Source organism: Undibacterium sp. Di26W (genome assembly GCF_049340265.1).
In the GTDB taxonomy this organism is placed as follows: domain Bacteria; phylum Pseudomonadota; class Gammaproteobacteria; order Burkholderiales; family Burkholderiaceae_D; genus Undibacterium.
The window spans coordinates 345491-403161 of sequence record NZ_JBMPOR010000002.1 but is presented as its reverse complement, the minus strand read 5'-3'; the positions used below and the strand labels follow the sequence as shown (position 1 = coordinate 403161).

The following is a 57671-nucleotide window of genomic DNA, read 5'->3' as shown; positions in this document are numbered from 1 at the left end:
ACTGCCTGCACGGCTTCAGTGGCAAAGCCCTTGCCACCATGGCGCTGGCTGAAGCGATAGCCCAATATGGCCTTGTGGTAGTGCTCGGTCTCTATGCCGCGCAAGGTGACGCGCCCCACAACTTCATTGTCCAGCCAGGCCAGGAAATGAAATTCCCGCTTGGTGCTGGCGGCATACAAGGCTTGTTGCAGGCTGGAGCTGACTTCATCCAGATGATAGAAAGCGTCGCCCCGACCGGCTATCCATTGTTCAAAGTGGGCGCGATTTTCCTGCTCAAAGGCCAACACCGCTTCGGCATCACTGGATTTGACCAGGCTGATTCTCAAGGCTGAACTCATAGATGTCATTTGTCATTCATGGTTGATAAGTTGCTGATTGTAATGGATGCTTAAAGTTGTTGCTGATCCTGTCGTAACCAATAGTAATATCCCTATATTGAGTGCGCAAATGGCAACCTCCTTCTCAATGGCAAACCGTATCGTGCTTGCTTTAAGCGGCGCATTCTTCACTGCGCACTCCCATGCACAAATGGCCGATCCCGGTTTGCCGCCCGCTACAACGGTGGTGCTGACCGGTTTTGCCGTCAACAAACCGATACAGGTGCAGGATGTGGATGATATGGCGCAGGGCTTCCCCAAAGAGGTAGCGCGCCGGCTGGCACAGAATACGCCATGGCAAATACGCACTGCGCCCCATCTTTTATCCTTTGACTGGCAGCAGGATGTACCAAGTGGCAAGCTTTTGAACCAAATGGGTGCTACCTATGCCAGCCGCTATGTGGTGGCTGGTGAAATTCGCAATGCCGGTACAAAAAACGATACCATTCTGTTTGGGCTGATGCAAAAAAAGACACGGGCGATTGAGGTGGATATCCGTATTTACGATGCGCAGTCAGGCAAGCTGCTGGCACGACAGGATTTTTCCAGGACCGTGGCCGGTGACGTGACGATAGGCCGCGAGCACGTGTTTGGCGGCGCAGCCTTTAGCTCAACGCTGTACGGCAAACTGATAGGCGAAGTGGCAGACCAGGTAGCCAGCCTGGTCAGTACCACGATTGTGGCGCAGCACTGATCAGACATCACCAGCAGAACTCAGCGGGCCTGCCTGGCCCTTTCTTCTTCACGCAAACGCAGTATGCGGCGCTGGACCTTGCCTGTGGTGGTCATGGGCAGGGCATCGATAAATTCAATCTCTTTCGGGTATTCATACGGTGCCAGTTTGCCGCGCACATGGTTTTGCAATTCTGCAATCAATGCATCACTGCCGGCATAGCCGGTGCTTAAGACGATGTAAGCCTTGACGATATTGCCTCTTTCCTGGTCGGGTTTGGGGACGACCGCCACATTGGCAACAGCGGCATGCTTGACCAGGCAGTTTTCTATTTCAGACGGACCTATGCGGTAACCGGCAGCCTTGAACATGTCATCGGCGCGACCCTGATACCACAGGTAGCCATCGGCGTCACGCAGGGCAAGGTCACCGGTGCGACACCAGTCACCGGTAAATTTATTCCGCGTGGCCCCATCATTTTTCCAATACCCCAGGAAGAATACCGGATCAGGATGGCCGTATAAATCATAGCGATGCATGGCCACTTCACCTGCTACGCCGGTGGCGGTTTCCTTGCCATCATCATCAATTACGGCAACCCGGTGACCGGGGTAGGGCCGCCCCATGCTGCCAGGGCGGGCTGGCCATAGTTGATGACTATTACCGACGATGTAGTTCATCTCAGTCTGGCCAAACATTTCATTCGGTGTCACTTCCAGGGCCTGCTCACACCAGTTGAACACGGCATCGCCGACAGCTTCACCGGCACTCATGATGGCGCGCAGTGCAAGCCGGTATTTTTTCCTTGGTGCCGGATCTGCCTTCATCATCATTTTCAGGGCCGTGGGGAACAGGAAGGTATTCGTGACCTGGTATTTTTCCAGCAGATAGTAGGCAGTGTCGGCGGAAAAACGTCCCTGATAACCCAGGATGGGTTTGCCAAAATACAGGGTGGGCAACAGGGCATCCATGAGCCCACCTGTCCAGGCCCAGTCTGCCGGTGACCAGAACACATCATTTTCTTGCGGGAACCAGTTTTGCGAAGCGACAAAACCGCTCAGGTTGCCGATGATGGCCGAGTGGGGAATCAGTGCCCCTTTGGGTGCACCGGTGGTGCCACTGGTATAAATCAGGATGGCCGGATCACTGGCGCGGGTCCGCACGATGTCACATCGTTTGGGCATGGCCGGCATATGCGTGTGCCAGTCTATGCTGGGAGGTAAATCCGGGTTGCCTGGGCAATCGATGCTGATGACGGTTTTCAGGTCAGGGCATTGCATGCGGATTTCTTCAAAAGCCTTGATGCCACTGCTATCCAGAATGATGCCTATGGCCTGGCTGTGCTTGAGGCGAAATTCCAGCGCTTCGGGCCCGAACAGGAAGGATAAGGGCATGACGATGGCACCGATCTGCAGGCAGGCCATGATGGTGATGGCGGTTTCTGGTCTTTGCGGCAAGATGCAGGCAACCACATCGCCGCGCTGCACACCTTCCTGACGCAACAGATGGGAAAGCTGGCTGGCCTGTTGATACAGTTCTGTATAGCTGAGGCTGCGCTGATTTCCCTCGCTGTCTTCTGACAGGATGGCGGTCAGCCCGTGCTGTCCGGCCCAGCGATGACAGCAAGCTTCAGCGATATTGAAATAGTCTGGAACTTGCCACCTGAATTCATGGTACAGCTTTGCATATTGATCAATTTCATTACTGTTTTTGCGTTTGTCCAACTGCTTCATCCTGTCTCCGTTATAATAATCGAACGGTCGTTCTATTGTTGCTGTATTCGCATGCTCAAGCATGGCATGAATACAATGCTACTTGATATTGCGGCTTGTCGGCTGCTCTTGTCCGTCTTTCTTGATGAAAAATTTAAATTCCTATGAAGCCTTTCACTTCCGAGTCACGCTCCTCCTACGTTGAAATTCGTGGTTTGCAATACCATGTGCGCCATTGGGGGCCGGAATCAGAATCAACACCTAAAATCGTGATGTTGCATGGCTGGATGGATGTATCTGCCTCCTTCCAGTTTGTAGTCGAATGCCTGAAGCAGGAATGGCATGTGATTGCCCCTGACTGGCGTGGTTTTGGCCTGACAGAATCACCGAAGGCCGATACTTACTGGTTCCCTGATTACATGGGGGACCTGGATGCCTTGTTACGGCATTTTTCACCGACAGAGCCGGTCAATTTGCTGGGACACAGCATGGGTGGCAACGTGGCTGGCCTGTATGCTGGCGTCAGGCCGGAAAGAGTCAGCAAATTGATTAATCTGGAAGGCTTTGGCATGCCGGTCACGCATCCCAAGCAAGCGCCTGGCCGTTACCGGAAATGGCTGGATGAGTTGCAGGATCAACCACAGTTGCGCACCTATGCATCCCAGGCAGAGGTGGCTGCCCGTCTGCAGAAAACCAATCCCCGCCTGTCGGATGAGAGAGCGGCCTTCCTGTCTGGTCACTGGGCAAAGGAAAGCAGTACCGGGTGCTGGGAAATACTGGGTGACCCGGCACACAAACAAACCAGCCCCTTACTGTACCGGGTAGAGGAAGTGATGGCATGCTGGCAAAAGATTACTGCACCGGTATTGTGGATAGAGGCGGATGACACCAATGTCTGGCACTGGATGGGGCCGAAAGAAGAGGCGCGCATAGAAATCGACCGCCGCCTTGCACATATTCCACAGTTGCAAAAAGAAATGATTGTGGATGCCGGACATATGCTGCATCATGATCAACCAGAAAAACTGGCAGAACTGATAGAGGCATTTTTGGCCTGACAGGACAAATTTCGATGGTGGATTGAAGGGCTGGGGAGTGCAAGCCGGGCTTATGGGTTACACTCTGGGGACTCGATTTACTTTCCTACTTTCAGTCCAGCATCATGAGCGAATTACCGACCTACGGTTTTACTACGACTATCCTGCACAGTGATCGTCAAAAAGAAATAGAGCACGGCTCTATCCATAAACCCATCCATAGTTCTGTCATGTACGGTTACAAGGATGCGCGTGATCTTGCCGCCGTATTCCAGAACAAGCAATCCGGCTATCGTTATGGCCGCCAGGGCAACCCTACGGTATCTGCACTGGAAGAGAAAATTACCAGGATGGAAGACGGTTACGCCAGTATCGTGTTTGCCACCGGCATGGCGGCGATAGGTGCAGTGTTTCAGGCCTTGTTGCGCCAGGGTGATCACCTGGTTTCTTCTTCTTTTTTATTTGGCAATACCAATAGCCTGTGGCAAACCATCGGTGCACAGGGTATCGATGTGGCCATGGTGGATGCCACCAGTGTTGATCGCATCGCGGCCGCGCTGACACCGGCAACCCGCATGGTGTTTGTCGAAACCATTGCCAATCCGCGTACCCAGATTGCTGACCTGAAGCGGATTGGTGATCTGTGTCGTGAAAAAGGTATTTTGTTTGTGGTCGATAACACCATGACCTCGCCTTACCTGTTCCAGCCTAAAACCGTGGGTGCGGGTCTGGTTGTCAATTCCCTGACAAAATCGATTGCCGGACATGGCAATGTGTTGGGCGGTGCGCTGACTGATACTGGTTTGTTTGACTGGTCTGCCTATCCGAATATCGCTGCCAATTTCCGCAAGCAGGCGACGCAGATGCAGGGTATGTCGCAGGTCAGGACCAAGGCTTTGCGCGACTTTGGCGCTTCGCTGTCGCCAGATGCGGCGCATCAGATTGCCGTGGGCGCAGAAACCATCGCTTTGCGCATGGAAAGAGAATGTGCGAATGCCCTGGCCCTGGCCAGCATGCTGGAGGCTGACCCGCGGGTTGCCGCGGTACATTACCCCGGCTTGCCTTCTCATCCCCAACATCAATTGGCGAAAGAATTATTTCGCGCCTATGGTGCCTTGTTCAGTTTTGAACTGAAGCCAGAGATTGATTGTTTTGATTACCTGAACCGCCTGAAGCTGGCCATCAATGCCACCCACCTGGGGGATACCCGCACTTTGGTGATTCCGGTTGCCCATACCATTTTCTTTGAAATGGGCGCCGAGCGTCGTGCTGGCATGGGAATCGCCGATTCACTGATCCGGGTTTCTGTTGGTATCGAAGATACCCAGGACTTGCTGACTGATTTTGCACAGGCGTTGGTTGCTTGATGCCTGATTGTTAACATCATTGACAGTATCGTCGGCAGAGCCTTGTGTTTTGATCCCGCATCACCACTTTTGAACTTAAACCCTTGCTCGTGGCCTGATGATAAGGCTATCTGGAAATTGAATCAGCCTGTCGGGGGCTTATAGGACTGCGCAAGACTGCCCAAGACTGCGGTTTTGAGGGTGAGGCAAGGTAATACTAGGTAATACAATAAGGTAAATATGTTCCGACTTTCTCTCAGTATGACGATGCGCGACTGGCGTGCCGGTGAATTGCGCTTTTTGTTGATAGCGCTGATGGTTGCTGTCGGTTCTCTGGCATCGGTCGGTTTCTTTACCGACCGCATGCGCAGCGGGCTGAACCGTGATGCGCATCAATTGCTGGGTGCGGATTTGCTGGTGGGGGCAGATCAACCCATCAATCCCGAATGGCGCGTGGAGGCCGAAAAACGTGGCTTCAAAATTGCAGAAACCCTGGCTTTTCCCAGCATGGCGCTGGCAGGCAAGGGCGATGACGCGATATCCAAACTGGTGTCCTTAAAAGCGGTCAGCAACGATTACCCTTTGCGTGGTAACTTGAAACTGAACAAGGGCGAGGCAGAAATCGCGACCAGCGATGTCCCGCCATCTGGCACGGTGTGGGTGGATCCGGCGCTATTGTCGGCATTGAATCTCAAGCTAGGTGAAAAAATCAAACTGGGTGAATTGCAGTTGACCGTTACCCAGACCATTGCATCGGAACCTGATCGCGGTGCCGGCTTCATGAATTTTGCTCCGCGCGCCATGATATCGCTGAAAGATATCCCAGCCAGTAACCTGATACAGAATGGTTCACGCGTCACGTATCGCTTGTTGATCGCGGGCGAGCCCAAGGCCATTGCCAGTTACCAGAAAGAATTGCAAAGTCGCATAGAAACCGGGAAACTGAAAGGCGTGCGCCTGGAGTCGCTGGAATCAGGGCGACCAGAAATGCGCGCCACGCTGGACAGGGCAGATCAGTTCCTGTCGCTGGTGAGCCTGTTGTCAGCCATGCTGGCTGCGGTGGCGATTGCCATGGCGGCGCGGCGTTTCATGCTGCGGCATCTGGATGCTTGTGCCATGCTGCGTTGCCTGGGGCTGACACAAAACCAGGTTACCAGTATGTACCTGATAGAGTTTTTCATGCTGGGCCTGTTGGGTAGTGCTGCGGGTGTGGCGCTGGGCTTTGCCGGTCACTATGTATTGCTGGAATGGCTGGGTAAACTGGTGGCCAAGGATTTGCCAGCGGCTAACTTCCTGCCTGCTTTGCAAGGTATAGCCACCGGCTTGCTGTTGTTGATAGGCTTTGCCTTGCCACCCATACTGCAATTGCGCAATGTGCCGCATAACCGTGTCATACGGCGCGAGCAGGATGCGCCCAAGGCCATGACCCTGATCAGCTATGTGCTGGGTTTAAGCATGTTCATCGGTTTATTGTTGTGGCAGACAGCAGATGTCAAGCTGGGGCTGATGACAGCCGCCGGGTTTTTGATCGGCTTGCTGGTCTTTGCCCTGGTCGCCTGGCTGGGTATGTCTTCGCTGAAGCGCTTGCGTCCGCTGTTCAATCATTCTGCCTGGCGCTTTGCCATTACGGCCCTGCAAAGACGGCCTGGCGCCAGCATCATACAGGTGGTGTCGCTGGCACTGGGTTTGATGGCCCTGTTATTGCTGACCGTGGTGCGGGCTGATCTGATCACCGCATGGAAAAAAGCCACGCCGGCTGACGCGCCCAACCAGTTCGTCATTAATATTCAGCCTGATCAGAGAAATGAGATCAACACCAGGCTGCAAAACTTTGGTAAGCCGCTCATGTATCCGATGATACGTGGCCGCCTGATACAGGTGAACCAGCGTGCTATCGACGGCAACAGTTATGTCGAAGATCAGGCCAAACGCATGGTGGAACGCGAATTCAATCTCTCCACCATGAATGAATTGCCCGCCCTGAACAAGATTACTGCTGGTACCTGGTTTGACGACAAGAATGATGCTAGTACAGCCCAGGCAGAAGCCTCGGTTGAAGAGGGTATCGCCAAAACCCTGAAGTTGAAATTGGGTGACAAGCTGGTGTTTGACGTTGCCGGACAAAAAGTCAGCGCTGCGGTTACCAGTCTGCGTAAGCTGGACTGGGGTTCCATGCGGGTGAATTTCTTCGTCATCATCAATCCCAAGGCAATGGCAGATATGCCGCAGACCTGGATCACGGCTTTCCGTTTGCCAGACGCCAACAAGACTTTTGTCAACCGCCTCATGCTGGATTTTCCCAACCTGACTGTGGTGGATGTGGGGGGCATGATCAAACAATTGCAGGATGTGCTGGACCAGGTGATTATGGCGGTCGAATTCTTGTTCCTGTTCACACTGGCATCGGGCGTACTGGTGTTGTACGCAGCACTGGCTGGCTCGCAGGATGTGCGCACGCGTGAAGCCGCCTTGCTGCGCGCGCTGGGGGCCACCCGCAAGCAGTTGTCGCAGGCGCAGTGGATAGAGTTTCTGCTGATAGGTGGCTTGTCCGGTGTATTGGCAGCGTCTGGTGCTTCTGCCATAGGATGGGCACTGGCACGTTTCAGCTTCAATTTTGAATGGACTTTCTCGCCCGTTGTCTGGCTGGCAGGTTTGCTGATAGGTGCAGCTTGCGCCACGATAGGCGGCTGGCTGGGTTTGCGCAATGTGTTGAATCAGCCACCTTTGCTTAGCCTGCGTGAGGCCTGATTGGTACAAGCCAGGTCCTTCACTGAAGGATGAGGCACTTGATGCCTTTTCCCCTTGCTGTACCGGGCGTGCATTGCTTGCCTGATGGCGTTAGTAAAATAGACTTTAGGATTTGCAATGGAAAAACAAAGCTTACAGCTGTACGTGGATGCACAATTTACCAGCCCCTATGCCATGTCGGTTTTTGTTACCCTGCATGAAAAAGGACTGGAATTTGCTGTGCGTACCGTAGACCTGGACACAAATGCACAGCATACCAGTGACTATGCGGCGAAATCGCTGACACAGCGTGTGCCTACCCTGGTACACAATGACTTTGCCTTGTCGGAGTCATCTGCCATCACCGAATATCTGGATGATGTTTTTCCCGGCATTGCGGTGTATCCCAAGGATATCAAGGACCGCGCAAGAGCGAGACAGCTACAGGCCTGGTTGCGCAGTGCTCTGATGCCGATACGGGTTGAACGCAATACCCAGGTCATCTTTTATGGCCAGCGTCTGGCACCCTTGTCAGATGCCGCCAAAGCAGCGGCACAGCAGTTATTTCTGGTCGGAGAATCGCTGTTGAAAGAGGGGACAGACAATCTGTTTGGCACATGGTGTATTGCCGATCTTGATCTGGCGTTGATGATCAACAGGCTGGCCATGCATGGTGATGACGTGCCAGCAAAACTGGCCAATTTTGCGCATCAGCAATGGCAAAGGCCATCTGTACAATTGTGGATGCAGCAGCAAAGACCCGCCTTGCAGGCATGAGCGGCAGGAAGTCTGATGAGTACCGATACTGACAATAATGAAGAAGCACAGGTCAATTTATATGAATTGATCGGTGGGGCAGATAAACTGCGGGCACTGGTTGATTGCTTTTATGACCTGATGGAACTGGAAGCCGAATTTGCTGGCATACGGGCTTTGCATCCCCTGTCCATGGATGGTTCACGCGACAAGCTGTATTGGTTCTTGTCGGGATGGATGGGCGGCCCTAATCTGTATATCGAGCAGTTTGGGCACCCGCGCCTGCGCGCCCGTCATTTGCCGTATGCAATTGCCAGCAGTGAGCGTGATCAGTGGTTGCGCTGCATGGCCTGGGCCATGGAAGATCAGGGAGTGACAGAAGACTTGAAACTGCATCTGATGCAGTCGTTTTACCAGACCGCAGACTGGATGCGAAATCATCCGGGTTAGGCATTTCACCTTTACTATCTTTTCCTCGTACGAAATCTTTTATGAGTATGTTTGAAACTGTTATCCTCCTCGCGCTGCTGGTGTTGATGGTGCTGCTTATCCTGGTGTTGATGCGCAGCAAAGCTGGCAACGATGCCGCTGGCCTGAAAACCATCCTCGACCAGTTGCAGCAAACGCAGCAGCAGGCGCAATTGACGCAAGAACGCAGCGAGCGGTCCTTGCGCGAGCAGATGCAACTGACTGCACAGACCAGTCGTCAGGAACTGGGTAGCAACTTCACGCAGTTGCAGCAGGGTTTGGCCGCGCAACTGACCAGTGTCGCCACCTTGCAGAACAACCAGATCGACGCTTTTTCCCAGCAACTGGTGAAGCTCAATGAGACCAATGCATTGCAATTGGAACAGATACGGCATGCCTTTACCTTGCAGGGGCAGGTTGGCCGCGAAGAGCAGGCGCAAAGCCTGAAACGTTTTGGTGACAGCCTGAACCAGACTTTGTTGAACCTGACTGAATCCAATGCGCAACGCCTGAATGAGATCCGTACCACGCTGGAACAAAAGATACAGCAACTGCAGGCAGACAATGCCGGCAAACTGGAAGAGATGCGCAAGACCGTGGATGAAAAACTGCATGCCACACTGGAACAGCGGCTGGGTGAATCATTCAAACTGGTGTCTGATCGCCTGGACAAGGTACATCAGGGCCTGGGTGAAATGCAGCAACTGGCGATTGGTGTCGGCGACCTCAAGCGGGTGCTGACGAATGTCAAAACCCGTGGTACCTGGGGTGAAGTGCAACTGGAAATGGTGCTGGAGCAGATGCTGACACCGGATCAGTATGCAAAAAATGTAGAGACCGTGCCAGGAACAGGTGAGAGGGTGGAATTTGCCATCAAGCTGCCCGGCAAGGAAGATAACAAGGCACCGGTATGGTTGCCGATTGATGCCAAGTTCCCCAAAGAACAGTATGAACGCTTGCTGGATGCTGCCGAGCGTGCAGATGCAGAAGGCGTCGCGCAGTCGGGCAAGGAACTGGAACGTGCCATACGCAGTGAAGCCAAGACCATTGCTGAAAAATATCTGTCGCCGCCTTTGACGACAGACTTTGCCATCCTGTTCTTGCCTACCGAAGGCTTGTATGCAGAAGTCATGCGCCGCCCGGGGCTGGCAGATGATTTGCAGCGCACCTTTCGCGTATCGATTTCCGGGCCTTCAACCCTGTCGGCATTGCTGAACAGCCTGCAAATGGGTTTCCGCAGCCTGGTGCTGGAACAGCGCTCGTCCGAAGTCTGGCAAGTGTTGGGGGCAGTAAAAACGGAATTCGGCAAGTTTGCCGATGTGTTGACGGCGACCAAGATGGCACTCGAAAAAGCCGCCAAGAATATCGATCAGGCCGAAGTCAGAACCCGCCAGATGACACGCAAACTGAAGAGTGTAGAGGCCTTGCCAACCGATGCCGCGCAAAGCTTGCTGGGTACCAGCATTGATGCTGCAGATGCAGATGCCGAGCTGTAAAGACTGGAACTTAATCCTGATCCTGCAACTTGCCCGGTTTGTCCCCTAACAGGTAACGTGCGCCATTACCCCTGGTTTTGGCGATGTCTTCCGGGTTGTACAAGGCGCAGGATTTCAGTGACAGGCAGCCGCAGCCTATGCAGGATGTCAATTGATCACGCAGGGCGGTCAAGGCATTTATGCGATTTTGTATCAAGCCTTGCCATGAGCGTGACAGTTTTTCCCAATCCTGCTTGGTCGGTGTTCTTTGATCTGGAAGGCTGGCGAGTGTGTTCTCTATTTCTTCCAGTGTCAGTCCGGCTGTTTGCGCCGCCTTGATGAAGGCGACGCGACGCAATACTTCTCTGGCAAACTGACGGCGCTGATTGCCGCTGCGTACACTGCTGATCAGGCCGCGCGATTCGTAAAAACGCAAAGCACTGGCGGCCATGCCCGAGCGTATCGCCAATTCACCTATGCTGATCAAACTGGTATGTGCCTTGTCAGCCATTTTTCCTCCTGAAGAAACTGCTTGACTTAAAGTTCACTTTAACTTGCATACTGTTTTTACACAATCATTTCATGGTGACTATGTATGAAAACTTTAGCGACTTATCCGGTGCTGCGCCATCTTCTTGATGAAAACAGGCAGTTTGCCCTGGTGGGGCGGGGAACCGCCAATCATTGCCCCATGGCCCTGACGGCATTGGCTGCCATGGGTGCCAGTGCAGAACGTCTGGAAGAATTTTTTGACTATTGGCGCGACCATTATTCACTACCCGCAGAAACCCCGCTGCAACAGATTGACTATGCTGATTTTGCATCCTGCCTGGGTAACCGACCCGTGTTCAGTGGCTTGCAAACCTGTTTCCTGCACCGGATTGCAGAGCGGGGCAGTAGTGAGGTAGTACGCGAAGTGTTGGCAGCTATTCCGGTGGCACCGGCGACTACAGCGTTTCATGCGCTGATACGTCTGTCATATGGCTTGCAGTCCGGCCATGATGCAGAAATTGCTGCCGGGCTGGCGGCACTGGTAGTCGCCAATTTTGCTATTGATATCGCTATGCATGATCACCTGCCTGCGGCTTCAGTCGCCGATGGTTTCAAACAGATTGCCGATCATATGGGCGGCAAGAAATTTGAAAGACGCATGATTGCCGAGAGGATGGCAGCCGTCACCAAGGACAGCCGCTTTGTCAAGAGCTTGCCTGCCACGCCTGTGACTGCACAACTGCTGGATGATTTGGCCGGCTGGGCGATTGCTGCTTACTGGCAAACCGGCGATTTCACGATTTTACATATGGTGACAGGTGTGCATGCGATCAGGCAGTTGATTCCCTACCTGCATCCCTTGCGCCGGCAGGCTTTATACAGTGATACATGGCTGGCCCTGTGCGTGGCCTATGCCTCGGTAGGTGCGCCGGCGTTGCGTTCGGAGCAGGAATGTTTGCATAGCCTTAAGCAAGCCAATTTCCAGGCGCAGTCGTGGGATAGTTTGTTCAGGCAGGCGATTTTGAATAACGATGACCACGCCATCAAATTTACCTATACCTGTTCCCGTGAATATGGCTTGCATGCAAATCCCTTGTACCAGGCAGCTGCGATGCGTATGCTGGATATAAGAACGCATCCCTAATGATGAAATGAGTTCTAAGAACCTGTTTACGGTCTGTAGCAAGCGTCAGCGGGGTCAGGGTAACAAAAGCGCAGCGCAAAAAGCGGAATGTACTTAAGACCATGAGCATTTTGAGCAGCGCATGAGGCCCGCGTGGACTCCGATTGCGCACGCGCTTAAGATCGTAAACAGGTTCTAACTAAGCTGCGTGGTATCGACCCCCTCCAGGTTCACCACACGATAGGCATTGCGGCCACTGCGCTTGACGTCATACATGGCGGTATCGGCACGGCGCAGTAACTCATTCGGATCAAAGGCCTGCGGGTCGGTATAGCTGATGCCTATGCTGGCACCTATTTTTACCGAAACGCCATCGGTAATCACGATGTCCTGGCTGGCCTGGCTAATGATTTTTTTCGCGATTTCTTCGGCCTTGCTCTGATGCGTTAAATTCTGCAGCAGGATGACGAATTCATCGCCTCCAAGCCGGGCGATAAAGTCAGATTTTCTGACAGTGCTGGTGGCGATGTGGGCGAAATGGCACAGTACCTGATCACCTATGGTATGGCCATAGGTGTCATTCACCTGCTTGAATTTATCCAGATCGATCATGAGCAAAAAGAAGCCTTGGGCATAGCCATTTTCATGTTCATTGGACAGGCGGGCGATTTCTTTTTCAAACCCCAGTCGATTATTCAAACCTGTCAGGTGGTCGGTGACGGCCAACTGATTGGCGTTTTCTTCTTTCAGCTTGCGTTCGGTAATATCGTTCGCCAAGCCTTGTAACACACCGTCCTCGGCAGGGCTGATGACCAGATTGATCCATTTTTTTTGTGAGCTGCCACCAACCTGTATATAGAAATCATCTGACATGACTTTGCTTTCATTGATGGCGGCATCAATCATCAGGTGCAGACGTAATTCCTGCCCCTCCAGCATCAAGGTCAGCACATTCGAAATATTGCCGCGCTGATGCGCATCAGTGAGGTTGAACATGCGCAGGAAGGCCGGGTTATACGACAATAATTCAGCAGAAAAATTCAACTGGAAAATGCCGGTTTCTGCATTTTCAAAAATCGTCTGGAACTTTTTTTCCCCTATGGCATGCCGTATGCGCAATGACCTTTCTTCATCCAGCGTCGTCAGCAGGTTGGCCACCAGGGTATTGACGTCACGTACCAGTTGCCCGATTTCGTCTTTTTCATTGCCGTCTGGCAGCCCCAGTTTGTCGCCGGCTTCGGGCGACAGTGTGTGCAGTCTGTCAGAAATGTTTTTGATGGGGCGGGTGATCATGGTCAGCACCACGTACACCACAGCAGATGCCATGACCAGGGCTTGCATCAGCAACAGGTAGACGATGAAACGTGCCTTCGATGCGCTTTGCTCGCGAATGAACTCCATATTCGGATCAAGGCGGATATTGCATACTTTTTCCTTGGCATTGAAGGGGGAGAATATTTCCTGTTCCAGTTGGCCGGGTGCCTTGGCTTCCGGCTGCATCGTGACAACCGGGGTGGCCTGGTTTTGTACCAGTTGTTTGGATGCCTCTGCCAGGATTTTATCGCCGGAAAAAATCAGTACACGACTGATATCGCCGTTTTTAAGTAAACCACGCGCCAGTTCTGAAGCAAGGTTTTGGTCCAGTAAAAAACAGGCAATGCTGGCCGTGCTTTCTACCGTACTGAGCGACGCATGCATACGCTGGTTGGCTTGTTCCTGTTCTGATTGCGCCGAAAACTGATAGCTGAACAAGGCAAAGAAACTGCCCACGAGCAGTGCAATGCCCAGCACAATGAATGCGCTACGATAGACGATGCTGGTGCGTAGCAGTCTTAACATGCAGGTATCAATTATTTACGTTGGGGTCATAAATCAACTTCACCCGTTTATCGAGTTTTTTTCTTTCTATGTAGCCTATGGCTCCCTTGTTGCCGCTGACTATATCCATGACTTCATCTGCTGTATCTGCCTGGTGTGGTGGCGTGCCTTGTCCGGAAAACATCAGCCTGGCCCAGTAAGAATTAATTTCAGGTAAATTCTTGTTGACCAGCAGGGAATAGAACCTGGCTTTTTCTGCATTCGGTGTCGTTAAATCTACCGGCATGGCATTGATGCCAGATGCCAGTTTACGATTTCTGCCCATGTACAGATTGATGACTTCATCCTTGCTCAATTTCTCTATCCCGCTTTGTGGATTGGCAATCACGACCAGATCGGCAAAGGATTTCCCATGCCAGGTCGCCAGCACTAGGCAGACAGTCAGGTAGTGGAGTATCTTCATCGCTCGCCTCTAAAAGATGAAATTGAAGGCGAGGCTGAACAGTCTGGCTTTGCCATTCCATCCCGGCTGGGCGTTGCGTACCAACAGAAATTGATCCGCATGAATCTGATCAACTTGCAGTTTCAGGTTGGATTTTTCCGTCAGGTCGTAACGTACACCAATGGATAATGTCGTCTGGTGATTGAACTGGCTGCTGATGGACTGATTAAAACCCGCAACCAACATGTCAATGCCAGGGCTGATGCCGGTAGGCAGGCTGGCCGGTATTTTTTGATCCTCGGTTTTGTTGATTGAGTAGGTTGCATACGGCGTCCAGTTATCAATTCTATAGCCCATTGTCAGGTAGGCAGAGCGGCTCGCCGGAAACAACAAAGACTCGGAGCTCAGGCGGTTTACCATCAGTTGTACCTGCAAGGGGCCGTTGTCATAGGCCGCGCCGGCAGACAGATATTTAAATCTTTTATTTTCCATCGACAAGGCATTGCCCAGGCCAGCGGCATAGGGAAACACGGCGTTTAATGCGGGTGAGCGAAAGCCATCCAGCAGACCCTGTAAAGGCGGGAATTCGTGCTTGAATTTCAGTTCCGAATAGCCGACGCGGTAAATCCAGTTTTGTGACTGGTATTCAATATGCGCGCCAGTCAAGGGTGAGCCGTTCAGGGACAGGTAATTATACTGGCTATCGGTAGTTGTCCTTTCCCGGGCGACACCGGCAAAAAACTTGGCACGCACTATTCCTTCACCCAGCGGTCGGGACACGACCACGTCAGCACCATCGAAATAGGTAATGACTACGTTGCCAAAAAAATCGACAGGTGGGCGCACCCATTGATAGGAATAGGCGACATTGCGCGAGTCTGCCAGCAGGTAGACATCAAAACCCAGCCGTCCTGCACGTAACTGGACAGTATCATTGGGCAAGTAACGCGCATATGCCCAGGTCAGTTGTGGTTGATGGACCTCCGCAGAACGGCGGGCGACGACTTGAAGCGCTGTATCAAAATTTTCACTGGGCCGGTAATTGATTTGCAGGCCCAAATTGGAATCAACACCGAAGTCCGTCTGCCGGCTATAACCAACACCATAAGGCTGGGTCAGATCGCGGACGATATCCACATCTCTGGTATTGCTGTGCACAACACCAAGGGTGCCAAAGCCGCTGACGGAATAAGATTTGTCTTCTTCTGCTGCATGCACATAAGCTACATGTGCCAGAAAACAGGCGAGCAGACTGATGCGTGAAAACCTGCTTGACATAAAACCTCACTGTCACTGCAAAGTACTACACAATCAAAACAAGCCGGGCCAGAGCCCAGCACCTATGACTACTAGCTTACCAGTATGTTGACAGGTGCTGGGAGGGGAAATGTCATTATTTCTTTCCTGTGGTTTTTTGTTTGGCAATGACCAGATCCTTGATGCCGTTATACACGTCTTCAGGGATTATTTTTTTCGATAGCAGCTCATCCTTGCCTTTATATGGGCGCCCCTTGATGATGGCGTCGGAACGCACGTCGCCAATTTTGGGTAGGCTGGACAGCTCTTTCTTGCTGGCGCTATTCAGGTCCATCAGCTCCACTTTGGCGGATGCCGAAGCGCTGGATGAGGCTGATGTGGACGCAGACGCAGACGCTTTTTTTGCATCATCCTTGGCATACGCCCCGGATTGCGTCAAAAATACCAGTGTTGTTGCCAACAATATTGATTGCCATTGTTTTTTCATTTTTACCCCGACTGTAAAAGTAAAACAGGAGCACAAACGGCTCCTGTTTTAACACAACATTGATGAGAGCTGCACTATGCAGCATAGCATGTTATTGTGTTTGTAGCATCGAATTAATTAATACCGGTGTGACTGGTACATCACTCATGCCGCCTGCTGTGGTAGTTGGAACTGCTTTGATCTTGTCCATGACATCCAGACCAGTAACAACTTTGCCAAATACAGCATAACCATTACCTGCAACCAGGCCGTCAAGACTGGTGTTGTCCACTACGTTGATAAAGAATTGCGATGTTGCAGAATCAGCCACGTTGGTGCGTGCCATGGCGATCGTGCCGCGCAAATTGCTGAGGCCATTCGGTGTTTCCAGTTTGATGGCAGTCAGGGTGGTTGGCTGTTGCAGATCCGTGGTAAAGCCGCCACCCTGAATCACGAAATTGCTGATGACACGGTGGAAAATCTTGTTCACGTAAAAACCGTTTTCCACATACTGGAGGAAGTTATCGACAGTAATAGGGGCTTTGGCCGGATTCAGTTCAATCACCATCGTACCCTGGCTGGTCACCATGGTGACTTGTGGTTGCAGTGCCAGCGGTACCGTCAGCGAACCGGTATACAGGGAAGAGCCATCAGCCGCAGTGAGGGACACATTGAACGCGCCTGCTGCGATGATCTTGCATGACAAGACCTTTTGAGTGGCGGTGCTGCCAGCCAGTTCTGTCACTTTCAGACAACCAGTGATGGTGGCATTGATGCCCTTATCCAGGTTTTGTCCGGTAATCGTGAAATTGGTGATTTTGCGGTACACCAACTGGTCTGTGGCGACTGCGCTGACGCTAACGGTAGTTGATGTGGGTGTCGTTGTCGTGCTGGAAGAGCCACCACCGCCACAGCCCGCAAGCAATGCGAGGGATGCACAGGCACCCAATATCCATGATAAAGCTTTCAAACTGTTCTCCAGTAATGTTTAAATCAATAATTGTACTTTGCTGGCGAGCAATGTCACCAGAATGTAAGCGTCTGTTACTTTTTTATACTTGCGATTTACATCTTCCGACCTTGAAGCTGTGCTTTAGGGATCAACTTGCCCAAGTTACCTATAGCAGTCCGTCAAACAATAGAACATGGACTTTTTCACCGGGCAGCACGGTGGTTTGGTCATGTTGCAAAACAATCATGCAATTGGCTTCTGACATGGAGCGCAATATACCCGAACCTTGCGAGCCAGTCACGCTGACACGCAGTTCGCCATTTTCCGTGCTGGCCAGTATGCCGCGCTGGAATTCCGTGCGGCCGGGGCGTTTGCGTATGGTTTCTGCTGCAGCTATTGGTATCAGCGGCAGGGCAGGGACGTCGGCCCCCATCAAACGGTACAGTGCCTGGCGGGCGAAGAAGTAGAAACTGACCATGACGGCCACCGGATTACCTGGCAAGCCAAACAGGTAGGCACTTTTGCCATTCGAGGCAATCTGGCCAAATGCCAGCGGGCGGCCGGGCCGCATGGCGACGCTCCAGAAAGCCACCTGCCCTAGTTTTGCCATGACTTCCCTGGTATAGTCAGCAGCACCCGCAGATACGCCACCAGAGGTGATGATGGCATCTGCGCTTTCACAAGCCTGGCGCAGGCCTGCTTCCAGCGCATCTGGATTATCTTTCACTACGCCCATGTCGATTACTTCGCAACCCAGTCTGGTCAGCATTCCAAACAAGGTATAGCGATTGCTGTCATAGACGCAGCCTTCATCCAGTGCTTCTCCCAGCGAGCGTAATTCATCCCCGGTAGAAAAAAAGGCAACCCGCAGCCGTCTTTGTACTGCCACTTCGGCGATCGCCAGCGACGCCAGCAAGCCTAGATCAGCTGGTTTCAGTATCCGGCCTTTGCTGATCACGGTTTTGCCCATGACCAGGTCTTCTCCTTTGAGGCGACGATTGTCACCAGCCCGCAGTTTGCCGCCAGGGATGGTGACGTGGCTATCGCTACTGGCTGTGATCAGCTCTTGCGGAACCACCGTATCACAGTCAACGGGCATGACAGCGCCAGTGGTAATGCGTATGCATTCACCCTGATTAATTTGGCCCTGGTAGGCGCGTCCGGCAAGGGCAGTGCCGACGATACGCAATTGCCTGTCTTGCCCGGCAGGTAAATCTGCGCCACGAAAGGCAAAACCATCCATGGCGGAATTGTCATGGGCCGGTACATTCATGGTAGAGATGATGTCCTCTGCCAATACCCGCCCCAGTGCCTGACGCAGTGGCAATTGTTCAGTAAAGTGCAGCGGCTGTATGCATAGTCCGATGATGGCCTGAGCCTGCTCTACGGTGATTGCATGTGGGTCGTATTCCGGCATGGCAGCAAGGATATCTTGCAGGCCGATGTTGACAGCCTTGACAGCATTGACGGCCTCGGTGGCCTTGATAGTTTTGATAAAGCGCATGTCAGTGATCCAGGTCCTGTAATTCTTTGAGTGTATTGATATTGCGGAAGGCATCATTGTCTTCAAACAATACTTCACTCGTATTCAGGCTGTCGTGCCAGTCATTGAAGCGGCGCCCGCCATTTTGCAGGTAAGTATTCAATTGAGCTGACACGCTGGTTTTCATCAGGGAAAAAACCGGATGAGATTGTTTTTTTAAAACGCCATCCAGATTTTCCATCGTGACAGCTACGGCGGCATCAGTGTCATCATTGCCATCATTAAGCAGGGCCACGGCGAGGCGGCTAACCAGGTCAAGTGGCAGCATGGGGGAGTCGCAAGGTACGCAAACGAGATAGGGCGTGGCACAAGCCTGCAGGCCTGCCTGCAAACCTGCTAGCGGCCCGGCAAAGCCGGTGATCAGGTCAGATACGACCGGTACGCCAAAACCTTGATAAATGCCGAGATTCTGGTTGGTATTGATGATGATCTTGCCAGTCTGTACTGACAGTGTCTGCAAGACATGCTGCATCAGTGTTTGTCCACGAAAATGCTGGAGACCTTTATCCACCGTGCCCATGCGCGTGCCACGGCCGCCCGCAAGTATCAGTCCGGTAATCAGGTTTTTATCGATGGGTGTCATAGAGGGCATGGCAAAACAGAGTTGGCAAAGTCCTTATGCCGACATTATCCACCATCGGCAGCTACTTTTAGTTGGCTATTTTGACTACTGATTTCAGCACCCTGTTTTAGCCACCAATTTTAGCCACCAATATACGACATCTCGATTTTTTTGCGAGTCACGCTGCCGGTATCGGTTTGCTGGCTGCGCAGTTCCGAATAGCGGTCGCTGCGCTTGTGCCAGATGCCAGCGATGACATTCGCAATTGCCAGGTCGGAATGTTGATCAGGGGCGCGCAGCAAGGCTCGCAGGTCATGGCCCTGGCTAGCAAACAGGCAGGTGTAAAGCTTGCCTTCCGTCGACAGCCGGGCGCGCGTGCAATCACCGCAAAATGTCTGGGTAACGCTGGATATCAAACCCAGTTCAGCGCCACCATCTGCATGGCGCCAGCGTTTTGCCGTCTCGCTCTTGTAGTTGGCCTGTATCGGGGTGAGTGGCATACCAGCATCCTGGATGCGCCGGATGATTTCGGCAGAGGGAATCACTTCATCCATCTGCCAGCCATTCGATGCACCTACATCCATATATTCGATGAAGCGCAGGATTTGCCCGCTGCGCTGGAAATAACGCGCCATGGGCACGATTTCCTGATCATTGACACCGGCTTTGACCACCATATTGACTTTGACCGGACCCAGCCCCACTTTTTCTGCTACGGCGATACCTTCCAGTACTTCGGATACAGAAAAATCCACATCATTCATATGCCTGAAAACACCGTCATCCAGCGCGTCCAGCGACACGCTGACCCTGGTCAGGCCGGCATCTTTCAGACTCTGGGCCTTGCGCGCCAGCAAAGAGCCATTGGTGGTCAGGGTCAGGTCAAGTTGCTGGCCATCTGGTGTACGCAAGCCGGCCAGCAGTGCGATGAGTTTTTCTATATTTTTGCGCAACAGGGGTTCGCCACCTGTCAGACGGATTTTATTCACGCCATGGGCGACAAAAATGCTGGCGATACGATAAATTTCTTCAAAACTCAGCAAGGACTGATGCGGCAGATATTGGTAATCTTTATCAAACACCGCCTTGGGCATGCAGTACACGCAACGAAAATTGCAGCGGTCAGTGACTGAAATACGCAAATCATGCAACGGCCTGGCAAGTGTGTCCAGCAATTGGCCATCTGGTGCCTGCAACTGATCGGGTATCGCCAGACTGGATGTAAATTGCCTGAAGTCTGTCAGCGGAATAAATTTTTCCGTCATGGTGTTATCTGGTGTGAAGTGTTACTAAGAACCTGATTACGATCTGTTGCGAGCGTCAGCGGGGTAAGGGTAACTAAAACGCCGCGCAGAAAGCGGAATGTACTCTGAGACCATGAGCATTTTGAGCAGCGCATGAGCCCCGATCACGCCCGCGCAGTAAGATAGTAAACAGGTTCTAAGGCGTATTGGCATAAACAAGCTTATCCCTGAACAATAGCACGACTGGCAAAGTCTTGCGTTTTGCTACTGTTTTGCGACTAATCTGGAGAGCGTTGATCTGGAGGGCAAAAAAAACCGGCAATTCAAATGAATTGCCGGTTTTTCTTTTAATGCCTGTTGCGATAGTCTAATGACGTGTTTCCACCATGACCAAGGGCTCATCATTGCTGACGGGCAGGGGCTTGCGTTCGCGTGGAACGCGTGCAGCTGGCACAAATTTCTCTGCACTTTCCTGCGCTGCCTGCAGTTTGACCGGGTCTGTACTTGCCAGTTCCAATCCTGCTTCTTTCAACATGGAATGCAGGTTCTCCAGAGGCATGGCTGCGGCGGGAACGCTTGCCTTGCCAGAGTAACTTGCCGGTGCTGGTGCCTCATCGGCAACAACTGCAGCTATTGCAGCGATTGGTGCTGCTGGAGCCGCTGCAATAGTTGCAACTTCAGCGACTGGCGCAATGTCCACAACCGGTGCAACGTCCACAAGCGATGCAACTTCCACAAACGGTGCAGGCTCCAAAATTGTGACTGGAGCGACAGCTGGGACAGTTGGAATGGCATCCAGTGTGTCATTGCTGACACCTGAGCTGATGTCCGAACCCATACCCGAACTAAAAGACGGCATGCTGGCAACCACTGTTTCAGCGACAACTACAGGTTCAGGCGTGCTGATAACCGGTGCTGTAGCAACAGTGTTATCTGTTACCTGAACTGGCGCAGCGGTAAATATCGCCGGTGCGGCTGTCTCAAGCACTGCTACTGCAGCCGGTGCTGAAACTGCCGCTGGCGCTACAGCTGGCGCAATGTCTGTGACCACAGGGGCGAATACATGTGCAATTACCGGGGCGGCAACCGGTGCTGCCACTGGTTCTGCCAGCACTGCAGGTTCAGCTACTATGGCTGGCTGTGTCAGATGAACAGGCTGAGTCGGCTGAGCAGGCTGAGTATGGTCCAGTTGCGCAGCTTCTGCTGTTTCGCCTGCTGCATCAATTGGCAATTCACCTTGTTCATTGACTAGCTCATTACCGTCACGGTCGCGGCGATTGCGGTTGCGGCCACCGCGACGACGGCGACGACGGCGTTCTTCACCTTGCTCGCTATTGTCATTTTCAGCACCTGGTTCCAGGGCTTCCAGTTGTGCATTGGCAGGCATGACTTCGACAGGAACCGGGTCAGTATGTTTCTGGATAGCGTCTTCTGCCTTGGCTTCCTGTGGCTGGTTTTCCTTGCGTTCATCGCGCTGGCGTTGCTGGCGTTCACGGCGGCTTTCTTGCGGTTCACGCTCTTCACGTGGTGCTTTGGCAGCTTTAGGTGGACGTGCGTTTTCAGCGGCTGCTGCAGGTTTGGCGGCTTCTTGCTCAGGCTTTTCAGCGCGTGCCGGGCGGTCTTCGCGCTCTTCACGGTCGCGGTTGCGACGGCTATTGCGATTACGCTGGGTATTGCGCGGATTGCGTGCATTGCGATCGCGGCCATTGGCTTTGTCTTCAACCTGTTCTGGCGCTTCTACTGCAGCAGGTGCTTCGGACTTGCCAAACAGGAAGCCAAACATTTTGCTGAAGAAGCCCGGCGCGGCAGGCGCGCTGACCGGTGCGGCAAGCACAGGCGCAACGACTTCCTTGCGTTCGACGGTAGGCGCAGTGTCAGGAGTGATGCTCTTGACCATGGCTTCCTGGCGTGGCTTGATGTCTTCTTTTTGACGCTTGCTGTAGCCGATGTCGGTATCAGCCTGCTCAGCCATGGCATAGCTGGCGTGGTGGTCTTCCAGGCGTGGGTCGTCATTTTTCAGGCGATCCAGCTTGTAATGCGGGGTTTCCAGATGCTTGTTCGGGATCAGGATGACAGTCACGCGGTGACGTGTTTCTATCTTCAGGATCTCGCCACGTTTTTCATTCAGCAGGAAAGCGGCAACGTCGACAGGAACCTGGACATGGATAGCTGCCGAGTTTTCCTTCATGGCCTCTTCCTGGATGATACGCAGGACTTGCAGGGCAGAAGATTCAGTATCGCGGATATGGCCAGTGCCGTTACAGCGCGGGCAAGTCACATGGCTGCCTTCAGACAGGGAAGGGCGCAGACGCTGGCGTGACAATTCCATCAGGCCAAAGCGGGAAATCTTGCCCATTTGTACGCGTGCGCGGTCATAGCGCAGGGCATCTTTCAGGCGGGTTTCAACTTCACGCTGGTTCTTGGCGTTTTCCATGTCGATAAAATCGATCACGATCAAACCACCCAAGTCACGCAAACGCAACTGGCGCGCTACTTCTTCAGCTGCTTCCAGATTGGTATTGAATGCTGTCGTCTCGATATCGCCACCACGGGTGGAGCGGGCCGAGTTAACGTCCACCGACACCAGTGCTTCAGTATGATCGATAACGATAGCGCCGCCGGATGGCAGTGGTACTGTACGGGAATAGGCAGTTTCGATCTGGTGTTCGATCTGGAAACGCGAGAACAGCGGTACATCATCGCTGTAACGTTTAACGCGATGCACCATGTCGGGCATCACGTGGCTCATGAATTGCTGAGCCTGTTCGTAAATTTCATCCGTATCGATGAGGATTTCACCAATGTCCGGCTGGAAATAATCGCGGATGGCGCGGATCACCAGGGAAGACTCCTGATAAATCAGGAAAGCACCAGGGGAGGATTTACCGGCACCTTCAATCGCGCGCCAGAGTTGCATCAGGTAATTCAAATCCCATTGCAATTCGTCAACATTGCGGCCTATGCCAGCAGTGCGGGCAATCACAGACATGCCACCAGGCAAGTCCAGTTTGTCCATGGTTTCGCGCAATTCCTGGCGGTCTTCACCTTCGACGCGACGGGAAACACCACCACCGCGCGGGTTGTTCGGCATCAACACCAGATAGCGGCCAGCGAGGGAGATGAACGAGGTCAGGGCTGCACCCTTGTTGCCGCGTTCTTCTTTTTCGACCTGGACCATGATTTCCTGGCCTTCGCGCAGCGCTTCTTTAATGGAAGCATTGCGTACGTCCACGCCTTCTTTAAAATAGGTGCGGGCAACTTCTTTGAAGGGGAGGAAGCCGTGACGTTCTTCGCCATAATTGACGAAACAGGCTTCAAGGGAAGGCTCGATACGAGTGATCACGCCTTTGTAGATATTGGACTTGCGCAGTTCGCGACCGGCAGTCTCGATATCAATGTCGATGAGCTTTTGCCCATTGACAATGGCAACGCGCAACTCTTCTTGCTGCGTCGCATTGAACAGCATACGTTTCATGTTTTACTCCGTGACCTGGTGGTCATCTTGTGCTGTCATCTTTCAGAGATGACAACTGTACTGATACGGGATGTACGCGGGAACGGAGTGTTTGAGGGGGCGGGAAATGCCTGAGACAAAGCAGGGCGGAACCAGCTACGGCAAGATCATTGCCATGCTGAATAAAACCGGGCATCTGTTTTGCGCTGGGCGCGGACAGTCAGGGTAAAGAAAGCACGAGTGCACATGTCCCCCGCGTTGTATGACTTGGTCGCTGTGTACAGCAACCAGTGACAACGCCAGGCGATGAGCAACTTTGATGTCAGACCATCTTATTTTGTTGTGTCTGACGGAATCGCCCCGTTTACCATCACTGTCAACCGGCAAGCATGCTGTTTCATAATTAAACCAGCATCTCTTGCCAGACTTATCCTTACAATTCAAACTCTCTGATCCAACCTCGTGGTCCATGCCCGATAACAACAATTGGCTGTTACCCTGACAGGTAAACGACGCTGCATACACATCTTTTCCATCAAATTTGCAAACAGGCGAGGCCGATGGACATGCCCCTGTGTAAAATAGTCGTTTATTCCTCTTACACTGCTAAAAGCATAAATGCTGAAGCGAAAACAATTATATATTCAAAATGAAGGACTTAGCGACAATTAATAGGGGAGCACATCAAATTCAGATGGAAAAGCCTTCCCCTCAGCAGCCTTCGGTATCCCAACCCAAAGTACAGTTGCTCACGATCTCTGAAGAAGAGGCAGGGCAGCGTATAGACAATTTCTTACTGCGCATCTGTAAAGGCGTGCCAAAAAGTCATGTTTATCGCGTATTGCGATCGGGCGAAGTGCGTGTCAACAAAGGCCGTATCGACCAGCTTTACCGACTGCTGGAGGGCGATGTTGTCCGTATTCCACCGATACGCATGGCAGAAGCAACAGAGCAGACCGCACCCAAGCAAGAATTTCCCATCCTGTTTGAAGATAACTTTTTGCTCATTATCGACAAGCCAGCCGGTGTTGCCGTGCATGGTGGCTCAGGCGTCAGCTACGGCGTGATCGAACAGTTGCGGGCTTCCAGGCCAGATGCCAAGTTCCTGGAACTGGTACACCGGCTGGACAGGGAAACCTCGGGCATACTCTTGCTGGCAAAAAAACGCACAGCGTTGACGAATTTGCATGAACAAATGCGGGATGGTGTGACTGACAAGCGATATCTGACACTGGTAAGCGGTGACTGGAAGAATGCGCGTCAGCATGTCAAATTGGCACTGCACAAGTATACCACTGCCGATGGCGAGCGTCGGGTACGGGTGCAGGCCGATGGCATGCCTTCACACACGGTGTTTTCGCTGCAAAAGAAATACCGTGACTTTGCCTTGCTGGAAGCCGAACTGAAGACCGGGCGCACGCATCAGATCCGTGTGCACCTGTCCGCCAGTGGCTTTGCCATTGCGGGGGATGATAAATACGGGGATTTCGCCTTGAACCGTGCCTTGCTCAAGACTGGTGAAGGGCGGGGAGCCTTGAAAAGGATGTTCCTGCATGCGCATCAGATCAGTTTTGTCCATCCTGAATCAGGAAAGACCCAAACGGTGAACGCACCTTTGCCTGCTGAATGCCTTAATTTCCTGAAAACACTGGCCCCGGCTTGAAAAATATTAATGGTTTAGTAATGGTATTATGCCGTTATTGATGAGTAACATGTTACGAATTCTGGAATGAATTCGTTTTATTGAAAATATGGCAAAAAAGCAATTCGATTTAATTGTATTTGACTGGGATGGCACCTTGATGGATAGCACTGCCGTCATCGTCAAATGCATACAGGCAGCAGCGCGTGATTTAGGATTGCCTGTCCCCAAGGAAGATGTGGCATCTTTTGTGATTGGCCTGGCTTTGCCACAAGCCATACAGGTTGCCATGCCGGATATTGACCCCAAATTCTATCCCCGTGCGGTAGAGCGTTTTCGTTACCATTTCCTGGCCAGGGACCATGAGCTTCCCCTGTTTGAGGGTGTCAGGGAAATGCTGGCCGAACTCTCGCAGGATGGGTATTTCCTGGCGGTGGCGACCGGTGCCAGCCGGGTAGGCTTAAGTCGCGCCCTGCATACGGCCAAGCTGACATCGGTGTTTGACGCTACCCGTTGTTCCGACGAGACGTTTTCCAAGCCCCATCCTGCCATGCTGCAAGAATTGACGCGTGAGCTGGGGCAGGATATGCGCCGCACGGTCATGATAGGTGATACCACACATGATCTGCAGATGGCCAGCAATGCCGGCGCAGCAGCGATTGCAGTGGAGTACGGTGCACATGACCCGGCTGCCTTGCTGGAGTTGAATCCGCTGTTCTCGGCGAAAAACGTGACGCAGTTGCGTGACTGGTTACGCGACAATGCATGAGTGAGGTAAAAGTCAGATGACAGCGATATCTATTTGTGTATCTGGTGATTTGATCGAAGGCGGCAAGGGCGTGCGCTTTCCCCTGACTGCTGGCAGTGATGACGCAGTCGGTTTCGTCATTCGCTATGGTGGCGCGGTACATGGCTACCTGAACCGTTGCGCCCATGTACCGGTTGAACTGGACTGGAATCCCGGCGAGTTCCTGGAGTCCAGCGGTCTTTACATCATGTGCGCCACCCACGGTGCAATTTACCAGCCCGATACCGGCTATTGTACCGGCGGCCCCTGTCGCGGCGGGCGTCTGCGAAAAATTCATGTCAGTGAAGTCGACGGACAAATTTATTGGCATCCGGATGACTATATTCGGCCTGTGATTGCCTGAAACTGGAAATACTTATGAACGATCAATTATTGAATCCATCCGGCGCTGCCGAGGCTGACAAAAAAAGCCCGAACTGGGAGCGGGAATTACTCGAAAAGCTGGCAACCGATGCCTTGCGTGAACAAAGGTTGCGCCGGCGCTGGGGCATCTTCTTCAAATTCGTGTTGCTGTTTGTCGTGATGTTCGGTTTTTACTATTTCAGTGATTATGCGACCGGCGAAATGGAAAACCTCGGTCATCACACTGCGCTGATAGAAATTGACGGCACTATAGAATCAGAAGGTAGTGGCAGTGCCCAGACCGTTATTCCGGCATTGAATCGCGCATTTGCTGATCCTGGTTCGGTGGCGGTGGTAGTGCGCATCAACAGCCCTGGCGGTAGCCCGGTGCAGGCTGGCATGATCAATGATGAAATCGGCCGGCTGCGTAAAGAATATCCCGAGAAGAAACTGTATGTCGTGGTCGATGAAATTTGTGCATCCGGTGGTTATTACATTGCCGTGGCCGCAGATAAAATCTATGTAAACAAGGCCAGCATTGTCGGTTCTATTGGCGTCTTGATGGATGGCTTCGGTTTTACCGGCATCATGGATAAACTGGGTGTGGAGCGCCGCCTGATGACGGCAGGTGAAAACAAGGGTTTCATGGATCCGTTTTCACCGCAGACGGAAAAGCAGAAAGCTTTTTCCCAAGGCATGCTGAATGAAATCCATCAACAGTTTATTGATGCCGTGCGTGCCGGTCGTGGCCAGCGCCTGAAAGAAACGCCAGAGATGTTTTCCGGGTTGTTCTGGATCGGTACCAAGGCAGTACAAATGGGTTTGGCCGATGATTTCGGTTCTGTGGATTCAGTCGCACGGGACGTGATCAAGGTGGAGAATATCGTCGATTACACGCAAAAAGAAGGTTTGCCTGAACGTGTGCTGAAAAAATTTGGCGCGTCTATTGGTTCCAGTGCAGCGACGACGATGCTGAAGGGAAATGTTCCTCATATACGCTGATGTGGTCGCAAAATCAGGTATTTCGTTTGGTTGATTTCTTTAATCTTCAGCGCTGCTTGCATAGTTATTTTTTTCTTTCTCTTGTTTCCGGCTTGGCCTATAGTAGGGGCGTAACTGGTTCAAAAGAAGGAGGTCGATATACAAAAATCTTTTTTGTATCCTAGGCGGATTGAATTTGAGCTCCGGTAATGTCTTGTGTGCCGGTTATTAATGAAGTGGAATGACATACAATTTGTGCAGGGCTTATCCGTGTAGTTGACGGATCAGAGGTTTCTCAGACTCCTCGCTATGTAGCATCCATGATGTAAAAGGAACGGCAGTGCAACGCTGCCGTTTTTTTTCGCCCTTGTTTTTGCGAGCGTCTTTCTTGAAATAGATCAAGCTGAGGATTTTCTTTTCTTATAAAATCTCAGCTATTCTGTCCCATCTCCTGGGGAATCATGGCACTTGCTTTTTTATCGCGACTGGAAACCGGTCTTTTGTCCTGGCGGGCAGGGAGCAGGCTGAGCTGTTTTCATTGCAGTGAAACAATGCGCGAGCGCAATGCCTTGGCTGTCAAGTTCAATGGCAGCCCGCAACTGGTGTGCTGCCATGGTTGTCTGGCGATACTGCAGACCATAGAACAAAACCACCTGGTCGACGCCTACCTGGAAAATAAGGCCAGCCTGAGCGGCGCTGGATAGCCCCCATGAGTACTCTGGTAAATGCCGCGACCACCACAAGTGCCAGCGAAGTGAAGCTTGCACTTGAGAACGAAAAACTGCATTTGTCGGGCATGCGTTGTGCCGCCTGTGTGCAATTGATCGAATTTCGTGTGCGTCAGTTGCCCGGCGTGTCTTCCTTCAAAATTAATTCTGCCAGTCACAGGGCTGAAGTCGCCTGGAATGCGGACATCATTTCCCTGAAGCGCATTTTGTCGGCCATCATGGACCTGGGCTATGGTGCCTTGCCAGCAAGCCAGTCACCAGATGCCTTTGAGAAAAAAGAACACAGGCTTGCATTGTGGCGGCTGTTTGTCGCCGGGTTTGCCATGATGCAAGTGATGATGTATGCCTTTCCAGCTTATTTGGTACCAGTGCCGCAAATAGACGGTGATTTGACTCCCGATCTGGATCGCCTGTTGAAAATAGCCAGCATGATCATCACCCTGCCGGTGATCGGTTTTTCTGTCATGCCCTTCTTTCGTTCTGCCTGGCGTGATCTTAAAAACCGGCATATAGGCATGGATGTGCCGGTGTCGCTGGGAATATTGTGTACTTTCCTGGCCAGTGTATGGGCGACATTTGCCGGTGGTGCCGTGTATTTTGATTCAGCCATCATGTTTGTGTTCCTGTTGCTTGGTGCGCGCCTGATCGAATCCAAAGTACAGAAAAAAACCAGTGCAGCGCTGCGCATACTGACGCAACTGACGCCAGGCATGGCACAGCGTTTCATCGATTACCCACAACAGCCACAGACCGAGCAGGTAGACATCAGCGCCTTGCGTGTCGGTGACAGCTTGCTGGTGGCTGCCGGTGAACATATTCCCGCCGACGGCATGGTGATTGCCGGCGATAGCGCTTGCGATGAAGCGCTGATGACAGGGGAATCATTGCCGGTCTCAAAAACCATAGGTAGCAAACTGATTGCCGGTGCCATCAATATCAGTGGCGCGCTGGTCATGCAGACGCAAGAAGTGGGCGGCGCAACACAACTGTCCCAACTGATTGCCATGATGGAAGCCGCCGCATCGGAAAAGCCACCCCTGGTTTTACTCGCTGACAAACATGCCAGTCGTTTTCTGTTGATCATTTTGTTGCTGTCGGTAGTCAGCGGGCTGGTCTGGTGGCATATCGACAGTGCGCGGGCGATCTGGATTGCCATCAGCATTATTGTCGTCACCTGTCCTTGTGCCTTGTCACTGGCGACCCCGGGTGTCATGTCTGCAGCGATAGGTATACTGGCGAAGAATGGCGTGCTGCTGACCAAATCACGCGCGATACAGGCAATGGCGTCAGCCACGCATATCGTATTTGATAAAACCGGAACGCTGACTTTGGGCAAATTGCAGGTTAGCCAGGTGCTGGCACTGCAACAACAGGATGGCAGCGAAGACGAATATGAACGCGCCAGGCAGATTGCCTGCGCACTGGCATCTCGCTCCACCCATCCGGTTTCGCGGGCGATAGCCGATTACCTGGCGCCGCACATGGCAGGCGAGACATCTGCAGATGTGCCCGATTTACTCAATCTGCATGAAGTACCGGGAGCCGGACTGGAGGCGGTCGTCAACGGTGTACGCTATCGCCTGGGCAATCCCGGTTTTGCACTTGCCGGTGCGCATCTGGATATTCCTGATGCACTGAAACAGCAAACGCTGGCAGTGCTGGCTACAGAGCAGGGCGCGCTACTGCTGTTTGCCCTGGATGATATCTTGCGTGATGACGCTGTCGCAGCCATTCGTCAATTAAAAAACAAGGGTAAGAAAATCCTGTTATTGTCTGGTGACAGAGCGGAAGTCGTCGCCCGGGTCGCTGTCGAATGCGATATCCAGGATGCCCGTGCCGACCTGAGCCCGGCCGGGAAGTATGAAGCCGTGCGACAATTGCAGGCGGTTGGCCATATCGTCGTCATGGTGGGGGACGGCATGAATGATGGCCCGGTCCTGGGGCTGGCAAATGTCTCTGTCGCCATGGGACAGGGGGCTGCCATTTCGCAATCACGTAGTGACATGCTGCTGATGTCGAACCGTTTGCTGGACCTGGATTTTGGTTTGACGCTGGCGGCAAAGGCTTTTGCATTGATTCGCGAAAACCTGGCATGGGCCGTGTTTTATAATTTGATTGCGATTCCGGCTGCAGTCAGTGGTTTGCTGGAACCCTGGCACGCTGCTCTGGGCATGTCCCTGAGTTCCCTGATCGTGGTAGTGAACGCCTTGCGACTATATCGTGTACCGCAACCCCAACATATATTGCAGGAACAGGTTTGATGTATGGATATTTTATATTTACTGATTCCGCTCAGTCTGGTACTGGTCTTCGCGATAGGCGCGGTATTCTGGTGGGCGATCAGCCACAATCAGTTTGATGAACTCGATCAGGAAGGCCAGCGCATCGTCGATGATGTTGACGGTTGATGCTGTGGCGAGAGACTCATGCGATATTGTCTAGTATCTGTCGTGCGGAATCTGTGAAATCCGATTCGGTGATGTCGTGCTGCTGTATCACGGTTGCCGTGGCGGCACCGGCAAAGTTCCGCCTGACTGATTTTGCATAGGCAGGATCATAATGCTGTTCCAGCAGATTTTTGACCAGCAAGGCAAGCTCACCCGTAGTGGCTAATTGACGCCAGGCTGCAATTTTTTCCTTCCCATACAGGCTGGTCAAAAAATCCAGTTGCTGGTTCAGGCTGGCGGGTGACAGGATGAAGTGCGCATACTCCTGCATCAGCAAATCCACCCGTTTTTCTATCGTCATTTGCACCGCGATGCAGGGTGCTTTGCGTATGGTATCCATCAACAATTCCGGCACTCTGATGTCGCCGATTTTTTTGCTTTCTGCCTCCACAAAAATCAGCTGCTGAGGATGGAACTGTTGCAGTTGCCAGAAAATCCGGCTCTCAAACTGTTTTTGTGCAGGTTGCGGACAATCCGGGATGCTGCCAAGGACAGAGCCGCGATGGGCTGCCATGTCTTCCAGGTCCAGCACCTGGGCACCGGCTGCTGCCAGGCTGCGTAACAGATGGCTTTTGCCACTGCCGGTGGGCCCACACAAGACGCGCCACTGGAAACGTGCAATCTCGTTCATCAGGCTGTGGTTAACATGTTGCCTGTAGGCTTTGTAGCCACCATTCAGTTGCGCTACCGGCCAACCTATACGGGCAAAGATATGTGCCATGGCACCGCTGCGATTGCCACCGCGCCAGCAATAAATCAGTGGTTTCCAGTCGCGTGGCCGGTCGAGAAAACGGGTCTCTATATGCTGCGCAATATTCCTGGCCACCAGTGCCGCGCCCAGGCGCTTGGCTTCAAATGAGCCGGTTTGCTTGTACATGGTACCGACGACGATGCGCTGCTGGTTATCCAGCACCGGGCAATTGATGGCACCTGCAATATGATCTTCTGCAAATTCTGCTTCGCTGCGTACGTCGATGATGGTGTCGAATTCCGCACGGCGCTGCAAGACATCTGCAAATTCCACTATTTCAGGGTATTTCATGCTTTATTTACCCAGTAAAGGTAGCAAGTGTGGCCAGACATTGTTCAGGATTTGCGGGTGTGCTTCGGCAATCGGGTGAATCCTGTCTGCCTGGAATAACTCGTTTTTTTCAGCGACGCCTTCGAGCAGGAAGGGGACCAGCGCCAGGTTCATGCTTTTCGCCAGTTTGGCATACAGTGAAAAGAATCGCTCGGAATAATCCGGCCCGTAATTGGGGGGGATACGCATGCCTACCAGCAGGACTTTCGCACGGCTGGCCCTGGCCATATCTATCATGGCCTTGAAATTCGCTTCAGAGGCACTAAGTGATAGACCACGCAGGGCATCGTTGCCCCCCAGCTCAATGATGAGAATGTCGGGATGATGTTTGTCCAGCAGTTGTCCCAGCCTGGCTTTGCCACCGCTGGTGGTGTCGCCGCTGATACTGGCATTGATGACAGTGGCCTGGATGTTTTTTTGTTGTAGTCTTTGCTCCAGCAGGGCAACCCAGCCTTTGCCGCGAGTCAGTCCATATTCTGCGGACAGGCTGTCACCGAGCACAACTACAGTTTTTGATGCAGAATAAGCAGGCAAGGCTGAAACTGCAAAAGCCAGGAGCACAATGACTTGTTGTACATGTCTTGTCGCATGACGTAGTAAGAACCGTAAAAGAAGCATACAAAGAAAACCTTATGGAATCAAATAAAGCGGCAATCGAAGTGAAGCATTTAGTTAAGCGCGTGGCTGATGCAACGGGTGAACTAAGCATCCTGAATGGTATTGATTTTACCGCGCAAGCCGGACAAACGCTTGCAATTGTTGGTGCTTCCGGTTCTGGTAAATCTACTCTGCTGGGCATACTGGCTGGCCTGGATACACCGACAGAGGGCAGTGTCGTCCTCGATGGCGTGGATATTTTTGCTTTGAGTGAAGATGGTCGGGCGCAGTTTCGCAAGGAAAAACTGGGCTTTGTTTTCCAGTCGTTTCAGTTGTTGATGCATCTGACTGCTTTGGAAAACGTCATGCTGCCGCTGGAGTTACGGGGTGAAAAACAGGCCCGTGCCAAGGCCGAAGAAATGCTGGAGCAAGTGGGGCTGGCATCGCGCCTGCGGCATTATCCCAAGTTCCTGTCCGGTGGTGAGCAGCAAAGGGTGGCGCTGGCCAGGGCTTTTGTGACGGAACCGCCATTGCTGTTTGCTGATGAACCAACCGGCAGCCTGGACGCAGTTACCGGTGATGCCATCATTAATCTGATGTTCAAATTGAATCGTGAACGTGGTTCAACCCTGGTACTGGTCACGCATGATCTGTCGATTGCGGCACGCTGTGGCCGGGTATTGACGATCAGTGCCGGTCATTTGCGTGGGGATGAAATCAATCACTGATGGCAGTCGTCGTGACCGGCTTGCCATCGTGATGATAAGCCTGGATGCTGGCATCGCTGTATAGCGCCAGCCAGCCGCCACGGGGCGGTGTGGTATCGCATTCCCAGTCTGCCAGCACATGTCGTGCATGGCCATCATGGATGTGGATGGCGGGTCTGTGGGTATGCCCATGTATCAGGGTGGTGGCCTGGGTTTGCGAAAACAGGTCTGCAATGGCCGTGTTGTTGACATCCATGATTTCCACGGACTTTTGTTTCTGTTCCATCTTGCTTTCTGTGCGCAAGCCTTCGATGATGCTTTTTCGCTGTGTCAGTGGCATGGCAAGAAAAGCCTGTTGCCAGTCGCTTTGCCTGACCTTTTGCCGGAATTCCATATATGCGTGGTCATCCGTGCATTGTGCGTCACCATGGGTAATGGCAATTCTTTGGCCGGCGACTTCCAGTACGTGCGGATCGGCTAACAGCACGGCACCGGTAGCGGCCGCGAAACCTTCACCTATCAGGAAATCACGATTTCCACCTATCCAGTAAAGCTCTACCCCATGCTCGTGCAGCGCATGCAGGGCTTGCACGATCATCTGGTTATAGGGATCAGCAATATTATCATCGCCCACCCAGTATTCAAACAGGTCGCCCAGCAGGTACAGGGCGGGTGCGTGGCGTGCGTGCTGTTGCAGGAAATCCAGGAAAATTTCCGTGGTCTTCGGCAATGCCGGATTCAAATGCGTGTCGGAAGCAAAAAGCGCAACCAGGATTGGTTGCGCTTTTTGCTGATGCGCGGTGGTGTCAGCGATCATGGATGCAGAAATAGAGAGGAATAGTCAGTCTTAAACGATTTCTGCTTTTTCGATGATGACATTTTCAACCGGTACGTCCTGGAACATGCCAGCACGTGTCGTTTTTGTGCCTTCGATTTTATCAACGATCTCAGTACCTTCAACCACTTTGCCAAAGACGCAGTAGCCCCAGCCATCCTGACCAGGAAAGTCGAGGAAGCGGTTGTTCGCGGTATTGATGAAGAACTGCGCAGAAGCAGAGTGCGGGTCACCAGTACGTGCCATAGCCAGGGTATAACGCTCGTTTTTCAAGCCATTTTTGGCTTCATTTTCGACAGGTGCATTGGTGGATTTTTGGTTCATGCCAGGTTCGAAACCGCCGCCTTGTATCATGAAGCCGCCAATGACGCGATGGAAAATGGTGCCGCTATAGTGACCAGATTCCACATAGGCCAGGAAGTTGGCGACAGTTTTTGGTGCTTTTTCTTCGTTCAGGTCAATCTTGATAGCGCCGAAGTTAGTGGTCAGAATAACAGCCATGGTAGTCTTTCATTTCAAAAAGGTTGAAGATGTATTGTAAAAAGCTTGAAGATTTGTCTATTTTAACAAGGTCGCGGCTTGAATGATAACTGGCTTGTTTGGCACATCCTGCATCATCTTTGCCTCACCAGTTTCTACCGCTTGAATTTTTTCGACCACATCCATGCCCTGTATGACCTTGCCAAATGGTGTGTAGCCAGCCGTCATTTTCAAGGCATTGGCACGCGATTCTTTCATATTCTGGCCACGCAGCTGGAATTCAACCGGATTGCCTTCTGGCAGTATCTGGTGATCCAGGGAATCATTGACCCGGGTATTGATGAAAAACTGTGAGGTCGCAGAGTTGGGATCGTCGGTGCGGGCCATGGCGATGGTGCCCAGGTCATTTTTCAGACCATGATCAAGCGCCTGGCGGGCTTCGTTGGGTACGGTCTTGCTGGTTGGTTTTTCTTTTAAATCCTTGTCGTAGCCACCGGCCTGTATCATGAAATTATTGATCACACGGTGAAAGATCGTGCCTTTGTAATGGCCATTTTTAACATACTTGATGAAGTTCTCTACCGTTTTCGGTGCAGCTTCGGGGTAAAGCTCGATCACGATTTCACCCATGGTGGTTTTCAACGACACCTTGGGATGATCCTGGGCGGAGGCGGTCGCTGCTGCCATCATCAGGCAGCCACTCAGTATGACACTAAGGATGACACTGGCGAATCGCATTGCTGGCATTTTCATATTTAGTCCGGATGAGAGCAAAATCAAGGTTGTTTAAGTCCAGGAATCAGGTATTGTTAAGCCAAATCTGTGTTCCAGTCTTCTGTCAGATCGGTGTTTCGTAAATTATGCGCCATCTTGCCGCTTCTTTCAGCCAATACTGACGTTTGCGTATGGCGCTACGGCTTTTTCCATTGCTGGTTTCCTGGGTAAAGGTGCTGACGATAAGCTCGTCTTTGCCCGGGTAGCGAAAGTGCGTTACATCTTTCAGGCTTATGCTGGGATTATGCCAGTTATCCCAGCTTTGCTGCTGCTTTGGAAACCAGGTATTCAGATTGTCGCCCTGCATCGTCTTGAAATTGCGTGAATAATTGCTCAGGATGCGATTGGCATTCAGGCTTTCCATGTCCAGACGCCAGTCTTCCAGTAGTTTTACTGCAAAATTCTTGTCCGCCATCCACTTGGTGCGATTGACGAATTCGACATGCTCACTAATGATCACCGGTGTCTTGCCTATGTCCACCATGGCGGCAATTTTTAAAAAGTCCGGATTGGTCAGTACCACGCAGCCGTCTGACGCCAGTGGCGGGCGGCTGAAGCTTTCCGGCGGCATGCCATGCAGCCAAATACCGGAACCATTGCGGCCATTCAGCTTGTCCCATTCATTCGGGTAATTCAAGGGCAGGGCGCCCGGACCATAAAAGCTGGGCAATTTCGAACCGGCCAGCCGGCTGGTGATGTAGTACACACCGATCGGCGTCTTTTGATCGCCTTCCTTGAGTTTGTTGATGCCGAATTTGCCCTGGCTGATATAAAAATCATTCAGCAGCTTGGGCTGGCCTGCATTATTTTCATAGACATACAGGCGGGATTTGCGGGCATCCACGACGATGGCTTGCTTCTGGTCATCCCGCAGCTGCAATATCACGCGCGGAATGAAGTTGGGGTCGGGACGTTCGCGGTAGGAACGTATCCTTGCTGCCGCCTCATCCCTGAGGTCTTTCAGTTTGTCGGGCTGGGTCGCCGCACCGGCACCAAAGCTGGCTACTGGCCGGGTATGCATGAGCAAGAGATCGCCCTGTATCAGGTGCGCCAGCTGAAAATGCGGATACGCTTCGACCAGCGCGTCAATCTTGCTTTGTGCTTTTTGCAGATTGTTGGCGGCAAGATTTTTGTAGACTTCAATCAGCAGTGCATCCGGATCCGGTGCATTGGGATTGATCTCGGCGGGGGCCACTTTGGTGGGGCGTGATTTTGCCATGGCGATAGCCGGCGAAACCAGGTTCGCTACTATTGCCATTGCAAAAATTGCCAAAATAAGAAGCTTTCCGAGCCTGCCTGTGGTCGGAGCATCAGAGGTGACAGCGAAAAACATTAGCTACCCGCACGCTCCTGTTTGATCTGCCATTTGCCATCCTGCTTGACCATGTTCAAGGTCTTGCGGCTATTGGCAGTCAACTGATCAGAGGAATAAATCTGGCGGAATTTCGCTGTTGCTGTATTGCCATCCACATTGATCTTGGCAGCTTCAATTTTGACATTGATGCGGCCTTTGCCTTCAATCCGCAGGCGGCGTTCTTCTGCCCAGGCCTTATGGCTTTCACCTTTGGGCGTCTGGAAGTCTTTGGCGTAATGGCTGAGGTAAGTGCTGGTGTCCTTGTTGCTCCAGGCTTTGGCCCAGTTTTCGACTGCTTTCAGCACATCTTCTTCATCCCGGTCAGCCACGGGTGCCGGTGCCGGTTTGGCAGCAGGTTTTTCGGCTTTTGGTGTTTCTGCTTCAGGTTTGGCTGCAGCTACCGTGATTGGTTTTGTAGCTGCAGTCTGGGACACGGTAGTTGCCGGGGCAGCGACAATTTTCGGATTGGTGCCACCAGTTGTATTGCCGACCAGGTTACGTACCAGCGTCAGTTTCAGTTTTGCCGTGCTGTTGCCAGAGTCCAGTTGCAGCGCCTTGTCGTAGGCCTGGCTGGCCAGTTTGGCATACACGTCACCCAGGTTTTCATGCGCCGTGCCATAGGTAGGGTTGGTGCGTATGGCCATTTCCAGTGCAGCGCGTGCCTTGTCGTACTGGCCCGACGATGCATATAAAACAGCTAAATTATTATACGGTTCTGGCAGCTCGGGATAATCATCCGTCAGCTTTGTAAACACAGTAATGGCTTCTGCCGTTTTGTTTTGCTCTGTCAGTATCAAACCTTTCAAGAAGCGCATCTGTGCATCCTTGGGGCGTTGCGCCAGCGAGGCATCCACTTTTTGCATGGCTTCATTGATTTGTCCTGCGCGTAATAACTTCCCAACGTCTGCGGCATCATCTGCGTAAACGGTGGCAGACATCAGCAGCAATGTCAGACTGGATAAAGTAAGGACACTTTTCAAAATGTGGCGCATGGTGTTCGGTCTTGGATTTATAGGAGTTTGGCAGAACCATGTAAGCAGCAATGGTATACTGAGTTTTGGCAAATGCGCCATCTTATCAAATAAGTGCTGGACTTGGGCGTTTGAGACTTAGTTTGAGGTTTAAACAGCGTGTTGCAATTACTTTATTTTAATTTTCACTGGCTTGCTGACCTGCAGTGCAGAACCGGACGCTGGTAAAAGAGTGAAATTGAATGCCTGCTGACACAGGATTGAGGCTGAAGATACCTGATGCACCGCATGGCGGCCCCGGTTCTTCAACTGTAATTCCACCGCAATACTGGACAGCGAAGCTGTTTTTGATATCTAATCTGATCCGTCGGAAGAATATGTCACCAATTGGTCAAAATTGCATTGATAAAAAGATATTTTTATATCAGTGATTTGTGTGCGCCACAGGGCGTACAGGCAATAGCGCTATCTATCATCCAGACTGCTGCACTGCTGTATGCGTATCTATGAATCGCAGACAGATCAGAGGCGCATCTGGATAATTTTATAAACTCGTGTGATGTTAAGGAGGCACGATGACTAAGACAACATTTTTGAATTTTGAGCAATCTATTGCTGAACTAGAAACAAAAATAGAAGAATTGCGTTTTGTTCAGGACGACTCGGCTGTTGATATTTCGGAAGAGATTGATCGCCTGTCCAAAAAAAGCCAGATGTTGACCAAGGATATTTATGCCAAGTTGACACCATGGCAGGTTTCGCAGATTTCCCGTCATCCTCAGCGTCCTTATACCCTCGATTATATTAACCAGATGTTCACGGATTTCCATGAATTGCATGGAGACCGCAGTTTTTCTGATGATTTGTCCATCGTCGGCGGCTTGGCAAGGTTCAATGGCCAGGCATGCATGGTCATGGGCCATCAAAAAGGCCGGGACACCAAAGAACGCGCCTTGCGCAACTTTGGCATGCCACGACCCGAAGGGTATCGCAAGGCCATGCGCTTGATGAAGCTGGCTGAAAAATTTGATATTCCGGTATTCACTTTTGTGGATACTACCGGTGCTTGGCCTGGTATCGACGCTGAAGAGCGCGGTCAGTCCGAGGCAATTGGCCATAACCTGTATGTCATGGCTGAACTGAAAGTACCACTGATCACCACCATTATTGGTGAGGGTGGTTCGGGCGGTGCCCTGGCACTGGCGGTAGGCGACGCCGTGCTGATGCTGCAATACGCCACTTATTCTGTGATTTCGCCAGAAGGTTGCGCTTCCATCCTGTGGAAGACATCTGACCGCGCATCTGATGCAGCAGAGGCACTGGGCCTGACGGCGCACAGACTGAAGGCCATGGGCCTGATCGACAAGATCGTCAATGAACCATTGGGTGGAGCGCATCGCGATCCCAAGCAGATGTGTGCCCTGGTGAAACGTGCACTGGCTGATACCTTGCGTCAGTTCCAGGGTGTAAAAACCAAGGATTTGCTGGCTGCCCGCCATGAAAAACTCATGAGCTATGGCAAGTTTAAGGAAACGAAACCGGCTGAATGAAGGCGGAACACAGCAGCTTGGCTCTTGAACAGCGATTTTTCGAGAAGCTTGGCAGTATCATCACAGGCAACTGCCAGGACGGCTTAACAAATGGTCTTGCAGTTGCTTTCAGCGGTGGATTGGATTCCACCGTATTGCTCGATCTGGCAGTCAGGTATTGCCGTCACTTTGGGTATCCTCTCTTTGCCTTCCATATACATCATGGTTTAAGTCCGAATGCGGATGCATGGCTGCAGCATTGCCAGTTGATTTGTGACGGCTATGGCGTGCGCTTGCTGGCAGAAAAAATTACGGTTTTGACGACAAGTGGCGAAGGCGTGGAAGCATCGGCCAGGACAGGGCGTTATCGCGCTCTGGGGCAACTGGCGCAACATCTGCAGATTGGCCTGATCCTGACGGCCCATCATCAAGATGACCAGGCAGAAACCCTGTTATTGCAATTGCTGCGAGGTAGCGGCGTTGCTGGCATGTCAGGCATGGATGAATGCCATCGCGCGCAGAGTCTGTTTGGTACCGACAAGCTATTGCTGGCGCGCCCCTTGCTGACTGAAAAAAGGGCGGCGCTGGATGTCTATGCGTCTGCCCGTAGCTTGTCCCATATCGAGGATGAGTCAAACACGGATCCGCGTTACCTGCGCAATGCAATTCGCCATCAGGTGATGCCGGTTCTGGAAAATCTGTCCGCCGGGTATTCTGAACGCCTGGCCAGATCGGCCATTCATTTCCAGTCTGCCCAGGAAGTATTGATCGAGGTGGCCGCGCAAGATTTGGCTGCATGTGCAATTGAAGGTGGCTTGAGTCTGCCTGCCATGCAAGCTTTAAGCGAGGCCCGTCGCGACAACCTGTTCCGCTACTGGTTTGCCCAGGCTGGCATACGCATGCCGACCACGTCCCGGCTTAAAGAAATGCAAAGCCAGTTATTTACTGGCCGCGAAGATGCAAAAATCACCGTGCATCATGACAACCGGGCCATCCATCGCTATCAAGGCGGGGTATATCTGGAACATGCGCACGACAGGGATGCAGTACAAGACCTGACGCTGAACATTGAATGGCGTGGTCAGGCTGCCATGCATTTCCCTGAATTTGGCGGTACCCTGTATTTTGAAGCTGGTGATGAAGGTATTGCGACCGCGTGGTTGCAGCAACAGACACTGTCATTGCATTTGCGGCGTGGCGGCGAGCGCCTTAAACTGGCAGAAAACCGCCCCACCCGTGATATGAAAAGTCATTTCCAGTCTTTGCGCATTCCATTTTGGCAGCGTGAAAAACTGCCTTATCTATCGGTGGGCAAGGATTTGGTATTTGCAGCCGGGGTCGGCATGCAAAGCAGGTTTTGCACCAGTGAGGCAGGGCAGTGCATACGCTTGTCCTGGGCATTTGATGCAGCACTACACTAGCCCTAATAAAAAACTTATTTCGATTGATAGGATGTAAAAATGCGCAGACAGATAGTCTTGGATACCGAAACAACCGGCCTGAATGCACGAAACGGTGACCGAATTATTGAGATTGGCGCGGTAGAGTTGCTAAATCGCAAATTAACCGGCAATAATTTCCATATGTACATCAATCCTGAGCGCGATTCCGAAGAGGGTGCTTTGGCAGTGCATGGATTGACGACCGAGTTTTTGAGCGACAAGCCCAAGTTTGCTGAAATCGCAGCGGCTTTCTGCACCTATGTCAAAGATGCCGAAATCATCATACACAACGCCCCCTTTGACGTCGGTTTCCTGAATGCAGAATTGGCCAGGATGAATTTGCCGGCATTTTCGGAACTGTGTCCGGCAATTACCGATACCCTGGTATTAGCGAAGGAATTGCACCCTGGCAAGCGAAATTCACTGGATGCCTTGTGCGGCCGTTATGAAATATCCAATTCACATCGTAAATTGCATGGCGCTTTGCTTGATGCTGAATTGTTGGCAGATGTTTTTCTGGCAATGTCTCGTGGGCAAAACAGTTTTGAAATTGACATGGCGGACGATGATGCACCCAAAGTGCAGGAATTTGTCATTTCAGATCAGCCGGTGGGTGAGATTGCTATTTTGGTCGCCGCAGACGATGAACTCAATGAGCATGAAATGTTGTTGAATGGGCTAGATAAACAGCTACGTGACAAATGTATCTGGCACACGACGGTGTAGAGGAAGCATCTTTTAAAGAGCTTCAACTGTTTTGATGAGAAATTTAATTGCTTTAATAATAATTAAATAAGAGCGGTTTCATCACATTAGTTGTGAAAAATGAATCACCTGTTGCAAACGGGTGATTTTTTTTCGAAAAAATTTCGCAAGAACCCTAAAGTTTTTGCTTTCGGGGGCCGTTAAGGACCTATGGAAAGAATTTAAAAATAATTTTAAATATTCCCTAAAGTTTCTGAATTTGCTGCCGTTAATGAATATAAGAGGATAAGCCAAAAAAGCTTTTCTTTCTTAAGTCATTGTTTTTAATGGCGATTTTTAGATCGGCTAGTTCTGAGGTCTAAAAAAATAAAATCTACTTTTTCGTAAAATTTTTATTTTGCGAATGTCAAAATGTGCCTGTAGGATATTTTCCTACGGCATGCTTTCGTTTTTTTCTGTATTTAAATACATACTCTCGCTTATACAGCGTCTATAGGCTTGCCTGCACAATGTATCTCACTGGCAACGCAATTGATGCCGCTGATTACAAACTGGAGGGTAGGACAATGACTCAGAACGATATGATGGCCGAAATTCGGGACGCTAATTTAAGCTACTTGATGCTGGCGCAACAAATGATCCGTGCTGATAAGGCAACTGCCATTTTCCGTTTGGGCATAGGCAAGGAAATTGCTGACCTGATCGAAGGCTTGAATAACGCACAGATATTGAAACTGGCTGGTTCCAATATGATGCTGGCGCGTTTCAGATTCGAAGACAGCTCCATTTTGTGCATGTTGACAAATTACAACAAGGAACGCGCTTTGGCCCATTCGCATGCTGCGATCCTGATGGCTGGCCAGGCTGTGGAAGAAATCCATTAATCCATTAATTCGTCAATAGTAATCATTCCGGTAAATGGAGAGAATCATGGCAGGCAAAAGCGTAGTGAACGAAGCCCACGAAATTCAATTGGCAATTGAACTGGTTAACCTGGGTGCCCGGCTGCAGTTGCTGGAATCCGAAACATCTTTGTCGCGCGAACGTCTGCTGAAGATTTACAAGGAATTGAAGGGTGTGTCCCCACCCAAAGGCATGCTGCCTTTTTCTGCCGACTGGTTCACTACCTGGCAGCCGAATATTCATTCTTCCCTGTTTATGAATATTCATAAATACCTGCGTGAGCATGCGGGGGTGGATGGTATTGATGCGGTGATCAAGGCGTACAAACTGTATCTGGAGCAGATTGCCGTGCCGGTTGGTGAAGAACCTGTGCTGTCTTTGACGCGTGCTTGGACGCTGGTGCGCTTTTTTGAAGGAAAAATGCTCAGTTTTGCAAAATGTTGCAAATGCGGTGGGCATTTTGTTGCGCATAGCCTGGATTTGCATGATGATTATGCATGTGGGCTCTGCCATGTTCCATCGAGAGCAGGAAAAACAAAAAAAGCAAAAGACGCAGAATCCGCAATGGAGCTGGTCGCATAAAAAATAGGAGGAGCCTTGGAACTAGCGTCATCGAAAAGTCCCAAAGGCAAAATTTCTCCTGATGGCAATATCCTGTTGTCTCCGGCAATTCGCGCATTATTTGTTCAGTGTATTGCGCTCTTGCTGTCCTATCTTCTGTATAACCTGGATAAAGAGTTTTTCGCGATAAGTCTGTCGCCTTACCTTATCCTGGTTGCACATTCCCTGTTTGCCGTTCTGATCAGCATCATGCTGCGCCTGAAGTGGTGGTGGTGGCTGATCGAATTCATCTTCCCTTATGCAGTGGTGGCTTCACTGGTGTATCAGTTAAGCCCCGGCTACAGTCTGCTCATCTTTGTGCTCATGGTATTGTTGTTTTGGTCAACCTACCGCACCCAGGTACCATATTTTCCTTCCAAATCCAGTTTGTTGCCGTGTATTCTTGAGCAAATGCCAACAATGCCCGGATTGCGTTTCATTGATGTCGGTAGCGGCTTTGGTGGTTTATCTTTGAATTTGTCGCGGGCCCGGCCAGAGCAGCATTTTTATGGTGTGGAAATTGCACCATTTCCATGGTTGGCCAGCTGGATACGGGCACGCTTCTCAAGCGGGAGCGCAGAGTTTTTTTTAGGGAATTATCTGACGCTGGATTTTGCCGGCTTCGATCTGATTTTTGCTTACCTGTCACCAGCGGCCATGCCTGCTTTGTGGGAAAAAGCACAGGCTGAAATGAAGAAGGGGGCTTTATTGATGAGTTATGAGTTCCCAATACCGGGTATTGAAGCGGATTTGCAGATAAAAAGCAGTGCGAATGACCCCGTTCTATATGTCTGGCGCATATAATGTTCATATTGAAATGTATTCCTGAAGCAATATTTAACTTTCGTTTCTGGTTTTTCGGGGCTGGACTGAGTTAGTGTGAAGCGATATTGTGGATTTTCTCTGTAAGGAGTAAGCACTCGTGTTAGTTATAGTCGGCTATATTGTCGTATTGGGCTCCGTGTTTGGTGGCTTCGTCATGTCTGGCGGGCATATTGCCGTATTGTTCCAGCCGCTGGAACTGTTGATGATTGGTGGTGCTGCTGCTGGTGCGTCTCTGGTTGGCAATAATGCGAAAACTTTGAAAGCGACGTTGAAGGCATTGCCAGGTGTATTGAAAGGGTCGAAGTACACCAAGGCGCTGTACATGGAATTGATGACCATGCTGTTTGATGTCCTGACCAAGGTCAGGAAAGAGGGCTTGATGTCGATTGAAGGGGATATCGAAAAACCGGAAGAAAGCCCGCTCTTCAGCAAGTATCCAGCCATCGTGCATGACCATCACATGATGGAATTCATCGGCGATTACCTGCGCCTGATGGTGTCAGGGAACATGGATGCCTTCCAGATCGAGAATTTGATGGACAATGAATTGGAAACGCATCACCACGAGGGTGCAGTGCCTGCGCATTTTATTGCCAAATTGGGCGATGGTTTGCCGGCATTTGGTATCGTGGCTGCGGTGATGGGGGTGGTGCATACGATGGAATCGGTTGGTATTCCTCCGTCCGAGCTGGGGATTCTGATTGCGCATGCGCTGGTCGGTACCTTCCTCGGTATTTTGTTGGCATATGGTTTTGTTGGCCCGCTGGCTGGCCTGATGGAGCAGCAACTGGATGAATCATCCAAAACCTTTCAGTGCATCAAGGTGACATTGCTGGCCAGCCTGAATGGTTACGCACCGGCACTGGCGGTCGAGTTTGGCAGAAAAGTCTTGTATTCCACTGAAAGGCCGACCTTCATCGAGCTGGAAGATCATATCAAGCAGTCAAAATCTAAATAACAATCACTGGATTGATGATGGCAAGCGAAGAATTACGACCGATTATCGTCAAGCGCATTAAAAAGGTGGCCGGTGGCCATCATGGCGGTGCGTGGAAAATTGCGTATGCCGATTTTGTGACGGCGATGATGGCGTTTTTCTTGCTGATGTGGTTGCTTGGCTCTACTGCCAAGGGTAGTTTGAATGGCATTGCCGAGTATTTCCAAACGCCCTTGAAAGTGGCGATGGCGGGTGGCGATGGCAGTGGCGACAGTTCCAGCGTGATCAAGGGTGGCGGTAAGGATCTCAGTGCGCGTGAAGGGCAAAATCGCAAAGGCGAGGTAGACGCGCAAAAGAAAACCTATAATCTGCAGGCTGCAGAAGCTGCTCTGGCCAAAGTGGAAGCCGACCGGTTGAAAGGCTTGAAGACCAAAATCGAGGCAGCCATTGAGTCGAATCCCACGCTGAAACAATACAAGAAGCAGTTGTTGCTGGATATTACGACCGAAGGCTTGCGCATACAGATGGTGGACGAGCAAAACCGGCCCATGTTTGCGCTGGCAAAAGCCGATTTGCAGCCTTATACCCGCGAGATTTTGCATGAAATCGGCAAGGCCCTGAATGATGTGCCTAACCGTATCAGCCTGTCTGGGCATACCGATGCGGCTGCCTATGGCAGTGGCGAAAAAGGATATAGCAACTGGGAACTGTCGGCCGACCGGGCGAATGCTTCCAGGAGAGAGTTGATTTATGGTGGCATGGACGAGACCAAGGTGTTGCGGGTAGTTGGTCTTTCCTCGTCGGTTTTATTTGATAAACAAGATCCTTTGAATCCTATTAATCGCCGCATAAGTATCATTGTCATGAACAAGAAAGCCGAGCAGTCTGCTTCTCAGGATGGCGGTTCTATCGAAGTTGCAAATCAATCCGACTCAAGCGCTGAAATATCTGTGAAGCCTTGATAGGCGGTACTGACACAGCATCATTAAGTCAAAATGTATAGATAGGATACTTATGATGTCCAAAAAGAAAATATTGGGTTCTGAGGTCAAGCAGCTTTTGTCCGGCGTGTCTGATCACGGCAATGCCCATTTGCTGGAAGTAGAAACGGACCTTGCACAGACAGCCATACTCTTGGGTGAAGCGATAGAAAAGCTGGGTGTCAGCTTCATGGCTTTGCACGCGGCGATTTCGAGTGAGCAGGAAGAAATCAACCTGATCATCGGTTCCGGCAATGTGTCAGATGCAAGTATCAATCGCCTCAAGACAATACAGGGCGATATCGCGACGCATATCAATGCGGCTGTGACCAGCCTGCAGTTTCAGGATTTGACCAGTCAGTTGATTTCAAGAACTTTGCAGCGTTGTGAAGGTCTGCGGGAAGTACTGGGTACGCTCGGTGTGGTTGGTAATGATATCGAACACGATGGTGGGGCCGATAATTTGCCTGCCTTGTTGCGGGAAACCACGATGCGACTGGAAAAGCAAAGTGTAGACCTGAAGAATTTGCTGCGAAAAGCCGTGCATCAAAAGCATTTGGATAGCGGTGATATAGAGTTATTTTAAATCAAGGGGCAGTGTTTTGAAGCTGCCTACAATTCGTATAACGGAGTAAATATGGCCAAGACAATTTTAGCTGTGGATGATTCTGGCTCTTTGAGGCAGATGGTGGCGTTTAGCTTGAAGGCAGCCGGATATCTGGTGATTGAAGCCGTGGACGGTCAGGATGGTCTGGAAAAGGCCCGCAACCAGGTTGTTGACCTGGTGTTGACAGATCAAAACATGCCAAGAATGGATGGCTTGACGCTGATCAAATCGTTACGCGGATTACCTTCCTATCAGCGTGTACCTATCCTGATGCTGACTACTGAATCCAGTGATGACATGAAAGCCAAGGGTCGTGCTGCCGGTGCAAATGGCTGGCTGGTAAAACCGTTTGATCCGCAAAAGCTGACTGAAGTAGTTAAAAAAGTGATTGGCTAAAAAAATGTCCCTGTTCCCCGGGCAAACAAATGTAAATCACGGAGTGAAATAATGACGATTGACATGAGTCAGTTTTTCCAAGTTTTTTTCGACGAGGCAGAAGAGCTTCTTGCCGAGAAGGAAAAATTGTTACTTGCCGTCGATATTGCTTCCCCAGATCCTGAAGATCTGAACGCCATATTCAGGGCTGCCCATTCCATCAAGGGCGGTGCTTCTACCTTTGGTCTGACCGACATGACCGAGGTCACGCACATACTTGAGTCTTTGCTGGATAAAATTCGCAAGGGTGAGATGGCGTTAACGGCGGAGCATGTTGATGCCTTTCTGATCGCAAAAGATATCCTGAAAATGCAGCTTGACGGCCACAAGCTGGGAACGCCAGTAGATCAGGATGCGGTTGCCGATGTCAGAATGCTGTTGCAATCCTTGTCGCAGGATGTGGTGCCGGTTTCTGCTCCGGTGGCCAGCTTCGTCAATAAGAGCGCCGACAGTGGCACGCATAACGCGGTGTACAAAACCTCTTTCCGCATAGAGTTGCCCAAAGTGACGCCAGAAGATGCCGCGGCACTGATGTCTGAACTGGGTTTGCTGGGGGATATTTCGCGCGATGAAAACACGGGTGACAAGGTGGTCCTGAGCCTGCGTACGAATGAGGGCAAGGATGACATTATTTCCATCTGTTCTTTCATCCTGAATCCTGACAGTCTGAAAATTTCTGAACAGGCCATGAATAGTGCGCCCGTCGCGAAGGCAGCGCCTTCGGATGACGATCTTGGTTATGGTTTCTTTGAACCGCTGGATGCCATGTTTCCACCGGAGGAAAACAAAGCCGAGGCACAGGTTGAAAATACCAGTCCTGAACCCGTGGCGCAGGACAAGTCAGCCGTCGCCAACGATAAAAAGCCGGCAGCAAAAAGAGAAACAGAGAAAGTCGCCAATTCGCAAGAATCATCCACCATACGCGTGGGCATAGAGAAGGTCGATCAGTTGATCAACCTGATCGGTGAACTGGTGATTACCCAGGCCATGCTGGAACAGCGCACCCAGGACCTGGACCCGATTGCCAACGAACGCTTGTTAAGCAGCGTCGGGCATCTGACCAGAAATACCCGGGACCTGCAAGAGGCCGTCATGTCGATACGCATGATGCCTATGGACTATGTATTCTCACGTTTTCCGCGCATGGTGCGCGACCTGGCTACCAAGCTGGGAAAAAAAGTGGAACTGGTTACCTATGGTGCCTCAACTGAACTCGACAAAGGTCTGATAGAGCGGATTGTTGATCCGCTTACGCATCTGGTCAGGAATAGTATCGATCATGGTATAGAAATGCCGGCTACCCGGGCGCAGTCGGGCAAAAACGAGACGGGTAAATTGTCGCTGTCGGCGGTACATCAGGGTGGCAACATCGTGATTGAAGTCAGCGATGATGGTGGCGGTCTGCATAGAGATAAAATCCTCGCCAAGGCCAAGCAGAATGGATTGACTGTGTCAGACTCCATGAGCGATCCGGAAGTCTGGCAACTGATTTTTGCGCCAGGGTTTTCCACTGCAGAGACAGTTACCGATGTGTCCGGACGTGGCGTTGGCATGGATGTCGTCAAGCGCAATATTGCTGCCATGGGCGGGGTGGTTGATATCCGCTCTGCCAAAGGTTATGGCACGACGATTACGATTTCATTGCCGTTGACGCTGGCAATTCTGGATGGCATGTCGATCAAATTCGGCAACGAGATTTATATTCTGCCCCTGGGTTTTGTGATGGAATCCCTGCAGCCTGCCAAGGCCGACATCAAGGAAGTCAATGGCAAGGGGCGTGTGGTCAAAGTGCGCGATGAATACCTGCCGCTGGTACCGTTGTATGAATTCTTTGATATAGAACCCAAATATACAGATCCATCTGATGGCATTGTCGTCATCGTTGAAGTGGACGGAAAAAAAGCAGCCTTGTTTGTTGATGATCTGGTTGGACAACAACAGGTGGTAGTGAAAAACATCGAATCAAACTACAAGAAAGTCCCGGGAATTTCCGGTGCGACTATTCTTGGTGATGGCGGCGTGGCACTCATTCTTGACGTTGCCGCTGTTTTGCGCACTGCGCGATAACCAATAAGTTGTACATTTAAGACGAGGAAAAAGAAATGACGCAATTTTCACAAGCGGGTGCTGACGGTAGTTCACATAACGGCGGTAGTAAAACTGATATTGCCGGACATGAATTTCTGGCTTTTACCTTGGGTAATGAGGAATACGGCATTGACATCCTCAAGGTTCAGGAAATACGCGGTTATGAAGCCGTTACACGCATCGCGAATGCACCAGAGTTTTTAAAAGGCGTCATCAATTTGCGCGGCATTATTGTTCCTGTCGTGGATATGCGCATCAAGTTCAACCTGGGTACGCCTACCTATGATCAATTCACGGTCGTGATTATCCTGAATATTGAAGGACGGATTGTCGGCATGGTGGTGGATAGCGTGTCTGACGTGACGACCTTGTTACCGGAACAGGTAAGGCCGGCGCCCGAAATGGGAACTACTTTCAGCACCGATTTCCTGATCGGGCTGGGCACCCTGGATGACAGGATGCTGATATTGGTGGATATCGACAAGCTCATGTCCAGTCCGGAAATGGGTTTGGTGGATGCCGCCGCTGCGTAATGTAATTTGTAGGCGTTTTCTATGATGGCATCGGGTAAATAAATAACAATATAGAAGCCAATAAAGAAGGAAGAGGAGACACGATGAACCTTAGAAATTTTAAGATCGGGACTCGACTGGGGACAGGCTTTGCCATTATTTTAGCGGGTTTGATTACCGTTATCTTATTCGTCAATGCCCTCAGCGGGAATAACCGCAAGGTGATGGTGGACGGCTTGACTCTCGCCAGTCAAAAACAGGTATTGGCAAACAACATGAAAAGCGCCTTGCTGGAAGGCGGTATTGCGATGCGTAATATCGGCATTCAGTCGGATGTTGGCGAAATGCAGAAAGAAGAAGGCAAGGTCAAGGCGCAGCGCAAAAAATACGACGACGCCAAAGAAAAACTGTCCACGCTGGGCTTGAATGACGAAGAAAAAAAAATTGTTGGTGACATCGCAAAACTCGACAAGGAAATAGAAAAACCTTTTAAAGATGCGGTCGGCCAGGCTTTGGCCTTTAATGCAGAAGGTGCGGTGAAAATTATTTCTACCGTGATCGATCCGCTGAATTCCAAATCCATTATTGAAATGAACCGGCTGGTCGATTTGCAGGATGTCGCTACCAAGCAGGTATTTGAAACCTCGGCTGCCGCCGGTGCCAAGCTGACGATGTGGCTGTACATTATTCTGGTATCTGCGCTGGCAATTGGTGCCCTGTTCGCCTGGGCCATTACGCGCAGTATTACCCAGCCTTTGCAAGAAGCATTGGGCCTGGCAGAGACTGTTGCTGATGGTGACTTGCGCAGTCAGGTCAGTGTATCCGGCAATGATGAAGTGGCTTCGCTGTTGCAGGCCCTCAAAAACATGAATGACAATCTGGCTGCCACGGTAGGGCAGGTCAGGGTCGGTACTGAAACCATTACCGTGGCTTCGCGAGAAATTGCCTCTGGCAATGCCGACCTGTCGAGTCGCACCGAATCGCAAGCCAGTTCGCTGGAAGAAACTGCCAGTTCCATGGAAGAACTGACCAGCACCGTCCGGCAAAATGCCGACAATGCACGGCAGGCCAATCAACTGGTGGTATCGGCATCAGGTGTTGCAGTCAAAGGCGGTGCCGTGGTGGGGCAGGTGGTCAGCACCATGGGTTCCATCAAGGAAAGTTCACGCAAGATTGTCGACATCATAGGCGTCATCGACGGGATTGCCTTCCAGACCAACATCCTGGCCCTGAATGCAGCGGTGGAAGCCGCCAGGGCAGGTGAGCAGGGCCGTGGTTTTGCCGTGGTGGCAGCTGAGGTACGCAATCTGGCACAACGCAGTGCCAGCGCCGCCAAGGAAATCAAATCCCTGATCAGTGATTCGGTCGACAAGGTGGACCAGGGTAGCAGGCTGGTGGATGAAGCCGGCAAGACCATGGATGAAATCGTCACCAGCGTCCAGCATGTGGCCGACATCATGAGCGAGATCACTGCAGCCAGCCAGGAACAAAGTTCAGGCATAGAACAGGTGAATCTGGCGATTACCCAGATGGATGAAATGACACAACAGAATGCCGCCCTGGTAGAGCAGGCAGCGGCAGCGGCAGAAAGCATGGAAGAACAGGCCGTGGCACTGGCTGAGGCGGTCAGCGTCTTCAAATTGCAGGCCGCTACAAATCATACGGTTAAACCTACCGTCAGCAAGGCCCCGCCAGCCAAGGTTGCAGCCGCTGCCCGTCAGGAAGTCAAGGCATTGCCACGGACCGCTGCTACTACTGCTAAAGCAGCAGAGTCAGCCAGACCGACATCCGGGCCAGGCCGCCAGGCGGCCGAAGCCAGCAAACGCAATGAAGATGACTGGGAAGAGTTTTGACATGTAGTTGGTTTTTGATCGAAGGAAGCCTTGCTCTGCTTCAGTGTGGTTGAAGCAGACAAAAGACACATAATTTTTAATGTCGCAGCCAGTTTTTAGCCCGGAACTAATTCTTCATGGTGTATTGTGTTAATTAGATTTCGTGCAGAAATGGTGCATACGCTTCTGAAGATGATGGTGAGAGTTAGGGAAGGTATTGAATGACGAAATCCATCGACAAAAACAGGTCTGACAGTTCAAAAGAATTTTCTTTCAATGCACGTGATTTTGATCGTGTCAGAGACCTGATATACAAAAGAGCCGGTATTTCTTTGGCTGACAGCAAACAGGAAATGGTGTACAGCCGCCTGGCGCGTCGTTTGCGCGCAACAGGAATCCATTCATTTTCAGAATATCTGGATAGCCTTGAAAATCAGGAGATCGATTCGGAGTGGGAAGCCTTTACCAATGCGCTCACCACCAACCTGACCTCATTTTTCAGGGAAGAGCATCATTTCCCCATACTTGCCTCGCATGTTGCCGGAAAAAAAGAAGCGGTCAATATCTGGTGTTCTGCCAGTTCCACCGGTGAAGAACCTTATTCCATCGCGATGACCTTGTGCGAAGCATTTGGCACACTAAAACCGCCGGCACATATCATCGCCACTGACATTGATACGAATGTCCTGGAGACGGCTTCACGCGGGGTGTATAACCTGGACCGCATAGAAAAACTGTCGGCAGAAAGAACCAGAAAGTTTTTTTTAAAAGGCAAGGGTGCGCAGGAGGGGCTGGTGCGTGTCAGACCTGAATTACGCGACCTGATTACTTTCAAACAATTGAATTTATTGGAAGACAGTTGGTCTTTAAGCGGCGAATTTGATGCGATTTTTTGCCGGAATGTCATGATCTATTTTGACAAACCTACCCAAAGCAAGATTTTGAAGAAATTTGTTCCCTTGATGAAGTCAGATGGGCTGTTGTTTGCCGGCCATTCGGAGAATTTTCTATACGTGTCAGATGATTTCAAGCTCAGAGGCAAGACGGTGTATGAGTTGGCCAAATCCCTTGCTTCAGGAACCAGAACAGCATCGCGTCATCTGCAGAAGGGCAATCCATGAGCCAGTTAAGTGAAGAGCATTTTGCCACGAACGTCTATTACGACAGGACGTTTGATTGCGATGCCGCCAAAATCCTGCCCGGTGAATTTTATTTCACGAACAAGGACATGCTGATTGTCACGGTGCTGGGTTCCTGTGTTTCTGCGTGCATACGTGACCGGGTGTCCGGGGTCGGTGGCATGAACCATTTCATGTTGCCGGATAGTGGTGGTGATGCCGATAATCCGGTATCTGCATCCATGCGCTACGGCACCTATGCGATGGAAGTGTTGATCAATGAACTCCTGAAAGCCGGGGCCAAGCGTGAAAACATGGAAGCCAAGGTATTTGGTGGTGGCAATGTCCTGCGTGGTTTCACCGCCATCAATGTCGGTGAGCGGAATGCCAAGTTTGTACTGGATTACCTGCGCGCAGAAAGAATGCGCGTGATTGCTGAAGATCTTAATGATATTTACCCGCGTAAAGTCTATTTCTTCCCAAGGACAGGCAAAGTTTTAGTGAAGAAATTGAAAGTAGAACATAACGATACCCTCAGAAGGCGTGAACAGGATTATGCAAGCAGGCTCAAGACTACCTCGGTTGGTGGTGAAGTGGACCTGTTTTAGTCACTGTATTGATGCCCGGCACTGATTGCCAGGCACCTCTGATTGCGGAGTATTTTGTAATGAAAATTAAAGTATTGATTGTTGACGATTCGGCCCTGATACGCAGCGTCATGAGCGAGATTATTGGCAGCCAGCCCGACATGGAAGTCGTCGGTGTGGCCCCTGATCCCCTGGTGGCACGCGAGATGATCAAGCAGACCAATCCGGATGTACTGACGCTGGATGTGGAGATGCCCAAAATGGATGGCCTGGATTTTCTGGAGCGCCTCATGCGCTTGCGGCCCATGCCTGTCATCATGGTCTCATCCCTGACAGAGCGGGGTTCGGAGATCACCATGCGTGCACTGGAATTGGGCGCGGTGGATTTTGTCACCAAGCCCAAGTTGTCCATCCAGAGCGGCATGCTGGAATATACCGAACTGATCACCGATAAAATCCGGATCGCATCCAAGGCCAGAATCCGTCCACGCAGCCTGCCGCCAGCAGGTGGTACGCAGGCTACTGGCGGGGTATTGCCACCGGTTAGAAATCCGCTGACAAGTAGTGAAAAACTAATTATTATCGGTGCCTCGACAGGTGGGACCGAAGCGATCAAGAACTTCCTGGTGCAAATGCCGTCAGATTGTCCGGGTATCCTGATTACCCAGCACATGCCGGAAGGCTTTACCCGCTCATTTGCCAAGCGACTTGACGGTTTGTGCAAGATTTCAGTTTCTGAAGCCAGCGGCGGCGAGCGGGTATTGCCAGGGCATGCTTATATAGCGCCCGGGCATTCCCACCTGTTGCTGGGGCGCAGTGGTGCCAATTACGTCACCCAGCTTGACCAGGGGCCGCCGGTGAACCGGCACAGGCCTTCTGTGGATGTGTTATTCAAGTCTGCTGCAGTCTATGCCGGTAAAAATGCGGTTGGCGTTATTTTGACCGGTATGGGCAAGGATGGCGCAGTGGGTATGCTGGAGATGAAAAATGCCGGTGCGTACAATTTTGCCCAAGACGAAGCAAGTTGTGTAGTATTTGGTATGCCGCGTGAAGCAATCGCAATTGGTGCCACCCATGAGGTTGGCCCGTTGAATGAATTGCCCACCAAGATCCTGCATTACCTGGCAACTCATGGCAGCAGAGCTTTGAGGGTTTGATGCATTAAGGTAGAATTTAATGCTTTACTGCAATTTCAGCACCGTTTTATGTAAATTTGTCCGATAATGCTAATAACTGTCCTTAAAGAAATAGTGGAGTAATTCATGGCCGATCAAAATCTCAAATTTTTAGTAGTTGACGACTTTTCTACTATGCGTCGCATAGTGCGGAATTTGCTTAAAGAATTGGGATATTCCAATGTCGATGAAGCAGAAGATGGTGCAATGGGATTGGCAAAGTTGAAGAATGGTGATTTCGATTTTGTCATCTCAGACTGGAATATGCCAAATATGGATGGTTTGACCATGTTGCAGCATATTCGTGCCGATCCAGCTTTGTCGAAAATGCCGGTACTGATGGTAACGGCAGAAGCGAAGAAAGAAAACATCATTGCTGCTGCGCAGGCGGGTGCCAACGGTTACGTCGTGAAACCATTCACGGCTGCTACCCTGGACGAAAAACTGACCAAAATTTTTGAAAAACTGGGGAAATAGCAAGACCATCAGTTTTCAACGGGGGAAAACATGAGTCAGAACATAAGTCAAAGTACTGAACAAGATGACCTCCTGCATAGAGTAGGGCACATGACCAGGCTGTTGCACGATAGTTTGCGTGGTCTGGGCCTGGATAAATTGTTGGAAAAGGCAGCAGAAGGTATTCCTGACGCACGTGACCGGCTGGACTATGTTGCAAAAATGTCTGAAAAGGCGGCGCAGCGGGTGTTGAATGCAACTGATGCTGCCATCCCCTTGCAAGAAACACTGGATTCAGAAGCCAAAACGCTGAGTGCGGCTTTGACGGTGATGCAGTCAGCGTCTGTATCAACTGCGCAGTATCAGGACATTGCGCAGCAGATGCAGGCTTATCTGAAAATGGCCAGTGAAAACAGTGTGGAAACCAAGTCTCATCTGATGGATATCATGATGGCGCAAGATTTCCAGGATCTGACTGGGCAGGTCATCAAGAAAGTAACTGAACTGGCTCAGAGTCTCGAGCAGCAACTGGTGCAACTGCTGATAGATTACTCGCCTGATGAAGTCAAGCGGGACATGTCAGATGGACTGTTGAATGGTCCGCAAATCAATCCGGAAGGAAATACCGAGGTAGTGGCAAATCAGGGGCAAGTGGATGATTTGCTTGATAGCCTTGGGTTCTGACTGTTTCATTCCTAATTAACATACATACTAGATAAAATGATCGAAGCGAGCTTCATTGTCAGGGAACCATTACTTGATCCCAAACAGCGGGTAATCGGATTTCAATTTTCTTGGCAGCAGCCTAATCAGGATATTGAATCGAGTACAGAAAGCCTGAGCGAACTCATGGAGTTTGTCGCTGAGGAACTGCATGATGATGACAAGGGTTTTTTACTCGGTGACAGCCTGCTGTTCCTCGAAGCCGTGCCAGAGTTGTTGCACGCACGGGGCTTAAAGCTGCTGCCGGCAGAAAACACCGTCCTGATTTTGCATAAAAAGTATTTCGCCAACCCTGAAACACTGGCGGTAGTGACTGAATTACGTCAGCTTGGGTTTGGTATTTGCTTGCGTGGTGCAGAATTAACAACGCTGGAGCGTTCTTATTTTGCCCTGATCACCCATCTTGAAGTGCAATTGAATGCAGCCAATTTTGCATCCCAGGCCAAAGTCTATGCGGCACTGAAGCAATCGACAGTGCGTATGGTTGCCCGCAACATCATGACCTGGCAGGATTTTGATGCCTGTTCCGCATTGGGCCTTGATAGTTTTGTCGGCAAACTGCATTTGACACCGCGTCCAAGCAGTGCGCCCAAAACTCTGAATACCGCACAAACCACCATTTTGCAATTGATGGAAATGGTCAGGAAAAATGCCGACATCCAGCAACTGGAAGCTGTCGTCAAACGTGATGCCACGCTGGCCTATAAGTTACTGCGCTATATTAACTCTGCAGGTTTTGGCCTGAGAACCGAAGTGCAGTCGCTGAAACATGCGGTGCAAATGCTGGGATACAGCCCCTTGTACCGTTGGCTGACCGTGTTGTTGGCAACGGCCAGTACCAGTGGCTATTCGCCTGTGCTGCTGGAGACTGCAATTGTCCGTGGTCGCCTGGCTGAAGCGCTGGGGCAGGGCAAGATGTCCAAGAGTGAAGCTGAAAACCTGTTCGTAGCAGGTATGTTTTCTCTGCTGGACAGGTTATTGGGAATCTCGATGGAAGAAGTGCTGTCCACCGTACAGTTGCCTGAAGTCGTGACCGAAGCCCTGATTTCCCGTGGCGGCACCTATGGTCCTTTCCTGGCCCTGGCGGAAGCATGTGAACTCAATAGCATGCTGGTCGGTTCGCTGGCAGAGTCATTGAAAATTAGCCCTGCCGATTTGAATGCCGCGCACATGGCATCGCTGGTGTGGGCGAAGAATGTTGCTTCTGCCGCTTGATTATTTCCTTGAGTGCAATAAAAAGACAAGCATGTTGCTTGTCTTTTTTTTGTTTTGACTCAAGTGTTTGAATAATCGTTACTTTTCCAAAAAACAATTTTGAAGATGCGTAGAATACGCTCGCACCGATCAATAAGTTTATTGTCTTTATGAGTTTTGTTCAGCCTAGCCAGAAAGTACAACTGCCGGATATTCCTGCCTGGTTGGTGTGGCTATTGGCTTTTTTCTTTCTTGCCTATGGTTTGGGTGCCTACCCGATTCTGGACAATAATGAAGGCCTGTATGCCGAAATACCCAGGGAAATGCTGGCGGCTGGCGATTGGCATAACTGGATCATCCCGCACCTGAATGGTCTGGCTTACATGGAAAAGCCACCATTGCTGTATTGGCTGACGGCCTTCTCATTTGCCCTGTTTGGCGAGCATGAATGGGCGGCACGCCTGGTGCCGGCGCTGTCTGCCCTGGCTTGTGTCGGCATGATGATGTGGTTTGGGCGCCAGATCGCACGCCCGAATGCAGCAAAACTCGCTGCACTGATGTTTATCAGCGGTCTGGGCGTGATCGCCATGTCGCGTACCCTGATGTTTGACATGTTACTGACCGTGATGTTGACGGGGGCATTGATGTCAGGCTATTTGTATAGCATTTCCGGTGAAAAGAAGCGCTTGTACTGGTCCATGGCTTTTCTTGCCCTTGCTTTGCTGGCAAAGGGCTTTGTTGCGATTATTCTGTTCGGTATTGTGACTTTTGCCTACACCATCTTGCTATCGACTTCGCTGCGGGATTTTTTTGTGCGACTGGCCACTTGGCTGAACTGGCGCGGGCTGGGGTTGTTTTTCCTGATTGCTGCGCCCTGGCATATTGCCGCCATCATGGCCGAACCGATTTTTGCCTGGTTTTATTTCATCAATGAGCATGTACTGCGTTTTTTGGGCAAGCGCGAGCCACATGATTACTATGCCGGTGCCTGGTGGTATTACCTGCCCAGGATGCTCATTTACCTGTTTCCCTGGTCATTTTTCCTGCCGCTCTTGTTGTTTGTGAAAGCTGTGCAGCCGACGCCCAGGTCATTGCGCAGTTTCTTGAGTTGTGCCTGGATTATTCCAGTATTGTTCTTTTCCCTGTCCAGCGCCAAGGCCAATTATTATCTGGTGGTGGTGATGCCGCTGGCGGCCCTGCAATTGGCGCTCGCGCTGGAAGACAGGGCCATGGGTAGTGCCTGGGCTCGCGGACTGGTGGCTTTGGTGCTGGCCGGGATTTTTGCTGCGCTGGCCTGGTGGGCCGATGGCGGCAAGGGTGCATGGCTGGCAACCCTCAGCATTTATGGCATG

General features: G+C 51.3%; 55 protein-coding genes (2 of these 55 running past the window's edge). 36 read left to right on the top strand and 19 right to left on the bottom strand.

Going from position 1 to position 57671, the window contains the following annotated elements; all coding sequences use genetic code 11:
* A protein-coding gene (locus ACO0LM_RS04225; RefSeq protein WP_423034587.1) for a GNAT family N-acetyltransferase crosses the window boundary here: on the bottom strand, window positions 1-347 show its 5' portion. 187 nt of this gene lie to the left of the window's left edge; 347 of the gene's 534 nt are visible here — the first part of the coding sequence; its start codon is at window positions 345-347; the stop codon falls past the left edge of the window.
* Between the two features lie 100 nt (window positions 348-447).
* Between ACO0LM_RS04225 and ACO0LM_RS04220 the strand changes: the two genes are divergently transcribed.
* Window positions 448-1071 (top strand): flagella assembly protein FlgT middle domain-containing protein, encoded by a 624-nt coding sequence (locus ACO0LM_RS04220; protein ID WP_422986992.1) that lies wholly within the window; start codon window positions 448-450, stop codon window positions 1069-1071.
* A gap of 20 nt (window positions 1072-1091) precedes the next feature.
* On the opposite strand, the gene ACO0LM_RS04215 is transcribed toward ACO0LM_RS04220, so the two are convergent.
* Window positions 1092-2783, bottom strand: coding sequence for an acyl-CoA synthetase (locus ACO0LM_RS04215; RefSeq protein WP_423034585.1), 1692 nt, complete (start codon window positions 2781-2783; stop codon window positions 1092-1094).
* A 143-nt stretch (window positions 2784-2926) separates the two neighbouring features.
* On the opposite strand from ACO0LM_RS04215, the gene ACO0LM_RS04210 reads away from it, so the two are divergent.
* From ACO0LM_RS04210 to rmuC, 6 genes are all read left to right on the top strand, one after another.
* Window positions 2927-3820 (top strand): alpha/beta fold hydrolase, encoded by an 894-nt coding sequence (locus ACO0LM_RS04210; RefSeq protein WP_423034583.1) that lies wholly within the window; start codon window positions 2927-2929, stop codon window positions 3818-3820.
* Between the two features lie 104 nt (window positions 3821-3924).
* Entirely contained in the window at window positions 3925-5166 is a 1242-nt protein-coding gene (locus ACO0LM_RS04205; RefSeq protein WP_423034581.1) for a cystathionine gamma-synthase family protein, read from the top strand.
* A gap of 219 nt (window positions 5167-5385) precedes the next feature.
* Window positions 5386-7893 (top strand): ABC transporter permease, encoded by a 2508-nt coding sequence (locus ACO0LM_RS04200; protein WP_423034579.1) that lies wholly within the window; start codon window positions 5386-5388, stop codon window positions 7891-7893.
* 117 nt (window positions 7894-8010) lie between these two features.
* Window positions 8011-8649, top strand: coding sequence for a glutathione transferase (gene yfcF, locus ACO0LM_RS04195; RefSeq protein ID WP_423034577.1), 639 nt, complete (start codon window positions 8011-8013; stop codon window positions 8647-8649).
* A 15-nt stretch (window positions 8650-8664) separates the two neighbouring features.
* Entirely contained in the window at window positions 8665-9078 is a 414-nt protein-coding gene (locus tag ACO0LM_RS04190) for a group II truncated hemoglobin (protein ID WP_423034575.1), read from the top strand.
* Between the two features lie 41 nt (window positions 9079-9119).
* Window positions 9120-10592, top strand: coding sequence for a DNA recombination protein RmuC (gene rmuC / locus ACO0LM_RS04185; protein WP_423034573.1), 1473 nt, complete (start codon window positions 9120-9122; stop codon window positions 10590-10592).
* 10 nt (window positions 10593-10602) lie between these two features.
* Here rmuC and soxR read toward each other — a convergent pair whose 3' ends face one another.
* The gene (gene soxR, locus ACO0LM_RS04180; protein ID WP_423034571.1) at window positions 10603-11082 is read right to left on the bottom strand and encodes a redox-sensitive transcriptional activator SoxR; all 480 of its coding nucleotides are present in this window, start codon (window positions 11080-11082) and stop codon (window positions 10603-10605) included.
* Between the two features lie 84 nt (window positions 11083-11166).
* Here soxR and ACO0LM_RS04175 point away from each other — a divergent pair, with 84 nt between their 5' ends.
* Window positions 11167-12207: a questin oxidase family protein gene (locus tag ACO0LM_RS04175; protein ID WP_423034569.1), complete on the top strand. Its 1041-nt coding sequence runs from the start codon at window positions 11167-11169 to the stop codon at window positions 12205-12207.
* A gap of 174 nt (window positions 12208-12381) precedes the next feature.
* On the opposite strand, the gene ACO0LM_RS04170 is transcribed toward ACO0LM_RS04175, so the two are convergent.
* From ACO0LM_RS04170 to ACO0LM_RS04130, 9 genes are all read right to left on the bottom strand, one after another.
* Window positions 12382-14025: a diguanylate cyclase domain-containing protein gene (locus ACO0LM_RS04170; RefSeq protein ID WP_423034567.1), complete on the bottom strand. Its 1644-nt coding sequence runs from the start codon at window positions 14023-14025 to the stop codon at window positions 12382-12384.
* Between the two features lie 7 nt (window positions 14026-14032).
* Window positions 14033-14467, bottom strand: coding sequence for a hypothetical protein (locus ACO0LM_RS04165; RefSeq protein WP_422986970.1), 435 nt, complete (start codon window positions 14465-14467; stop codon window positions 14033-14035).
* Between the two features lie 9 nt (window positions 14468-14476).
* The gene (locus ACO0LM_RS04160) at window positions 14477-15724 is read right to left on the bottom strand and encodes a porin (RefSeq protein ID WP_423034565.1); all 1248 of its coding nucleotides are present in this window, start codon (window positions 15722-15724) and stop codon (window positions 14477-14479) included.
* 115 nt (window positions 15725-15839) lie between these two features.
* Complete coding sequence (locus ACO0LM_RS04155) at window positions 15840-16190, bottom strand: ComEA family DNA-binding protein (protein WP_423034563.1); 351 nt, start codon at window positions 16188-16190, stop codon at window positions 15840-15842.
* Window positions 16191-16281: 91 nt separating this feature from the next.
* On the bottom strand, window positions 16282-16839 hold the full coding sequence (locus tag ACO0LM_RS04150) for a peptidylprolyl isomerase (protein WP_423034661.1): 558 nt from the start codon (window positions 16837-16839) through the stop codon (window positions 16282-16284).
* A gap of 448 nt (window positions 16840-17287) precedes the next feature.
* On the bottom strand, window positions 17288-18538 hold the full coding sequence (gene glp / locus ACO0LM_RS04145) for a gephyrin-like molybdotransferase Glp (RefSeq protein ID WP_423034659.1): 1251 nt from the start codon (window positions 18536-18538) through the stop codon (window positions 17288-17290).
* An 88-nt stretch (window positions 18539-18626) separates the two neighbouring features.
* Window positions 18627-19247, bottom strand: a complete 621-nt coding sequence (mobA, locus tag ACO0LM_RS04140) for a molybdenum cofactor guanylyltransferase MobA (protein ID WP_423034561.1) — start codon at window positions 19245-19247, stop codon at window positions 18627-18629.
* 119 nt (window positions 19248-19366) lie between these two features.
* On the bottom strand, window positions 19367-20491 hold the full coding sequence (gene moaA, locus ACO0LM_RS04135) for a GTP 3',8-cyclase MoaA (RefSeq protein WP_423034559.1): 1125 nt from the start codon (window positions 20489-20491) through the stop codon (window positions 19367-19369).
* A gap of 346 nt (window positions 20492-20837) precedes the next feature.
* Window positions 20838-23945, bottom strand: coding sequence for an Rne/Rng family ribonuclease (locus ACO0LM_RS04130; protein WP_423034557.1), 3108 nt, complete (start codon window positions 23943-23945; stop codon window positions 20838-20840).
* A gap of 628 nt (window positions 23946-24573) precedes the next feature.
* Between ACO0LM_RS04130 and ACO0LM_RS04125 the strand changes: the two genes are divergently transcribed.
* The 7 genes from ACO0LM_RS04125 to ccoS all read left to right on the top strand — a co-directional run bounded on the left by ACO0LM_RS04125 (window position 24574) and on the right by ccoS (window position 30833).
* Entirely contained in the window at window positions 24574-25587 is a 1014-nt protein-coding gene (locus ACO0LM_RS04125) for an RluA family pseudouridine synthase (protein ID WP_423034555.1), read from the top strand.
* 88 nt (window positions 25588-25675) lie between these two features.
* Window positions 25676-26335, top strand: coding sequence for an HAD-IA family hydrolase (locus ACO0LM_RS04120; protein WP_422986956.1), 660 nt, complete (start codon window positions 25676-25678; stop codon window positions 26333-26335).
* Window positions 26336-26351: 16 nt separating this feature from the next.
* Window positions 26352-26717, top strand: coding sequence for a Rieske (2Fe-2S) protein (locus ACO0LM_RS04115; RefSeq protein ID WP_422986954.1), 366 nt, complete (start codon window positions 26352-26354; stop codon window positions 26715-26717).
* 14 nt (window positions 26718-26731) lie between these two features.
* Window positions 26732-27718, top strand: coding sequence for a S49 family peptidase (locus ACO0LM_RS04110; protein ID WP_423034553.1), 987 nt, complete (start codon window positions 26732-26734; stop codon window positions 27716-27718).
* 440 nt (window positions 27719-28158) lie between these two features.
* Entirely contained in the window at window positions 28159-28401 is a 243-nt protein-coding gene (locus tag ACO0LM_RS04105) for a heavy metal translocating P-type ATPase metal-binding domain-containing protein (RefSeq protein WP_423034551.1), read from the top strand.
* Window positions 28402-28406: 5 nt separating this feature from the next.
* Complete coding sequence (locus ACO0LM_RS04100) at window positions 28407-30686, top strand: heavy metal translocating P-type ATPase (RefSeq protein ID WP_423034549.1); 2280 nt, start codon at window positions 28407-28409, stop codon at window positions 30684-30686.
* A 3-nt stretch (window positions 30687-30689) separates the two neighbouring features.
* On the top strand, window positions 30690-30833 hold the full coding sequence (gene ccoS, locus ACO0LM_RS04095) for a cbb3-type cytochrome oxidase assembly protein CcoS (protein WP_423034547.1): 144 nt from the start codon (window positions 30690-30692) through the stop codon (window positions 30831-30833).
* A gap of 16 nt (window positions 30834-30849) precedes the next feature.
* Here the strand turns inward: ccoS and mnmH are convergent, their stop codons facing one another.
* Both mnmH and ACO0LM_RS04085 read right to left on the bottom strand, forming a co-directional pair.
* The gene (gene mnmH, locus ACO0LM_RS04090; protein ID WP_423034545.1) at window positions 30850-31914 is read right to left on the bottom strand and encodes a tRNA 2-selenouridine(34) synthase MnmH; all 1065 of its coding nucleotides are present in this window, start codon (window positions 31912-31914) and stop codon (window positions 30850-30852) included.
* A gap of 3 nt (window positions 31915-31917) precedes the next feature.
* Complete coding sequence (locus tag ACO0LM_RS04085) at window positions 31918-32571, bottom strand: arylesterase (RefSeq protein WP_422986942.1); 654 nt, start codon at window positions 32569-32571, stop codon at window positions 31918-31920.
* A gap of 14 nt (window positions 32572-32585) precedes the next feature.
* On the opposite strand from ACO0LM_RS04085, the gene ACO0LM_RS04080 reads away from it, so the two are divergent.
* Window positions 32586-33278 (top strand): ABC transporter ATP-binding protein, encoded by a 693-nt coding sequence (locus ACO0LM_RS04080; protein ID WP_422986940.1) that lies wholly within the window; start codon window positions 32586-32588, stop codon window positions 33276-33278.
* On the opposite strand, the gene ACO0LM_RS04075 is transcribed toward ACO0LM_RS04080, so the two are convergent.
* The 5 genes from ACO0LM_RS04075 to ACO0LM_RS04055 form a co-directional block, all read right to left on the bottom strand.
* Complete coding sequence (locus ACO0LM_RS04075; RefSeq protein WP_423034543.1) at window positions 33268-34074, bottom strand: UDP-2,3-diacylglucosamine diphosphatase; 807 nt, start codon at window positions 34072-34074, stop codon at window positions 33268-33270. The two genes, ACO0LM_RS04080 and ACO0LM_RS04075, sit on opposite strands and share 11 nt — an antisense overlap.
* A gap of 30 nt (window positions 34075-34104) precedes the next feature.
* Window positions 34105-34593 (bottom strand): peptidylprolyl isomerase, encoded by a 489-nt coding sequence (locus tag ACO0LM_RS04070; protein ID WP_423034541.1) that lies wholly within the window; start codon window positions 34591-34593, stop codon window positions 34105-34107.
* A gap of 57 nt (window positions 34594-34650) precedes the next feature.
* On the bottom strand, window positions 34651-35319 hold the full coding sequence (locus ACO0LM_RS04065; RefSeq protein WP_423034657.1) for a peptidylprolyl isomerase: 669 nt from the start codon (window positions 35317-35319) through the stop codon (window positions 34651-34653).
* Window positions 35320-35410: 91 nt separating this feature from the next.
* Complete coding sequence (locus ACO0LM_RS04060; RefSeq protein ID WP_423034539.1) at window positions 35411-36604, bottom strand: L,D-transpeptidase family protein; 1194 nt, start codon at window positions 36602-36604, stop codon at window positions 35411-35413.
* Between the two features lie 74 nt (window positions 36605-36678).
* The gene (locus ACO0LM_RS04055; protein WP_423034537.1) at window positions 36679-37638 is read right to left on the bottom strand and encodes a L,D-transpeptidase Cds6 family protein; all 960 of its coding nucleotides are present in this window, start codon (window positions 37636-37638) and stop codon (window positions 36679-36681) included.
* Window positions 37639-38246: 608 nt separating this feature from the next.
* Here ACO0LM_RS04055 and ACO0LM_RS04050 point away from each other — a divergent pair.
* The 20 genes from ACO0LM_RS04050 to ACO0LM_RS03955 all read left to right on the top strand — a co-directional run.
* The gene (locus ACO0LM_RS04050) at window positions 38247-39221 is read left to right on the top strand and encodes an acetyl-CoA carboxylase carboxyltransferase subunit alpha (RefSeq protein ID WP_186945510.1); all 975 of its coding nucleotides are present in this window, start codon (window positions 38247-38249) and stop codon (window positions 39219-39221) included.
* On the top strand, window positions 39218-40621 hold the full coding sequence (tilS, locus tag ACO0LM_RS04045; protein WP_423034535.1) for a tRNA lysidine(34) synthetase TilS: 1404 nt from the start codon (window positions 39218-39220) through the stop codon (window positions 40619-40621). Before ACO0LM_RS04050 ends, tilS begins: the two co-directional genes overlap by 4 nt.
* A gap of 39 nt (window positions 40622-40660) precedes the next feature.
* Complete coding sequence (gene dnaQ / locus ACO0LM_RS04040; protein WP_422986926.1) at window positions 40661-41368, top strand: DNA polymerase III subunit epsilon; 708 nt, start codon at window positions 40661-40663, stop codon at window positions 41366-41368.
* A 545-nt stretch (window positions 41369-41913) separates the two neighbouring features.
* Entirely contained in the window at window positions 41914-42231 is a 318-nt protein-coding gene (gene flhD / locus ACO0LM_RS04035; protein WP_186945507.1) for a flagellar transcriptional regulator FlhD, read from the top strand.
* Between the two features lie 46 nt (window positions 42232-42277).
* Entirely contained in the window at window positions 42278-42832 is a 555-nt protein-coding gene (gene flhC, locus ACO0LM_RS04030; RefSeq protein WP_422986924.1) for a flagellar transcriptional regulator FlhC, read from the top strand.
* A 15-nt stretch (window positions 42833-42847) separates the two neighbouring features.
* The gene (locus ACO0LM_RS04025; RefSeq protein WP_423034533.1) at window positions 42848-43654 is read left to right on the top strand and encodes an SAM-dependent methyltransferase; all 807 of its coding nucleotides are present in this window, start codon (window positions 42848-42850) and stop codon (window positions 43652-43654) included.
* Between the two features lie 118 nt (window positions 43655-43772).
* Window positions 43773-44633 (top strand): flagellar motor stator protein MotA, encoded by an 861-nt coding sequence (gene motA, locus ACO0LM_RS04020; protein WP_422986920.1) that lies wholly within the window; start codon window positions 43773-43775, stop codon window positions 44631-44633.
* Window positions 44634-44650: 17 nt separating this feature from the next.
* On the top strand, window positions 44651-45574 hold the full coding sequence (gene motB, locus ACO0LM_RS04015) for a flagellar motor protein MotB (RefSeq protein WP_423034655.1): 924 nt from the start codon (window positions 44651-44653) through the stop codon (window positions 45572-45574).
* Window positions 45575-45629: 55 nt separating this feature from the next.
* The gene (locus tag ACO0LM_RS04010; protein ID WP_422986916.1) at window positions 45630-46178 is read left to right on the top strand and encodes a chemotaxis protein; all 549 of its coding nucleotides are present in this window, start codon (window positions 45630-45632) and stop codon (window positions 46176-46178) included.
* Window positions 46179-46229: 51 nt separating this feature from the next.
* Complete coding sequence (locus ACO0LM_RS04005; RefSeq protein ID WP_422975756.1) at window positions 46230-46595, top strand: response regulator; 366 nt, start codon at window positions 46230-46232, stop codon at window positions 46593-46595.
* A gap of 51 nt (window positions 46596-46646) precedes the next feature.
* Window positions 46647-48701 (top strand): chemotaxis protein CheA, encoded by a 2055-nt coding sequence (cheA, locus tag ACO0LM_RS04000; protein ID WP_423034531.1) that lies wholly within the window; start codon window positions 46647-46649, stop codon window positions 48699-48701.
* Between the two features lie 35 nt (window positions 48702-48736).
* Entirely contained in the window at window positions 48737-49255 is a 519-nt protein-coding gene (locus ACO0LM_RS03995) for a chemotaxis protein CheW (RefSeq protein ID WP_422986912.1), read from the top strand.
* 83 nt (window positions 49256-49338) lie between these two features.
* The gene (locus ACO0LM_RS03990) at window positions 49339-51087 is read left to right on the top strand and encodes a methyl-accepting chemotaxis protein (protein ID WP_423034529.1); all 1749 of its coding nucleotides are present in this window, start codon (window positions 49339-49341) and stop codon (window positions 51085-51087) included.
* Between the two features lie 200 nt (window positions 51088-51287).
* Window positions 51288-52187, top strand: coding sequence for a CheR family methyltransferase (locus ACO0LM_RS03985; protein WP_422986908.1), 900 nt, complete (start codon window positions 51288-51290; stop codon window positions 52185-52187).
* Window positions 52184-52792 carry a chemoreceptor glutamine deamidase CheD gene (cheD, locus tag ACO0LM_RS03980; RefSeq protein ID WP_186951606.1) on the top strand — a complete coding sequence of 203 codons (609 nt, stop codon included), beginning with the start codon at window positions 52184-52186 and terminating at the stop codon, window positions 52790-52792. The genes ACO0LM_RS03985 and cheD overlap by 4 nt, the downstream gene beginning before the upstream one ends.
* Before the next feature lie 59 nt (window positions 52793-52851).
* Window positions 52852-53928: a protein-glutamate methylesterase/protein-glutamine glutaminase gene (locus tag ACO0LM_RS03975; RefSeq protein WP_423034527.1), complete on the top strand. Its 1077-nt coding sequence runs from the start codon at window positions 52852-52854 to the stop codon at window positions 53926-53928.
* Between the two features lie 105 nt (window positions 53929-54033).
* On the top strand, window positions 54034-54423 hold the full coding sequence (gene cheY / locus ACO0LM_RS03970) for a chemotaxis response regulator CheY (RefSeq protein ID WP_110253727.1): 390 nt from the start codon (window positions 54034-54036) through the stop codon (window positions 54421-54423).
* A gap of 30 nt (window positions 54424-54453) precedes the next feature.
* On the top strand, window positions 54454-55086 hold the full coding sequence (gene cheZ / locus ACO0LM_RS03965) for a protein phosphatase CheZ (RefSeq protein ID WP_423034525.1): 633 nt from the start codon (window positions 54454-54456) through the stop codon (window positions 55084-55086).
* A 165-nt stretch (window positions 55087-55251) separates the two neighbouring features.
* Window positions 55252-56340, top strand: a complete 1089-nt coding sequence (locus ACO0LM_RS03960) for an EAL and HDOD domain-containing protein (protein ID WP_422986901.1) — start codon at window positions 55252-55254, stop codon at window positions 56338-56340.
* Window positions 56341-56489: 149 nt separating this feature from the next.
* A protein-coding gene (locus ACO0LM_RS03955; protein WP_423034523.1) for an ArnT family glycosyltransferase crosses the window boundary here: on the top strand, window positions 56490-57671 show its 5' portion. The gene runs 504 nt beyond the window's last position; the window shows 1182 of its 1686 coding nt (coding positions 1-1182); its start codon is at window positions 56490-56492; its stop codon lies off the right edge, out of view.

Bases quoted from the DNA above. Each gene is read 5' to 3' on its own strand.
- ACO0LM_RS04220 (WP_422986992.1), top strand. From the start codon at position 448: ATGGCAACCTCCTTCTCAATGGCAAACCGTATCGTGCTTGCTTTAAGC.
- ACO0LM_RS04215 (WP_423034585.1), bottom strand. From the start codon at position 2,783: ATGAAGCAGTTGGACAAACGCAAAAACAGTAATGAAATTGATCAATAT.
- ACO0LM_RS04210 (WP_423034583.1), top strand. From the start codon at position 2,927: ATGAAGCCTTTCACTTCCGAGTCACGCTCCTCCTACGTTGAAATTCGT.
- ACO0LM_RS04205 (WP_423034581.1), top strand. From the start codon at position 3,925: ATGAGCGAATTACCGACCTACGGTTTTACTACGACTATCCTGCACAGT.
- ACO0LM_RS04200 (WP_423034579.1), top strand. From the start codon at position 5,386: ATGTTCCGACTTTCTCTCAGTATGACGATGCGCGACTGGCGTGCCGGT.
- yfcF (WP_423034577.1), top strand. From the start codon at position 8,011: ATGGAAAAACAAAGCTTACAGCTGTACGTGGATGCACAATTTACCAGC.
- ACO0LM_RS04190 (WP_423034575.1), top strand. From the start codon at position 8,665: ATGAGTACCGATACTGACAATAATGAAGAAGCACAGGTCAATTTATAT.
- rmuC (WP_423034573.1), top strand. From the start codon at position 9,120: ATGAGTATGTTTGAAACTGTTATCCTCCTCGCGCTGCTGGTGTTGATG.
- soxR (WP_423034571.1), bottom strand. From the start codon at position 11,082: ATGGCTGACAAGGCACATACCAGTTTGATCAGCATAGGTGAATTGGCG.
- ACO0LM_RS04175 (WP_423034569.1), top strand. From the start codon at position 11,167: ATGAAAACTTTAGCGACTTATCCGGTGCTGCGCCATCTTCTTGATGAA.
- ACO0LM_RS04170 (WP_423034567.1), bottom strand. From the start codon at position 14,025: ATGTTAAGACTGCTACGCACCAGCATCGTCTATCGTAGCGCATTCATT.
- ACO0LM_RS04165 (WP_422986970.1), bottom strand. From the start codon at position 14,467: ATGAAGATACTCCACTACCTGACTGTCTGCCTAGTGCTGGCGACCTGG.
- ACO0LM_RS04160 (WP_423034565.1), bottom strand. From the start codon at position 15,724: ATGTCAAGCAGGTTTTCACGCATCAGTCTGCTCGCCTGTTTTCTGGCA.
- ACO0LM_RS04155 (WP_423034563.1), bottom strand. From the start codon at position 16,190: ATGAAAAAACAATGGCAATCAATATTGTTGGCAACAACACTGGTATTT.
- glp (WP_423034659.1), bottom strand. From the start codon at position 18,538: ATGCCGGAATACGACCCACATGCAATCACCGTAGAGCAGGCTCAGGCC.
- mobA (WP_423034561.1), bottom strand. From the start codon at position 19,247: ATGACACCCATCGATAAAAACCTGATTACCGGACTGATACTTGCGGGC.
- moaA (WP_423034559.1), bottom strand. From the start codon at position 20,491: ATGACGGAAAAATTTATTCCGCTGACAGACTTCAGGCAATTTACATCC.
- ACO0LM_RS04130 (WP_423034557.1), bottom strand. From the start codon at position 23,945: ATGAAACGTATGCTGTTCAATGCGACGCAGCAAGAAGAGTTGCGCGTT.
- ACO0LM_RS04125 (WP_423034555.1), top strand. From the start codon at position 24,574: ATGAAGGACTTAGCGACAATTAATAGGGGAGCACATCAAATTCAGATG.
- ACO0LM_RS04120 (WP_422986956.1), top strand. From the start codon at position 25,676: ATGGCAAAAAAGCAATTCGATTTAATTGTATTTGACTGGGATGGCACC.
- ACO0LM_RS04115 (WP_422986954.1), top strand. From the start codon at position 26,352: ATGACAGCGATATCTATTTGTGTATCTGGTGATTTGATCGAAGGCGGC.
- ACO0LM_RS04110 (WP_423034553.1), top strand. From the start codon at position 26,732: ATGAACGATCAATTATTGAATCCATCCGGCGCTGCCGAGGCTGACAAA.
- ACO0LM_RS04105 (WP_423034551.1), top strand. From the start codon at position 28,159: ATGGCACTTGCTTTTTTATCGCGACTGGAAACCGGTCTTTTGTCCTGG.
- ACO0LM_RS04100 (WP_423034549.1), top strand. From the start codon at position 28,407: ATGAGTACTCTGGTAAATGCCGCGACCACCACAAGTGCCAGCGAAGTG.
- ccoS (WP_423034547.1), top strand. From the start codon at position 30,690: ATGGATATTTTATATTTACTGATTCCGCTCAGTCTGGTACTGGTCTTC.
- mnmH (WP_423034545.1), bottom strand. From the start codon at position 31,914: ATGAAATACCCTGAAATAGTGGAATTTGCAGATGTCTTGCAGCGCCGT.
- ACO0LM_RS04085 (WP_422986942.1), bottom strand. From the start codon at position 32,571: ATGCTTCTTTTACGGTTCTTACTACGTCATGCGACAAGACATGTACAA.
- ACO0LM_RS04080 (WP_422986940.1), top strand. From the start codon at position 32,586: ATGGAATCAAATAAAGCGGCAATCGAAGTGAAGCATTTAGTTAAGCGC.
- ACO0LM_RS04075 (WP_423034543.1), bottom strand. From the start codon at position 34,074: ATGATCGCTGACACCACCGCGCATCAGCAAAAAGCGCAACCAATCCTG.
- ACO0LM_RS04070 (WP_423034541.1), bottom strand. From the start codon at position 34,593: ATGGCTGTTATTCTGACCACTAACTTCGGCGCTATCAAGATTGACCTG.
- ACO0LM_RS04065 (WP_423034657.1), bottom strand. From the start codon at position 35,319: ATGCCAGCAATGCGATTCGCCAGTGTCATCCTTAGTGTCATACTGAGT.
- ACO0LM_RS04060 (WP_423034539.1), bottom strand. From the start codon at position 36,604: ATGGCAATAGTAGCGAACCTGGTTTCGCCGGCTATCGCCATGGCAAAA.
- ACO0LM_RS04055 (WP_423034537.1), bottom strand. From the start codon at position 37,638: ATGTCTGCCACCGTTTACGCAGATGATGCCGCAGACGTTGGGAAGTTA.
- ACO0LM_RS04050 (WP_186945510.1), top strand. From the start codon at position 38,247: ATGACTAAGACAACATTTTTGAATTTTGAGCAATCTATTGCTGAACTA.
- tilS (WP_423034535.1), top strand. From the start codon at position 39,218: ATGAAGGCGGAACACAGCAGCTTGGCTCTTGAACAGCGATTTTTCGAG.
- dnaQ (WP_422986926.1), top strand. From the start codon at position 40,661: ATGCGCAGACAGATAGTCTTGGATACCGAAACAACCGGCCTGAATGCA.
- flhD (WP_186945507.1), top strand. From the start codon at position 41,914: ATGACTCAGAACGATATGATGGCCGAAATTCGGGACGCTAATTTAAGC.
- flhC (WP_422986924.1), top strand. From the start codon at position 42,278: ATGGCAGGCAAAAGCGTAGTGAACGAAGCCCACGAAATTCAATTGGCA.
- motB (WP_423034655.1), top strand. From the start codon at position 44,651: ATGGCAAGCGAAGAATTACGACCGATTATCGTCAAGCGCATTAAAAAG.
- ACO0LM_RS04010 (WP_422986916.1), top strand. From the start codon at position 45,630: ATGTCCAAAAAGAAAATATTGGGTTCTGAGGTCAAGCAGCTTTTGTCC.
- ACO0LM_RS04005 (WP_422975756.1), top strand. From the start codon at position 46,230: ATGGCCAAGACAATTTTAGCTGTGGATGATTCTGGCTCTTTGAGGCAG.
- cheA (WP_423034531.1), top strand. From the start codon at position 46,647: ATGACGATTGACATGAGTCAGTTTTTCCAAGTTTTTTTCGACGAGGCA.
- ACO0LM_RS03995 (WP_422986912.1), top strand. From the start codon at position 48,737: ATGACGCAATTTTCACAAGCGGGTGCTGACGGTAGTTCACATAACGGC.
- ACO0LM_RS03990 (WP_423034529.1), top strand. From the start codon at position 49,339: ATGAACCTTAGAAATTTTAAGATCGGGACTCGACTGGGGACAGGCTTT.
- ACO0LM_RS03985 (WP_422986908.1), top strand. From the start codon at position 51,288: ATGACGAAATCCATCGACAAAAACAGGTCTGACAGTTCAAAAGAATTT.
- cheD (WP_186951606.1), top strand. From the start codon at position 52,184: ATGAGCCAGTTAAGTGAAGAGCATTTTGCCACGAACGTCTATTACGAC.
- ACO0LM_RS03975 (WP_423034527.1), top strand. From the start codon at position 52,852: ATGAAAATTAAAGTATTGATTGTTGACGATTCGGCCCTGATACGCAGC.
- cheY (WP_110253727.1), top strand. From the start codon at position 54,034: ATGGCCGATCAAAATCTCAAATTTTTAGTAGTTGACGACTTTTCTACT.
- cheZ (WP_423034525.1), top strand. From the start codon at position 54,454: ATGAGTCAGAACATAAGTCAAAGTACTGAACAAGATGACCTCCTGCAT.
- ACO0LM_RS03960 (WP_422986901.1), top strand. From the start codon at position 55,252: ATGGAGTTTGTCGCTGAGGAACTGCATGATGATGACAAGGGTTTTTTA.